This is a genomic window from Chryseobacterium indoltheticum, from assembly GCF_003815915.1.
Classification (GTDB): domain Bacteria; phylum Bacteroidota; class Bacteroidia; order Flavobacteriales; family Weeksellaceae; genus Chryseobacterium; species Chryseobacterium indoltheticum.
This window is the reverse complement of the sequence record NZ_CP033929.1, coordinates 1,671,502-1,729,172: the sequence shown is the minus strand read 5'-3', so window position 1 is coordinate 1,729,172 and position 57,671 is coordinate 1,671,502. Positions and strand designations below refer to the sequence as shown.

The window sequence follows — 57,671 nt, the reverse complement described above, 5'->3', positions numbered from 1 at the left end:
TAATGATTATGATGGCAAATACGAGGAGTGAAGGAATAATTGGCATATCCCTGTGAAACATTGGATCTCCGGCTGCAGATCCCAATGCAATAATGATAGCAACTTCAAAAAGTGACAGCTGCCTAACTCCTTTTTTGCCCGACAATCTTAAGATAACCAATACCATAACAAACATTAGGATTGTCCTTAGAGAAATTTCCAGTACATAATTTCCATCCAGATCACCGATAAATATTTCACTCCAATTTAAGCTCATAATTTTTATATGATTAATCGATTATTTGGGAACAATTATTCTGTTGCTAAATTGCTCGCTTCACTCTGTTCAATATTTTCAGAAAAATTAACTCTCAAATTAGCAGGAAATTGCAGTGAAACAGTATATGTAAGGTCATCTTCCCCTATTTCGACATCAGCTTCCGAGAAAGATCCATCTTCGTTAACAATCTGAACCAATTCAATCTTAGTATCAATTTGCTCTTTGGGTATTTCAATCCAATATTCTTGTTGTTCCTCGTTGAAAGAAAGGTGTTCTTTTGTAAATTCAATAAAATTCATAGTAATATTTTATACGTTAATATATTTGGAAGCAATAATTGAACAAATAAAATGCCATGGGATTTTAAATTTATAAATAAAGCTTGCTATTACTAATTTTCACCATACTTCTTTCGGTTATTCTTTTTAAAACCTGATACATCCTCGATAACAATTAGAATTGAAAATCAAAAATTGACAGGATATAAAACTATACAAATTATAATCGCTATACTTTCTATAGTGATTTTCACGTATATTTGTACTACATGAAAAATATATCATATTCTATTCTTGAACTGGCTATTGTATCTCAAAACAGCAGCTATAAAGAGACTTTAAATAATTCTCTCAGATTGGCACAGGTCGCAGAAGAGCACAATTATATAAGATATTGGTTTGCTGAACATCATAATTCAGAATCTGTAGGAAGCAGTGCAACATCAGTTTTAATCGGATATGTCGCTGAGAATACCGATAAAATAAAGGTTGGTTCCGGAGGAATAATGCTTCCCAACCACTCACCTCTTATTATCTCTGAGCAGTTTGGAACTCTGGCGCAATTGTATCCAGGAAGAATCGATCTTGGATTAGGACGTGCTCCCGGCACCGATACCCCAACCGCAATGGCAATCCGTTCGGATTTTATGAAAGCTGCTCATTCTTTCCCTGATGAGGTCAATAAAATTCAAAAATACTTTTCTACTGATAACAAATCCTCAAGTATCCGTACACCCATTGCAGAAGGTACCGGCGTTCCGGTTTATATCTTGGGATCAAGTACAGACAGTGCTCATCTTGCTGCCCAAAAAGGTCTTCCATATGCATTTGCAAGTCATTTTGCTTCTGCAAACCTTATTTCTGCGTTACATATTTACCGAGAGGAGTTTCAAGCATCAGAATCATTGGATCAACCATATATCATGGCAGGTGTAAACATTATAATGGCTAACACTGATGAGGAAGCAGAGCGTTTATTTACCTCTTTAGTAAGAATGTTTTTCGGAGTACTGACGGGAAATTCCCAGCCTCTGCATCCGCCGACAGAAATGACCGATGATCTCAAGGATATTATAAAGCACCCTAGCTTACATCAAATGCTAAAATATTCATTTGTCGGGAGTAAAGAAAAAGTAAAACGTGAACTACTTGACTTTATTGATCAAACTAATATAGATGAATTAATGACGGTTTCAACAATTTTTGATATTGAGGACCGCCTTAAGTCAATTCATCTTTTTGCTGAGCTTATGGACGAAATAAATTTGGATAGAAAATAGTACTTGTATCAATGATTGTTGAAAGTTTAAATGTAAAATGACAAAAAAGAAGGAACATTTAGATTGTTTAAATACTGTTAAACCCGTCAGAGATGCTTTGGATGTAATCAGTGGGAAATGGAAATTACTCATTATTATATCAATAAGCGTTGGAAATTGCAGGTTTACGGATATTCAGGAAAGTATACCAGGGATAACTCCGAGAGCATTAGCCAAAGAGCTAAAAGATCTTGAACATCATATGTTAATTAAGAGGCTTATCGTTGAAAGTTATCCAATAAAGATTTCTTACACTCTTGATGATTATGCCAAGAGCCTTACTCCGGTAATTGATGCTTTGAAAGATTGGGGAATTAATCATCAGAAAAAGCTAGATGGAAATAAATTAATAGACAGCAAAGAGATTTCATCCTAAAAAACACTTCTCCAATCCGACTGTAAAGGTCGGATTTATATTTGCAGAAACAAATTAAAAAAACCTAAAATTACTGCTACTATTTTGACAATCTAAATGTTAAGTTAATCATACTTAACTTTCAAAGACAAAATAGTAACAATTAATGACTGGACAGCGGGATCTGTGGTATGGAGTGATAATAGTCAAAAAGTTGCTTTGCCAATATGGAGCGAACCAGAAAACAGAAAATCTTGATTATTGATGTCAACACCTTAACAGCGACATTATATCAAAAAGAATTCAGGGTTTTATATTTTTGAATTATTTATCAATGATCATTTAAAGGGAACAAGCCCGACATTTTAGATTTCAAAATAAATTCCCAAGAAGTTGCAGAAATACAAAATTTAAATAGCAGAGAAAGAAAATATTAATTGCAGAACCAAAATCAGATTTTCGATTACAAGATTTTATTGTGACATCCCTATTAATAAAAATCAAAGAAAAATAACATTTTATTTGGTTTAGTATTTGTTAGCACATGTCTACACCAAAAATAAATCTTATGATCACCCTACTCAACGATGCACCAGACAATGTTGCCGCATTTAATGCCACCGGAGAAATCAATCCGCAAGATTTCAATAACATTGTTACTCCACATGTTGCTAATAAACTTGCAAGATTCGATGAGCTGAACTATATGTTATACATTAATGATGATGTAACACAAACAGATGTAGCATGGCTTACTCGATCACTTTCACATTTTGATAAGAAAAAGCACTGTAATCGTGCAGCCATCGTAAGTGATGATGCAGGAATACAGAAAATCAATATACTATCTGCTTCCGAAAATGTCAAAATATTTCCAAAAGATAAAGTGTATCATGCTTTATACTGGTGCAACAACGGCAATGAGCCTGAATATTCAGAATTTTAAAATCATTTTAGATTCATTCTTGTAAATCATGAGAGCAATTGTTGTTTCAAAAATCCAAAACTCACTAAAATCATAGATTTGGTGAGTTTTTATATAAAGCGTAACTAATTATTTTTCCAAATTCAAGCGTAAGGAAATATATCTATTCAGAAATACCCCACAACAAACTGTAATTTTCTTTAATTAATATTTCTTACAAATTACCACAAGATACTTTCCGAAAGTTATTATCATCATTGACTTTATGATAGTAAATGTAAAAATTTATGAATGATTACTATAACTTTAAAATAGTTATCTGAAACAAAAGAAAATTGTTAAAAACTTTAATAATTTTAAATCATTAAAGTTCTATATAAAGATTTTTCTAATAACTTTCAAATCTATTTCTCTATGGACAGAAAAAGAATACTTATTTTTGATGATGACGTTCCGCTTCTTGATGTCTTGCAAATTATCTTTACAGAAGGAGGATATGAGGTGGAAGTATCTCAGTCATCAAATAATGTTGTAGAATGTGTAAGTACTTTTCAACCTGATCTTATATTGATGGATTATTTAATTCCAGAAATTGGAGGTGCAGAAGCAATAAAAACATTACGAAACAATCAAAAATTCAATAAAGTTCCAGTGATTTTAGTTAGTGCCACTACAAATATTGCTAAAATTAAAAATACATCTGGAGCAAATGATTATCTTAGAAAGCCCTTTGATATTGATGATCTTGAAACTATTGTGAACAAATATTTATCATAATATCATTTTTCAGAACTTAATGCGCTATACATATAAAAAAAGACGGAAGAGGCTTTTTAAAAAGATGCAGATGCTCCCAAAACAGATTGGAGATCGGATAATGTGTATCCTGATGACCTTACATTGGTAAATGCTACAATTGAAGAATGTATACCTGAGAAAAAAATATTTGAGCTCGAGCACAGGGTATTGAGAGCAGATGGTACCCCTGGCTGGACCTATTCCAAGGCGATACCCATATTGGATACTAGCAATAATCTTATTGATCGGACTGGCAAAGGATATTATCCAAAGTAAAGAAGATGCTTTATTAATAGAAAAAATTAACTCTGATCAGCAGAGAAGATTATATGAAACACTTCGACGACGCCTGATCTTCTGTACGTATTTGATCTTGATTACCGTATGTGGGGTAAGTCATGGGAGGAGGCAATCGGAAGAAGATTGTTGGATAATGGATATGAGCCATGGTACGCATAAATGCATGAGAAAGAATCAATGTCACTTATCCTGTTATCGGACATCATGATAAACGTCTTCGATGGCTACATGCGATAGGTAATCTTCGGGCAGATCCTTCAGGGGATTTTTTAGCTTTCATAGGGGTTGTTATGGATATTACTGATCAGTATCTTGCAAGTGCGAAGATCAAACGTGCAGAAGAGCATTTAAGAATGGCAGTTGATGCAGCTGGATTAGGAACATTTCAAATTACTGCTGACGACCGAACATTTAGCGCATCACCAAAACTAGAGGAATTTTTTGGCTTTTATCCAGACGAGCCTATGCCCTACCAATCGGCAATCAATCAAATACATCCCGATTTTCGCCAGTTCGTAGTCAATCAAGTCAAGCGTGCATTTTGTGAAGGAACTCGTTTTGATATGGAACATCAGATTATTGAGTACCATGATTGGAAGATAAAGTGGGTACGTGCCATTGGTGAAGTTCATCAACGAGATGGTAAAAATTATTTTACAGGCGTTTTCCACGAGATTACCGAGAAAAAACCGGATGAAATGCGTAAAAATGATTTTATATCTATGGTCAGTCATGAATTGAAAACACCTCTTACTTCGATTAAGGCCTATATCCAATTAATGCATCGAAAATTCGAAAAAACCAATGAAGATGTTGTTTCGAATATGTTAGATAAAACCGATCAACAGATTACAAAAATGACGGCCATGATTAATGGGTTTTTGTACATTTCTAGGCTATAAGCAGGAAAGATACATATTCACAGGGAAACGTTTTGATTTATCTATCTTGGTAAAAGAAGTTGAAGAAGAATTCAACACGACAAATAACAGCCACCATCTTATTTTTCATCCTATTGAATCCGTGAAAATAAGTACTGAAAGAAATAAGATCAGTCAAGTGATTCAAAATCTGATTGGTAACGCCATAAAATATTCTCCTCAAGGGAGCACCATAACGGTCTCCTCTATTTTATAAAACGAATTTGTGCATTTCAGCGTAAAAGATAATGGTATAGGCATTGAGGCAGAAGATGCAAAGCAAATTTTTGAACTATATTACAGAGCAGAACGTGATATTAGGAATTCAGTGTCCTGTTTTGGTATAGGGCTTTATATATGTTCAGAAATCATCAGCCATCAATAAACCATTACAGTTTACAGCGAAGAGGGTAAAGGTTCTGATTTTGTTTTTTCTTTACCGTTAGTCATCGCTTAATTTTTTGATTCTCCAATAACAATTCTTCGAAAATCCGCCTTGGGAGAAGAAGGGATTTTTTGATAAGTTTGTGATTATAAAGGTTGAGAAGGTCTGGTTGTGAAGTTGGAGTGATACGCTTAACCACAGAATCGCATCAGTATTTATAGAGCAATAATATGTTGCATAAAAAATGTATCTGTGCATTGATGTTTTTTAGAATGTCAATATACAGATACATTAGAATTTAATAGTGTATTATCCTATTTCCAAGGATCTAATACAACTTTTACACATCCATCTTCTTTTTTATCAAAAATCTCATATCCTTTTGAGACTTCATCCAAAGAAAGTCGGTGTGTGATAATATCATCCAATTTTACCTGACCTGTCTCAACATATTTCATTAGTTTATCAATGATTGCGTGTACAGGTGACTGCCCGGCTTTTAAAGTGATTCCCTTGTCAAACATTTGCCCGACTCTGAAATTGTCATAATTCATAGGATAAACTCCGAGAATAGAGACAAATCCGCCACGTTTTACTCCGCTCATACAAGCATCTAAAACTTTTATGGAACCCTTTTCAAAATTAACCACTGCTTTTGCTTTATCTAATAAATTACGATCCGGTTCAAAACCAACTGCATCGATGCAAACATCGGCACCTCTTCCATCAGTCATTTGTCTAATTTCGTCAACGGTTTGTTCAGCATCTTTCCATAAAATTGTTTCACAACCTGTCAATTTTTTAATCTGATCCAATCTGTATTGAAGCGTATCGATCACAATCACTTTTTTAGCATTATGAAGAATTGCACTTTTAGCAGCCATAGATCCAACGGGTCCTGCTCCGAAAATTGCTACCGTTTCTCCGCCTTTTAAATCAGCCCACATTACTCCGGTATATCCTGTCGGAAAAATATCTGTTAAGAATAAAGCCTGATCATCAGTAAGACTTTCAGAAACTTTTCTCGGTCCGAAATTGGCGTAAGGAACTCGTACATATTGCGCCTGCCCGCCATTATAACCTCCGTAAAGATCGCTGTAACCGAACATTCCGCCTCCCTTTTCTGTTAAAATCCCACCTTCGGGACCATAATGATCCGGGTTTGAATTTTCACAAGCTCCCGGAAGATCGTGATTACAGAAATAACATCCTCCACAAGCAATCGGAAATGGTACAACTACTCTGTCGCCAACTTTTAAATGGGTAATATTTTTGCCCACATCTTCAATGACTCCCATAAACTCATGTCCCATAACCATCGGACGAGCCTGAGGAATTCCGCCGGAATACATATGAAGATCACTCCCACAGATTGCTGTGGAAGTGACTTTTAAAATAATATCGTTCTGATCTTCTATTTTCGGATCATCAATTGTGTCACAAGTGATTTTGCCCGGTGAGTGAAAAACTGCTGCTTTCATAAAATATAATTTGATTTTGGTTTTATAAAATAATATCTAAACTTATGCCATAGAATTACGGTCTTTTTCAAGATCCCAAACTCTGTGAGCAGCAATTGCTGAGATAAACTGATCGTCAGAATCTTTTCCTGAATTTACAATCGCTCGATCTTCGTGTTTCTTTTTGGCAATGTTGGTTGCATTGTAAATATCATCAGTATCCTTCCCAAAATAAATCGCCTTACAATGTTTATACGCTTCGTTGATAAATTCTGTAAGAATAGGTTTCAAATCCGGCTGCATCAATTGTTGTGCAGATTTTTCTCCTGAGCAAATAAATAATGCATCGAAACTTACGCTTGCAACACTCGAAATAGAATGTTTCGGTTCGAATGAAGTTTTATCATCTGCAACAACCGGAGCCACACTTGGAGCAATAAATTGTACAACAGCACCTTTGCTTTCCAGTTTATTTTTCAGTGATTTTACTGCTTGAGTATTTACTCCGTTTGCCATAATGAAACCGATAATCCTACTTTCAATAGTATCTTTCACCGTATTTTCCATGCTTAAAGCTTCTGAGCTTTTCGTTGAAGGCTCTCTTTCTTCACTTTGCAAGCTTGCAGGATCTGCATCTGCAGGAATACTTCCATTTGGATTATTTAATTTTTTAACCTTAACTCCAACTTTTTCAGCAACATGAGAAGCTAAGTTTTTATCAATAAAATTCAACTGTCCGACTACTCTTTCTCTAATTTCAGGAATTGTAACCTTTGAAAGCTCAAAAACAAGTGCATTCTGAAGGTGTGTTTTTTCAGGTTCAGACTGACTGTTAAAAAATAATTTTGCCTGAGAATAATGATCTACAAAACTCTTACTTCTCGCTCTTATTTTCTGACCGTTTACCCGCTCGTTGTTCGTGGTAAATCCTCCATCTTTCATCATAGCCTGAAAAGGACAGCCTCCACCGATAGAATTGGGTTCATAACTCACCTTTCCTTTCACGATCTGTTGTCTCATATGACCGTCGCGCTGATTATTATGAACCTCATTAATTGATCTGTTGATTGGAATTTCATGGAAATTTGGCGAACCTAATCTTGACAATTGGGTATCTGTATAAGAAAATAATCTTCCCTGTAAAAGCGGGTCATTCGAAAAATCGATTCCCGGAACCAAATGTCCAGGATGAAATGCAACCTGCTCTGTTTCTGCAAAAAAGTTATCCGGATTTCGGTTTAAAGTTAAAGTTCCTACAAGTTCTACAGGAACCAACTCTTCGGGAATAATCTTTGTGGGATCAAGAAGGTCAAAATCAAAATCAAATTCGTTTTCTTCAGGAACTATCTGCACACCAAAATCCCATTCAGGAAATGCACCATTTTCAATAGATTCCCAAAGATCTCTTCTGTGAAAATCAGGATCTGTTCCAGAGATTTTCTGTGCTTCCGTCCAAGCTACCGAATGCACTCCCAATTTCGGTTTAAAATGGAATTTAACAAAATGAACCGCTCCGTCACTGTTAACAAATTTAAATGAATGCACACCAAAACCTTCCATCATTCTGTAGCTTCTCGGTATTGCACGATCACTCATTGCCCACATAATCATGTGCATACTTTCGGGCATTAAAGAAATAAAATCCCAAAAAGTATCGTGTGCAGAAGCCGCTTGCGGAATTGCATTATCGGGTTCTGGTTTTACGGCATGTACCAAATCCGGAAATTTCATTGCATCCTGAATAAAGAATACGGGAATATTATTTCCAACCAAATCGTAATTTCCTTCCTCGGTATAAAATTTCACGGCAAAACCTCTTACATCTCTTGCCAAATCGGTACTTCCTGCGCCACCTGCAACGGTAGAAAATCTCACAAAAACAGGTGTTTCTTTTCCAACTTCATTTAAAAATTTTGCTTTTGTATATTTTGCTAAACTTTTATTCAGTTTGAAAACTCCGTGCGCACCAGAACCTCTTGCGTGAACTATTCTTTCAGGAATTCTTTCGTGGTCAAAATGGGTGATTTTTTCTCTCAGAATAAAATCTTCGAGCAAAGTTGCACCTCTTTCATCTGTTTTTAAAGAATCCTGATTGTTATTTACTTTTAATCCCTGATTGGTGGTCAGTTTTGTATCCTGATTATCAGTGGTGTGATCTTGAAGCTGATCGAGCTTGCCATTGTTTTGTAAATTTTTCTTATCCATATTATATTATTGGTTTATTTTAATTTAATGTTTAATAAATTCTTCTGCGAAATCCTGCAATTGTACTTCCTTCCTCCGAATATTCCTCCGCCGGTTACAAAAGATTTCGCAAAGCGTTGAAGAATACCACCTTTTCTCATTAGGAATTTCATTTCTTCCATGAATGCTGAATTGTATAATCTTGTCTTTTTTAGTGATAATAAAAGTGCTTGTCCCTTCTATATAAAAATGTGCGGTACTTTTCTCTGAATTTTCCGGTCAAGAATGTGGTTTCATCTGAAGTACAATTATTTTCAGATCTTCAGTTTCTATTATTTGAATTTTTTGTACTTGCACCCAAGCAAAACCATTTCTCATTTTATTTTCCTTTTTGGGAATTTTAATTTTGGCCAAATCATTTTCCTGTATCAATTGAGACTGATTTTTATTATCAATATAAGATTCAACAGGATTTTTTCCCGCTATTACATTCCAATCATTGATATTCAAAAGATTATTTGAAAGCTTTTTGAACTGATCAAATTCTTCCGTCTCCGATTCACAAATCAAAAATGCAGAAACATCATTTTCTGAACCTTGTTTATTGACAGGAACCAAATCCTGAATATCAATTTTGTAATTGATAATTTTAAAAGATTACAAATACCTTAAAACCTAACAAACTTTATCGGACAATAAATTTTCCGAATCAATCATATTCGAAATATTAATAGTTTATTTCAGAAGAAATTTAAAACTGAGAAAAATTATAATTAAAACGATCTGAATTTATCTGACTGTCTTTGCAGAATCGTTTTTCATAAAAGCTGTGTCGAATTTTGGAGCCGCCACTAAGTATCTACAGGAGCTGGAGTTGGTATTTCATCCATATTCTCCGCCGTATTGATTGTATCAGTGTTTGTTGAAGTTGTCTTCGACTCGTTTTTGCAACTCCAAAAAGCGTAAATCCTGCAGCTAAGGAAGAAGTAATTAATAATTTCATATAACGGATAATTTGGTGATTTATCAAAGTTATAACAAACATAATGCCTATTTATGATTAGTTTATATAATTCTATATGATTTGAATGAGTCGCATTATTATTTAAAAAATACTCTAACAAAAACAATTGTATAGGCACAATTCTTGTAAATTATGCTAAACACTACAATTATAAAATTCAATAATATGTATAAGAAAATATTAGCAGGATTAGGCGGAGCAATAGCACTGAATATCCTCCACGAAACCATCAGAAAAAACTTCGACAACGTTCCGAAAATCAATGAAGTGGGAGAGGAAGCACTCTTAAAATTTACGAATAACACTCCGATTAATTTTACCGCAGAAAAAAGTCTATATGCCGCCACTCTAGTTAGTGATATTGTAAGCAATGGAGTGTATTACGCTACCACAGCAACAAAAAATGATCTGACATCTGGGCTATTAGCGGGTGCCGGAGCTATTCTGCTTCCAAAAAAAATGGGTCTTAATGAAAAACCTGTTGCAGGAACCAATAAAAAGAAAGCTTTGACAATTGGTTACTATCTTTTCGGTGCTCTTGTCACCAAATTTATCTATGATAAAATAAAATAACATCAATTCATATATTGATACTAAAGGCAAAATTCGATGTGTTTTGTTTTTTTATTTTGCTTTAAAGGTTAATTCCGAAATGCTTACCCTATATTGGGAGATCGGAAATTCAATCATTGAAAAACAACAGGAAATGGTTGGGCAGCAAAGTTATAGATCTTTTAGCTGGAGATTTAAGAATTAATTTTCCTGTTAGTAAAGGATTTTAGGTGCGTAACCTTAAATATATGAAAAGCTTTACAGAAGCATATCCCCAATTTCCAATCGTGCAAGTGCCGCTTGCAAGATCTGAAATACAATTTGTGCAAGTGTCACTTGCACAAATTATCTGATATCATCACATTAGTCTTCTTACAAAGGTAAAAAGATGTTAGAACGAGCATTTTATATTGCAGAAACAGTCAAGAACGAGCTGTTATTATTGTATGGATTGAAAAGGAGCATGAAACCGGCAAATCAATCGCATCCTTTCGGCTATGGCAAGGAGTTCTATTTCTGGTCGTTGTCGTTTATATATTGATATTTGGTCCTAGTGGGGCTCTGTCTATCTATCAGGGAATTTCGCACATCATAGAACCTGAAGTGATGAAAAATCCGTTCTGGAACTACCTCGTTTTAGTGCTCTCCCTTATTTTTGAAGGAACTTCCCTGTTTATCGCCGTCAAAGAATTTAATAAGACCCGTAATGGTATGAAATGGTGGGATGCCATCATCAAAAGTAAAGATCCTGCAAGCTTTCTCGTTGTTTTTGAAGACGGTGCGGCAGTGGCAGGTCTTCTCGTGGTGATGGTATTGATGGGGCTTAGCCATTCATTTCAGATTCCGGAATTGGATGGGCTTGCATCAGTCATTGTAGGATTGATCCTAGTATTTGTCTCTTTTATTCTTGCCAGAGAAAGCAGAAGCTTATTAATGGGTGAAGGGATAGCACCCGAAACGAGAGAAAAGATCGCGAAACTGGCTGAGAAAGATATCGCTGTGGTCAAAACAAAAAGTATCCTATCTACCTATCAGTCACCGGAGGAAGTTGTACTGATGCTCATCATTGATTTTGAAGACCATCTTGATACGGAAGAGATCACCGAGGCCATAAAGCGTATTCGTGAAAATATAAAAAGAGAATTTCCATTGGTTCATTTTGTCATTATTCAGCCGGAATAATTTATACCATCAGACTTTGGGATTTTTCGTTCCACGGACAACCGTATCCAAGATACGGTGAGCTATTAAAAGACCTTTGCTAATATAAATCCGATAATCAATGCAAGAACAAATACAATAATAATCTTGACATAATCGGTTTTGCTGCCTAGGATTTCCTGATTCAGTCTTATATTTTCCTTTTTTAAGGTTTCCAGATCAACCTTTAAAGAAGCAGTCCTTTCATTGATGGCCAACTGGACATTTTTTTCGTGCAACGCAGCAATCTCTTTTTTGTAGCTTTCCATTTCTGCCTGGCGTTGTTTCTGCTGCTCCTGAAAATTCTTCTGAATATCTTCCAGTTGTTTGCCTGAAGTCACCTGAAGCTTTTGGAATTCCTCGTTTCTAACTTTCAGTTGGTCTGTAAAGGTTTTGTTATGGTTGTCTACCTGCTCTTTATAAGTTTTCTGAGCTTCAGTGAATTCTTCATTCTTCTTCTTCAACTGTTTTTCTAAAGTTTCTACCTGTTCCGAAAACTGCTTGGTGACATCTTTTTTGACCTCATCAATGAGGAGGGCCCTTGAATTGGATCTTTCGTGGGATAATTTTTCAGCAATGGTATGCAATCCTGCACCATAATCATGTGGTAAATGAAAACGCTTGTCTGCCAGTTTATCCAATAATGTTTCATCTACCGTATGACCGATGGCAGTAACCGTAATCGGTTTCATAGAAATAAATAATTCGGATAAGCTCAGGTCATTAAAAGTTTCCATACTCTGTCTGTCACCTCCTCCCCTTACCAATGCAACAATATCATAATCCAATGCTGAAATTTCCTTCAATTTGGATATGATCGCCGTGGAAGAAGTGATATTGCAACTATGATCTGAAATATCAAAATATTTTCTTGAAACATCCAGTCCTTCAAAAAAATCCTTCTGGACAATCGCATTATTTCCATAAATGTTAGCGACCCTGACCTTTTCATCTTTGAGCATCTTATCCCTGATAAGGGTTTCAGGGTCTTTTGATCCTGTCTCCAGTTTTTTCTGAATCAGCCCATATCTTTGGAGTTCTTCTTCAGAAATTGACCTTTCTTCCTGCTGAACAATTTCATCAACGACAAAACGCAGTTCAATCGAAGAATTCTTAATGCTCTTCTCAATAAAGCCTCTGAGCGTATACACTTCATTATTGGTGATCTTACTCCTGAACAAAGAAGAAATACGAATCCCTATCGAAGTGTTATCACCTTCTGAGAACAAAAGGTCATAATAATAGTTCCCGTAGGATTTGCCACCACCATAAGCATATCTACCCTTCAGATAGATCAAATTGACCGTTGCATTCAGCTTCAGTGCATTACTGAAGATACCTATTACTGATGCCGGCGAATAGACCGGATAAGTTACTTCGTTGTCCTCCATTGATAAGATGATCATTTAGATCAAGATCGGATACAAAGATATTGCTTATTGGGGATTACATCATATAATTTGTAACAATCAATTAAAAGACCCTAGGATTCCAAAGGCAAAATTTTTGTTTTGGTATTGAACAATTTGCTAAATGATTGCGAATATTCAGATCCCAGTTCATAAGCTATTTACGAACATCAAAGATTTGTGATAGATATCTTTTCTTTCGCTTTTTCTATAATTGATTTCTAAATCGTTTCATTTCAATACAGGTGTTCCATTAATAATCTTTTGATAAAACAAATGAGCTATACAGACAAGTAATTTGAGCCGTACACGAAAGTATTAACCTAAATAAACATTGATCTTTGTATCATAATTAAAAACAAATCAAATATCATCAATTAAAAAAATTCATCTGGGACAAAACGGTCCTTTGGTTTCCAGTCTTGGTTTAGGCTGCATGAGAATGTCCTCAATCTGGGGCGGTCCCACACCTGACGAAACAGAAAGTATCGCTACAATCAATGAAGCTTTGGATAATGGGATTAATTTTCTAAATATAGGAGACTTTTACGGCGCCGGTCACAACGAAATGCTAATTGGCAAAGCCATCAAAGGAAGACGTGACGATGCTTTTATCAGTGTAAAATTCGGTGCTATCTTTCACAATGGTCAGTGGATAGGATTAGATTTACGTCCCGTTGCAATAAAGAATTTTGTCAACTATTCTCTTACCCGTCTGGGAATTGAAATACGCCCTCAACACTTTGAAAGTGTTGAGGGCTTTTCTATTTAAACCAAATAATTAATCCTTGTAGTTATTTTACTACATGAAGTTCCATTTTTCACTACAAAGAAACATTTATCACTGCCGTAGATTTGTATTGTTCAAAAGAGGATAACTAAGTAAGAATAAAAAAATAAAAAATACGATCATGACAAAACAAATAGCAACCGCAGTCTTAACTATCGCAGCAATCATATTAGGAACTAACAATGTTCAGGCTCAAAATACAACCGCTACCACAACAGTAAACATTACCCTGAACGATGTAATTTCTATCGATGCAGGAAGTACTGCAATTGGTAATACTGTTGACTTTAACTATACTACTGCAGCAGACTATAACTCTGATCAAACAATTAATAAAGCAAATTCTTTAAAAGTTACTTCAACAAAGAATTTTAATGTAAAAGTAAAAGCAGGAGGTGCTAATTTCATGAATGGAACCAACTTGATCCCTGTAAATGTTTTAACAATCAAAGCTGCTTCAGCTGCCGGAACAATGGGCGGAACAAAAAACACTATCGTTTTATCTGCAACTGATCAAAATTTAGTTACAAATGCTCCGCTTGGGAGTGCATTAACATTGAATTTGGATTATACAATTCCTGCAGCGAAATCATCATCTTCAGATATCTTAGGTAAACCAGCAGGAACTTATACGCAAACAGTTACGTATACAGCGACTGCTTTATAATATTTTTTTTTTCATATTAATATTTTGTGATTTGGTGTTCGAAGGCTTCTTAAAGGAGGCCTTTGATTTTGTAAGTATTAATAACGATATAGAGAAAATTCAAAATTCGGGAATAAGTATCTATCAGAACTGAATATGTGAAATTTTTTAAGCTGAGAATTGAAAGCAATAATCCTGCAGAGTCAGAAATACGACGAATCACTTAAAAATAATCTTAAAAAAAACTCGATTTTCTAATGAAAATTATGTTGTTTTATTAATTTTAATATAAATTCTTTATAATTACTAAAATAATACTAAGTTTGCAAAAATAATTTTATGTCATTCAAATATTTTATTTTATTTTTTTTATTATCTAATTTTATTAGTGCCCAAGTAGGTATTAATACTAATTTACCAACAAGAAAGCTACATGTTTCTGGTAATTTGCGTGTAAGAGGATTGATCAATAAGTCAGAAACTTCATCATATGATCGAATTTTAGTAAGTGATAGTAATGGAAATATAGATTATACAACAAAAGCTAGTTTACAACCAGGTGTTACACCAGGTAGTTCTAATAAAGAGACATATAGTTTATTGTATAATATGCCAACTGGAAATGGAGATCCGACAAAAACTTTAAAATGTGGAAAGTTTTTATTTCTTTTTGGTAATACGGCGGAATCAAGAATTAGTTTCCGATTAGCAGAAAATCCCAATGCTACAGTTGATATTTATATGAGTATGGAGCAGAACTATACTGTAAATGGATATCAATTTTATCAAGGTAAGACACCCACAGAGGCTGCTAATGTACCATTTACCTTTACTACGTCAACTTGGAATGTTAATCAAGAATTTGCAAGTGCAAATTTAGCTGATTATGAACAGAATATAATGCATTTCCAATACCCTAATGATGCAGATTTTTACAGATTAACCATTTATCGAGTAAAGCAGAATACAGGAGTTGATTCATGGGATTTTGCGGCTGCATGTGAAAAATTTTAATTATGAAAAATATTTTTTTATTTATATTTTCAATTTGTTTTGCTTCTATTTCGGCACAAAATCAAAATATTGGAATTGATACTGAAAATCCCACTCGAAAACTTGATGTAAATGGTAATTTGAGAGTTACAACTGCAAATAATGTTACCAATTCAACATCATATGATCGAATTGTGGCCGTTAACAATACTACAGGAGATGTAGATTACATTAATATACATTCTGTTCCTCAGACCAGTACTAACAATGTTGAAGTTAGACGATCAATATACAATGCTGCTGTACCGGATAATACAAAAGAATGCTCGTGTGGAGATATAACATTTAGAATAAATAATTCAAATACCGCAGAATTTAAATTTAATTCATCGACCATGTTTGTTACTAATTCTAATGCAACATCAATTAATATAGGATACGGAATTAAACGCTGGGTAGATAATACATATAATTTTGTTAATAGAAATGTTATTTTTACTAATGCTAACTTTTCTACCTATCAAACTTTGGATACTACACTTTTTTCTTCTGCTAGCGGTTCAGTAAGAATTTATACAATAGTGCCACCGAAACAAAATAGTCTTTATAGAATTACACTCACTCGAGTTAGTAATACTAGTACATTATTTACATACAGTTTAATCTGTGAAAAATTTTATGTTCAGTCAATATGAAAAAATTAATTTTGTCTTCAATATTTTTTAGTGCAATCTTTAATGCCCAAGTTGGTATTGCTACTGCGAGTCCTAGTAGAACATTAGATGTTAATGGAGACTTGAGAGTTCGTACAACAACAGATAAGAGTACTGACAGCAATTATAATAAAGTAATTGTTGCTGATGCAAATGGTCAGCTTGATGCTTGGGATAAAAATAGTCTCCTTGCTACTATTCAAGAATTAGCGGTAGAAAATAAAAAGATTGTTTATTTTTCTAATTCACCCAATATTGGAAGTGTTATGAATTGTGGAAAAATGGAATTTAGATATGAAACTGGACCTCTGCCTCAAATGCGTTTACTTACTCCAGCTAACACTACATTATATTATACAAGAATTCTAAGAGCAAATAGTAATGTTAACAGTTTTACAACACCAAATAGTGTCTCATCAAATCTAACAGCAGTATTTACCACAGCCAATAACTGGATAACACTGGACACTGTATATACTAATAATTCATTAGGAGAATATTATATTACTTATCCTGGTGACACTAATTTATATCGAGTAACCTTTTTAGCAAGAAATATGAATGCCAGCAATTTATTTTATACGATGGTTTGTGAAAAGTTCTAATGTTATCCTAATATTTAATAATAGATATCTTCAAACTATATCAGAAAAAAAAATGATATTTAAGACTCAACATTTTCGGTGATGACGAATTGATGTTTTAAATATATCATTTTTCCTAAATACTCTTCTATACCTGCGAAATAAAATCTTACAATATCAAACGGACGTTAGTAATTCATTTGAGTTCATAAATATATCATATCATCAAATATCTGATTTATGAACAGCAATATTAAGCAATTTCACTCACCAAGCGAAAAGTCAAATTAATACGTTCTTTCATCAACAAACTTGACTTGGCAATACGGTGTTCCCAATTTTCCTGAAGATCACCTTTCATTATGAGTAAAGATCCGTGTGGTAATGGAATGCTATGTTTTCTGTTATGGTGATTTAATTTCCTGAAATCAAATTTCCGGGTCTCTCCAAGACTTAAAGATGCAATGACCGGACGGTTACCATATCTGCTTTCTTTATCTCTATGCCATGCTACGGAATCGTTATGATCCCGATATAGATTTAAAAGAACAGAATTGAATTCGTAGCCAAATACCTGCTCAATCTTTTTCTTCAAAGAAAGCAACTCCGGTGTCCATGCATTGACTTCAAATTCACTGCCTCCAAGTTTATATGATTTCTCACTGTCTCCGTACCAAGCTGTAAGACGAGGGGTCAATACCTTCTTATCATACATCGTCTGAGTTCTCTGCTTCCATGGAGTATTGCCCAAAAGGTGAGAGAACAGCACGTCTGACTCTTTTAATGTTAAAAAATGTTCTCTGAACTCCAACAGATCTTTTGGAAAAGTATAGAATTCTTCTGCGCTGAATAAACTGAGTTGCCCCATTGTTTTATAAACTTTTTTTATTAACTTTATCCTATCCCACAATGGGACTTTCATCATCATTTGTGTTTTTAAGCTTTCCCAACGGGAAAGCTTTTGTGTTTATATTTAAATTAACTTTTAGTTTTTGAATTTCGTATCTCAGACCTTAACTGCTCAAACATATTTTTAATCTCCTGATATTCCATATTTTCCACTTTCAGCTCTTTCGTATTGATGCTGCAGGCAAATTCCCATATTTCGTAAACTTCAGACCATTTGATTTCATATGGTTCATAAAAAGAATTATCAGAACTTACGAAACTTCCGAAATCATTTTGCTTGGAGTACCTTTTATAAACAATACCATCTTTTGTAATGAAAATGTACGTTTTACCTTTTTTCAGATCCTTTTTATCCTCAAGATATTTTCCGACGATATACGTTCCGTCATTATAAGGTGGCATGGAATCCCCATCGGCAGGAAAAGCCCGAAATTTTCCGTTTCTTAAAAAAGGGAGCGAGAGATGCTGCAGTCCCTCCACAAACTCAGGATCATTATATCCGCTGAGGTATCCCATACTTGCTTTTTGAGGAACGATTTCAATTATGTTTTCTCCTGTATGATCAACTTTCATCGGCAACAAAATTCTGTTGTTGGGAAGGTTGACTACATCATCCAGCGGATACTTCCGCAAATCAACGGTCAGCAGTAAATCAATACTTACTTTATAGTATTTGGAAAGCTTGACCAACAGTTCGATAGGCGGTTCCGATCTTCCGTCTTCATAAGTCGCATACCTTCCGCGCGTGATCGAAATTTCATCTCCTACCTTTTGTTGGGATGCCTTCATTTTGTCTCTTAAAAACCTGATGTTTTCTGAAAAAATTGACATTGCTATAAATTATAGCAACAAATATACGATATTTTGTTATAAAACGTAATAATTTTACACCATGGAAAGAGCGATAGTGCATATGGATCTGGATACGTTTTTTGTTTCCTGTGAACGGTTGAAAAACTCCGAATTGGAGAAAAAGCCTGTGATCATAGGAGGTGGAGACCGTGGTGTAGTGGCATCCTGCTCTTACGAAACAAGATTTTTCGGTGTACGAAGTGCCATGCCTATCAAAATGGCATTAAGATTATGTCCCGAAGCAAGAGTCATCAAAGGTGACATGGATATGTACTCCAAAATGTCGCATATGGTAACCGAAGTAATTCAGGAAAAAGTACCCGTTTTGGAAAAAGCGAGCATCGATGAATTTTATCTGGATTTGTCCGGAATGGATAAATTTTTCGGGTGCTACCAGTGGACGAATGAAATCGTGGATGCAGTTACAAAAAATACCGGTTTACCTATAAGTTTTGCTTTATCCACCAATAAAACCGTAGCAAAGATCGGCACCGGAGAATCCAAGCCGATCGGCAGATTGGAAATTCAGGAACAGAATATTAAACCATTTTTAAATCCCCTTTCCATCAAAAAAATTCCAATGGTTGGAAATGTGACTTTTCAGCTATTGTCAAGATTAGGAGTAAGAACCATTCAGACTTTATCTGAAACTCCGGTTGAAGTTTTACATCAGCTGATCGGTAAGAACGGAACTGAACTTTGGAAAAAAGCCAATGGAATTGATGATACTCCGATTGTTCCCTATTCAGAAAGAAAATCAATATCCACAGAAAATACATTTTCTCAGGACACCATCGATGTACAGAACCTGAGAAGTGTTTTATCGGGAATGGTTGAGCAATTGGCTTTCCAGCTACGTCAGGAAAAATGGCTGACTTCAACGATCTCGGTTAAAATCCGCTATTCCAATTTCGATACAGAGACCAAGCAGTGTAGAATTCCTTATACCTCAGCAGACCATACTCTGCTTAAATACGTGCTCGAACTTTTTAAAAAAGTCTATACAAGAAGAATGCGAATACGACTTATCGGGATCAAATTCACAGGATTAGTCCACGGTTGTCATCAGATGGATTTGTTTGAGGATACAGAGGAATTGATCTCTTTGTATCAGACCATGGATAAGATCAAAAACAGATTTGGAACCGGAAGTGTGGGCAGAGCGTCCGGACTCTTAAGATAATAAACACAGGATTATGTTTCTCAATTGTCACTCCTATCACAGCCTTCGTTACGGAACCATTTCTCTTCAGGATTTGGTACAGCAGGCCGTCGATCATCAAGTCAGAACTTTGGCTCTTACAGATATCAATACCATTACAGGAATCTACGATTTTTTCAAACTTTGTAATGACAATGATATTAAACCGATTGTTGGTGTTGAAATCAGAGTCGAAAGCGAATTCTATTATATCTGTTTAGCAAAAAACCAAAAAAGTGTCGGAGAGATTAACCGCTTGTTGACCCATTATAATTGTGACGGAATCGCAATTCCAAAACACAATCCAGTTTTTGAAAATACCTTTGTCATTTACCCTTTGCATAACATTCCTGAAGTTTTGCAGGAATATGAGTTTGTCGGAATCAGACCTGAGGAATTGAATCATCTTGTAAAGCCTGATTTGAAAAAGCTGATTCACAAAATGGTCATCCTGCATCCTGTCACATTCACAACCCAACTGGATTATAATCTACACAAAATCTTACGAGCGATTGACAACAATACGCTGATCAGTAAATTGACTGATAACGATTGTTGCAGAGATAACGAAACATTTATCAATAAAAAACACCTGCTGAATCAATACCGTTACTGTCCTCAAATCATACAGAACACAGCGGATATTATTGACCAGTGTAGTTTTGATTATGATTTTTCTACCCCTAAAAACAAGCAGTATTACACAGGCAACCGGGAGAGCGATTTTAGACTGTTGACAAAACTCGCTTACGAGGGATTGGAAACCAGATATGGTAAAGAACATTCGGAAGCCAAGGCAAGAGTAGAGAAAGAATTAAAAGTCATCGAATTCCTAAAATTCAGTGCTTATTTCCTCATCACCTGGGATATTGTTCAGTACAGCAACAACATGGGTTTTATGCATGTCGGAAGAGGAAGTGGTGCTAATTCCATTGTCAGTTACTGTTTGGGAATTACAGATATCTGTCCTTTGGAACTCGATCTGTATTTTGAAAGATTCCTCAACCTCAACAGGAAGACTCCACCCGATTTTGATTTAGACTGGAGTTGGCGGAATAGAGACACCATTTTGGAATATATTTTCAATAAATACGGCAAAGAACACGTCGCATTTTGCGGAACAAATGTAGAATTTAAGTACCGGTCCATTTTCAGGGAAGTCGGAAAAGCTTTTGGTTTACCGAAAGAAGAATTGGATATTTTGGCTACGAAGTCAATGGATCAGCATGACGACAATTCAGTTTTTAAATTGGTGCATAAATACGGCAAGCTTTTGGAAAAGTTTCCGAATCAGAGAAGCATGCACTCCTGCGGCATTTTAATTTCGGAAGAACCCATTACCAATTTTACAGCATTGGAGATGCCACCCAAAGGTTTTCCGATTGTCCAGTTTGATATGCATACAGCTGAAGAAATCGGTTTTGAAAAGTTTGATATTTTATCTCAAAGAGGACTCGGAACCATAAAAGATACTGTTGAACTCATCAAAGAAAAAAGAGGGGTTACAGTGGATATTAAAGACACGACGATTTCAAAAAATGAGAAGAAATGCAATAGTTATCTGAGTATTGGAAAAACCATCGGCTGTTTTTATATTGAGAGTCCTGCAATGCGTGGTCTGCTCAGAAGACTGAAATGTGAAGACTACAAGACTCTTGTCGCTGCTTCATCTATTATCCGTCCAGGAGTTGCGCAGAGTGGAATGATGAAAGAGTATATTTTCAGGCACAACAACCCTACAAAGTTCGAATACTTCCATGATGTATTTAAAAAGGAACTTGGCGAAACCTATGGAATTATGGTCTATCAGGAAGACGTGATTAAAATCGCACTGCATTTCGGAGGTTTGTCAGCGGCGGACGGTGATGTTCTGAGAAGAGCGATGAGCGGTAAAGGAAGATCGTTATCTGCATTGCAAAAGGTAAAAGACCATTTTTTTGAATCCTGTCAAGAACTCGGGCATCCTGAGCAACTGTCTAAAGAAGTCTATCGGCAGATCGAATCCTTTGCAGGTTATTCTTTCTGTAAGGCTCACTCGGCTTCTTATGCGGTAGAAAGCTATCAGAGTTTATATCTGAAAGTCTACTACCCTATTGAGTTTATGGTCTGTGCCATCAACAATGGAGGTGGATTTTACAGAACCGAAGTTTATGTTCATGAAGCGAAAATGTCGGGAGCCACCATCAACAACCCTTGTGTCAACCTCAGCGAATGTCAAACAACAGTGTATGGAACAGATGTTTATTTAGGACTCATGCACATTGAAAAAGTAGAAGGAAAAACCGCCATGCTGATTCCCGAAGAAAGAAGAAATAGCGGCGAATATACTTCTCTGGAAAATTTCGTCAAAAGGATACCGATTGGAATTGAAACCCTGCAGATCCTCATCTTTATCGGTGCTTTCAGGTTTACAGGAAAACAGAAGCATGAGCTTTTGATTCAGGCAAGGTTCCTGTTTGGGAATGACGAATCAACATTCAGACATCCAACCTTATTGGATGAACCACAAAAAGAATACAAGCTTCCGGTCATTATCAAAAATCCTTTTGAAGATGCATTTGATGAAATTGAGATTCTGGGTTTTCCTGTTTCTTTCAGTCCTTTTGATCTGTTACAGACCAAATACAGGGGAACGGTAATGGCGAAAGATCTCGTTAAAAATCACAAGAAGCAGATCAAAATGCTCGCTTACCTTATTTCCAGGAAACACGTCCCCACGAAAAGAGGAGCCATGTTTTTCGGAACCTGGATTGATGCAGAAGGCGAATATTTTGATACAGCACATTTTCCCAATTGTCTCCAAGAGTATCCATTTCAGGGCGGAGGCTGCTACTTATTGTTGGGTACCGTTGAGGTGGATTTTCACTTTCCGACGATTACCATTCACAAAATGGCAAAGATGCCGTTTGTACCCGATCCAAGATATTCTATGGATAAAGAAAAATCCTTGGAAGCAGCCAGAACACTGCATGAAGATGTCAGCATGACGCAAAGAAAGCCCTATCCTCAAGAGCACGAAATTGGACTGCCAAGACAAAAAATGCAATAAATAAAAATTAACTGTAAACAAAAAACTTTCAAATGAAACTAAAAGCTACCATCGTTGAAGAAACCGATCCGAATGACAATTCAGTAATTGTCAGTTTTGAAGGTGATCAAAATAAAAAGCATTATGAGGTCAAATGTTCATTCAATCCTTTTGTCCATAAAATGAGAAAGTGGGACAGCTGGGAAATGGTTATCAAATGGGACAGTGAAATCTACACCGATGAAAAATCCGGAAACAAATCATATTTTACCTATCTTCTCTGCGATAAAGCTGTAGAAATTAATTCTCCATATGGAAAGAAGGATTAAAGCCTTTTCCAAACCATTACCCATTTAATCATTTTAAAATTGTTTAAAAAACCCATTTTATGCAGAGATTAGAGAATGTCAATTAAATGATTTTTCTAAAAGATATAGTCGGTATTATTGTGATACCTGCAAATAAGATGAGTTTTATAAAGATGATTAATAAGTATATAAATTTCAATGAACTGCATTTGTTGCATCTTGTGAGGTTTCTGACTTTTCTATGCAGATTACCATTCAGGCAGGCACAAGGAAAACTGCAATCAATTCCATGAAAACAATAAGAAAGACCATTGATAAAGCTTGAAATATTTTTGCGGAGGGTTTGTAATCTCCGATTACGGATACCCAAAAAGATTTTTTTCCGCAGAGACAACGGAATATATTTGCTATAGAAAATCAGATAGCCTCAAAGGCAACTGTTTAATAAAAATTTTGTTATTAGCTTATAAAGTAAAAAGCTAACGGACTACAATTTGCTCAGTACATTATTTAAAATATTTAGCAGTGAATATAATTTCTTTTGAAAACGATATCCCTCAGGAAACAATCGATAAAAACGCAGAAAATTTAAAAATGGCTCAGCTCAATCTTTCAGATTTCAATAAAAGAATGGATAAAGATTATGATCTTGTTTGTAAGTTTACAAACGGTCATCCTCGTTTTTTCTTAAAACAAGACTTGAGATATCCTGAAAATACAAACACCATAGCAAGTCAGATTAATTGGCTTCTAAACTGGAAAAGAGAAATTAATGACAGAATCTACTTTCAAATATTTTTCAATGATGTAGAAAGAGAATTTGAAAAAATTGACCATTATCATTCCCCATATGTTGAAAAGGATAAAGTATATGATAAATTGGTCGAAAATTTCAAAAAGAAATATACGGAATATGCACCTTTAGGTTTTCTAAATCAAGAAGATGAAAATTATATAAAGGAAGAAATAAATAAAAAATTCTTGCAACGCATAGTTTAGCAATAAAACCATACTATGTACCACCCTTACAAATTGTGTAATTTTTTCGAATTAATTACAAAATTGGATTGGCAACAACCTTGAGAGTTTAATCTTAAGAAAAAACATTTGTGATGTACCAATTTTAAAAATAATCTTAAGAAAAAACATTTGTGATGTACCAATTTTAAAAAAATACCAAGTATTAAGCTATAGTTATCCAATTTGTGAAGATCAATATTCTGCATTTTAAAGAGTGTAACTTAACCCGAGGTATTAATCATTATACAAATTGTCAAAAAAACTGTACGATTTAAAACCCTCACCAAATCATTCATAAAAAATAAAGGTTAAAATCTATGTGTAGACCAATCCAATATTATAATAAATTATATTTGAGAGCATGCGATAATGTATAAAATGAGTAACTGATCAAACCACTCAACTTATGACTGACAAAATCATTACAGCCTGGAATTTTTCCAATACAGATAAAAACCTTTTATCTCCAAACAAAGAATATAGAATTGAATATGGAATACTGAATGAAATTGCAATGGGCGCACCTCTTGGTGGAATTTCATACTTAACTTTCAAAGACAAAATAGTAACAATTAATGACTGGACAGCGGGACCTGTGTTATGGAGTGATAATAGTCAAAAAGTTGCTTTACCGATATGGATCGAAAATAGAAAACAGAAAATCTTGATTGTTGATGTCAACACCTTATTAGCGACGTTATATAAAAAAGAATTCAGGGTTTTACATTTTGAATCATTTATCGATGATCATTTAAAGGGAATCGACAACCCTCTGTATAACCCGGAGATTTTAGATTTCAACTTGAATTCCCAAGAAGTTGCAGATATACAAAATTTAAATCCCATACAAAGAAAAGCCATCAGTAAAAATTAAAAAATCCTCAACGTAAAGCTGAGGATTTTCATTTTCAATTAACATAGTGATGAATGTTGGTATTTCCTTATATACAAACTATATGCCAAAACGATAATAATTATAGATTCCTTCTATGTACATTTAATTTATTGAAAATTTGTTTTCAAAAATCCAAATAAAGTATAAAATCAAAGTTTTTGATTAAATTATTTAATTCATCTGAATTTCTAATGCAGAATAAAAACTAAATTTTCTTTAAAATTTCATATTATTATGGAATGCCGGACACTATTATCTCTCCATAACACAATTTAAGATTGGACAATGCGACCAATCAGTATGCTATTACGATTTACACTCCTGCCGAATGTTCATCGGATATTCTCAAACCAGATAAGCAACCACTTCCTGTTTTGTGCAGACTTTACCACTTTTTTGAGAGTGCGTCTTTCAATGCTTCAAGTTCCAAACTAAGGTTGCAAACATCTTCTTCAAGCGATTATTCTCTAATTCCGGTTAATTAATTTTTGCCAGTACTTTGGGAGAATTAATCCCCCTGAATTTCTTTTTCAAATCGTGCAAAGTCTGATAATGAAAACCATATTTCCGAGACAATTCTTTTGCTGTTTGTCCTAACTCATATTCCTTTAAAATAGCCAAAATTTGGCTGTCTTTAAATTTGCTTTTTCTTATAACCTAAAATTAATCGTTTTTTGTTAATAATTTTAGGGTTATAAAATGTCTGGTTTTTAGGGAGACTTACACGAAGAAGATAAAGCTTTGGTTACAAGCTTACGATTAGAGATTATATAGTCAAAAAAATGTAGTCCTAGAAAAATATTGTTATGCTATAAAACACAAAACCCTAGCAAGTTGCGAGGGTTTTTTATTTATTTGCTCAAAGTCAGAAAACTTTAGGCATCGGGTTTAGGTGGTAATGGTACTCTTTTTAAGCCACCTTTAGTTTTATCTATATAATTTTCCAATGAATCTAAACTTTTGAAATTCATTTTTTCAATAGTGGTTGCTTTTTCTCTATTGCTTGAAATATAAGTAACAAGTAATGTCATAAATAATCGTAAATCATTTTTATCATTAAATGCATTTGCATAAATAATTTTAGTGTCTTTATTTTTATATTTAATAAGACAAATAATAAAATTGTTTGTCTTATTAATGTTTTTTGTGTCCATTTTTCTTTCCTGTAAAGAAAAATTGAACCATTTTTTAAATTCTTTATCTAATTTAATTTTTTTTGTAATATTATTTTCAACATCATAAAATATGATTGAATTCTGAAATATTTTAGCATCAAACTCTTTAATTCCTTTATGTTCATAATTGTCAGTATTGTATGAAACCTCTAAACTATCAAAATTAGCAATATTTTCATTAATTGATAATTTTTTGTATTCCTGATTATTAAGAATTACATTATCATTTTGAAATTTAATTCTAGATTCAAAGGGATATAATAATTTATTATTTTCAATAATTACAAATTGATTATTATTTGCATAAATACCCGAAATAGGTATTTTATTATCATTACAGTCAATTAATGATAGTAAACAAGTACTAGTTATTATAAAGGTTTTTAATTTGTGCATCAGTTCTGTTTATATTATATTTTTGATAAAGGGCTTTTATAATTGGCGAGCCTAATTTATATGCCTGATCTGTTTTTTTATTAACTAAGTGGTCTGGAGTATTTGTACTTCTACCTGAATTTGGACCGTAATATTTATTCAGATAAGATTGCGTATATCCATCTTTTGCTATTGATTCGTAGCCAGTAGAAAAATCGAATTTTCTATTGTCAAAATAATCTGCTGCGCCTAATTTTACATGGACCCCTAACTCATGAGTGACTGTCTCTATTGTTCTATCTATAAATGCTCCATCCATAATACTTACTTGAAAATTCATTCTTCCATTTTCTTCTTTTATAGTTGTAATACCGTTTGCCGGAGTAACTGTTCTATCTGAATTACGAGTGGTAAGTGCTTTACCGTTATCGAAACTTAAATCGATGCCAGCTTTATCATATTTGCCACCTGCATCAGAATACTTGTGCCCTGTTACAACTTGCCCAGGGCTTGCATAATCTTTTAAAAAATTCTGTCCTTCTTTAGAAGTTGCAAATTGATTCCATGCTTGTACTAATTTGGGATTTTTATAAGAACCATCTTTATTTTTATCAAAAATTTTACTCGGATCAATATGCTGAGGTTCTCTATCATCTGGATCAATAAACCTAATCGGGTTATTAAAAGTATAATTGTAAGGACTATGACGAGTCATTTTCTCCGCCAGCGGGTCTACAACGCCACATCTACCAATATCCGGTATATAGAATCTTGCGCCATAATCATACATTCCGGTCTCTTGAAGTTCTTTTCCGTTGCACTTATACTAATAGGTAACCTCGTATTTTAGGAGGTCACCTATTATATGCCACCCGATATAATCATGCAGGAGCGGGAGGTAATTTAATCATTCCATATTTGAACCGTTACCTAGAGGAAGAACTATTGTATATATAATCCGCAGGCATTTTCACATTGATCATAATAAATCGTATTCTTCATATCAGCAGTCCAAACAACTTTATCATCAACTTTTTGACTAAAAATTTCTTCCTCAATATTACCAATACTTATATCCTTTTTAAGATGAAAAGAATATTTACCTCCAACTTCAATTCTTTTTTTTCCTTTTTTTTCACAATACTTAGAAACAGGAACTATAAACTTACTGTTATCATTTTGTAAATACAATATATAACTACTTGACGTTGTTTCTATATTTTTAACAGCAGCATTTACAATATCATAATCTTTGGTTTTTTGAGAACCATAATTAATTATAAATAATAGAAAAAACAGTTTTACTAATTTCATTTTTTTTGAGATTTTTTATAAATACCCTGATAAGTTCCAAATGATGTCACTTCACCTGTTGTTTTGTTTTTAAATGACACCTCATCTTTTAATAATACTTGGTTACTATTACTGTATGTTCTACTAGGAGTTCTTGACAATATGAAGTTACTACTCATAAGTTTATAGTACGAACCGCAATTTGATTGTGTCTCCGACAGACATTTTTATTGCTGCTGTATCATATTATATTGGAAATACTAAAAAAACAAAAGTAATACAAATACATTTGTAATCGCATGCTTATTACTGATGCTCTATTATGCTTATTGAATACAAATATTAAACTTATTGAGAAAAACACAAACCCCGCAAACTTTTCAAAACAAAGAATTGCCGAGTCCGGAATGTTTTGAATGGATTGCTCCTCTTTTGCAAAAATGCGTTTCCGACCGGCGAAAGGAATTGCATTTTTACCCGACCTACTTTTCAACCAAGTTTTGTAGGAAATATCTACAATATTTCCTAAAAAAATTCAAGGCAAATAATCGACAAAATGCCGTTTGTTGATAGAATGTTTTGAAGGTATTTACAAACCTTGTTTAAATCCTACATTGAAAACATACTGAATTCAGCCTATTAACATTAAAGAAGAGTCTTCTGTAACCTTCCTCCCTATCAACAGTTTTTGATCTGTCAGGATTTGCACTTATAATAGTAACCGCAAAAACTACTGTAAATTTTCTAGAAATTTCTTTCCTCTTTTAGACCCTGCAAATGCACTGCGTATTTTGCGACTCGATCTTCCCGCATTGATCCTGACCAACTTTTCAGATATCGTACACTGTTTGGAAATTCCTCAGAAATTCCAAATTGCAGGCAAAGAAGAACTTAAAAATTAAAACAGAATCTATAAAAATATAGCTTAACTTAAACTTATACTGGAATTTTTATTTGCATATCCAGATCAATATCATTAGTTTCTACTACACTATAAAAATAAAAGCCTCGCAATTTGCGAGGCTTTTATCTAAGGAACGAGCGTGACCCTCGTACCAGTGTGGGAAAGACTATACATATATTTCTTCGGGATTATCCAGATACAAATCTATAAATTCACTAAAACTATTAGCAATAATTCTATATTCACTTCCGCAAAAGATAAAAATTCTATTTATAGAAGATAATGTATTGGATAATTCTATTCCAAAAGAGTAAAAATTAAATTCATAGTTTCCAAAAATAAAAACATTTTCAAATTGTTGAAACTCTAATTTGTTATAGTCTGGTACTCCGTTCCAATCTTTAAATTCATTAAATATTTTAGTGATTCTATTAATGTTATAAAATTCATATAAATTATCTAATGGCATATCATTGCTCCCATTTATTAATAAAAAATATTGTTTAAGATCTGATGGAATTAATATTTTATTATTATTTTGAAATTCATTTATTTTTAAATCATTAACGGTCATGAAATTAATTACCCCCTCATTTACAAAATTATTTTTTAATAAAATTAATTGACTTTGTTCTTTTTCCTCCATAATTTATTTTAAAGCTTTATTAATCATTTCAATTCTTTGAATTTGTACTCTCAGAGCAGTTTCAGTGGCTTTACTGGCTGGAGCACCTCCAGTTCCATTAACTATTCTTGTCGCTAATTCTTTATAGGCTTGTAAAGCTTTACTACTAACGGCTTCTTTTCCACCCGATCGGAAAAAAGTATTCATTTCAGGATGATAACCTTTAACTACAACCTGTAATTCCTTAAATCCTAATTTTTTTAAATTATTTACAAAAATTTTCTCAGATACTACTCTTATTCCTGTTTTTGCTACGCTTCCTCCTATGAAATATGAACCTACATTCGCTCCTGTTTGAAGTTGTTTAGCTAACACAGGATCATATTCTTTATGTTCTACGAAATAATCATCATCGCCGTTAAGGCTGCTATTTATTTTATTTAAAAGTACGGCGAACTGATTAGTTGTATTTTTATGGTATTTCTTTCCATCAATTTTAACCACTTCTATTAATGATTCAGCTTCTGTCATACCTTTAGGAATAGATCCTGCTTTTCGTGGATTTTTTTTATCATCTCCACTATCTGACGACGTATTAGCAATAAGATTTTTAAAAGCTGATTGTGCATCAGATCCGGTATATGTAACGCTTGTTGAATTTTCGATAACATCCATCCCATCGGGATCAATATTACTAATTGGATTATTCAAAACATAATTATAGGCATTAAAAGGTTGGTATTTTTCCGCCAACGGATCTATTACACCCCATCTTCCAATATCCGGCATATAGAATCTTGCACCATAGTCGTACATTCCTGTCTCTTGCAGTTCCTTTCCATTATACTTATACTGATAAGCATTCTGCGTGGTAGCCGTATAATTATGCATCAATCCAAAAGGATAATAATTGTTTACTTCTACAATCTCGCCAGGTCTCCAACCATCAATACAATTAGGTGGATTAAAAGGATCCCATGGTCCATCACATTGTTGCCAAAAATATCTCCTTGGTTGAACAATACCATCCTTGTTCGTATCACTATAACTTAGTCTTACGTTTCCTAGATGATCGGTATAATTATAAATATACTGATTGCTCAAAGCATCAAAATATCCCTCCGAAGTCGGAATAATTCTCAGCTTCATAACAGCAACCTCATTCGGATCTATAACCCCAATACCACCTCCACCATTTCCACTCTCTGATGGCATTGTACTTTTATACTGAAAACCATCCAGATAATTGGTTTCTATATCTCCAAAGAGCTTCTTTACTTTTACTCCGTCTGCCCGATAAACATAATTGGTTACCTGTGCATTCTGAGTAATCTGCTTTGGTAAATTTAGAAAATTATACTGAATTGATGAAATACCTTTATCTAAATGTTTGGTCATGTTACCATTTCCGTTAGCCAGATTATTGTCATACTCAATCGTATTGTGACTTGCCAGATAAGGATAGCCATTATTGCCTCCAATCTGTTCTTCAGTAACTTTTGTAAGCCTATTTCCTAAATAATCATATTTAAGATTATCAATCTTAAACGCTGCAGTATTTCCTGTCATGAGCTCTGCGGAACGTTGGAGTCTCATAATGTTTCCGCTTAAGTCGTAATCTATTTTTTCAAAATATTCTTTAGCTGTAGGATTGATTTCGTTTTGATAAAAACCTGCTAATAACCTGTTTAATCCATCATATACATAGCCATATCTTTTAAGAGGCTCGTTTTCCTGAGTGGAGGTTTTCCAGTCTACTTCTGCAATGTTACCGTTGAATTTTGGTTTTACCTGAAGTGCTAAGAAATCATTATTAGGAGTCTGTTCACCTTCTACCTGATTATATTTGATTTTATAACCAAACAAATCACTTCCTAAATTTGTAGGATTATTAACCTGCGTCATCCAGCCTCGGATGTTGTATTTGTAATCTACTTGTTGTAAACCTTGACCCAAATTCATTCCACCAACTTTTTTATACTCTAACTGAGATAATTCATTATACTTATTTTGAGCAAGATATTCCACAGCATTGTTATCAACCTGATGGGTATGGGTTAATAATCTGTTTTGGTGATCATAAGTAAAGTTTTCAGTAATCACTCTTTCGGTATCACTATCAAGTCTTTTATGTTTGGTAATAGTCATCTTTGGAGTTCCTGAAAAATCAAGAAGAGATTCTGTTTTGGTATAGCCCCCTAAGTGATTGATAGAATGACTTCCGATTGATCTTTCTTTTTGGTCGTACCACGTATAGTTTTTTGTCCAGTTATCATCTTCAATATTTTTCATATAAGAAGCTGTAGGTAAACTTTTTGTACTCATATTGGAGTTCTGGGCATCTTGTGAAAGAATACTCTGTCCTAAAATTTGAGTTGGTATTGCAGGAGTTCCTGCAGGATAGGTATCATAATAATTGACAGATAATACGGTTTCTATCTGACTGTACAAATTATTTGTATAATAGATTTGCATTCCATTTTTCGTAAATCCAGTATTGTTGCTAGATTCAACAATTACATGAGGGTTGGTCATTCCTTGCAAACTTCCCCTGGTTTCATTGGAAAGAGGCATTAATCCTGTATAGATCACTCGTCCGAATCTGTCATATTTGGTAACGAGCCATGTTGAGGTTTGCCTTAAATTGGCATCTTGTGTGGCCACAAGATGGTCTGCTTTATCATACACCATATATTCCCAGCCTTTCCCCGGAAGTTTTTTTTCTACTAAACGGTTTCTGCCATCATATTTGTACTGATAGCAGAGGTTGTTTAAAATATCATTTGGTATTTCATCATCACTCCCAGCGCCATATTCCTCAAAAAATGAAAAAGCGGCTTTAGGTGGTACGACTATGGCTAACTGATTGTATTCGTTATAAATGTAATAAGTATCCGCATTCTCGGTTGCACTCAATACTTTTCTAACCAATATTATTTGTCCCTGTCCGTTTTTAAATTCTATGGTTTTATTACCATCTTCATCTGTGACTGTGCTTTTATAAAGTTGTGCAGTTGCATAAAAGAGATTATTTCCTGTTTTTACTATCGTTTTTGTAGCATTCTCCACCCAGGTTGTCGTTGTACCAAAATTCCCGACACGATCATTTACCTCATTCGCCTCATAATTAAACTTTACAGGTTTACTTGCCCAGTCATTTCCCACCTGAATCTGTTGATGAATTCTGTCTAAAGGAGAGTTTTCCAATTGCTTTTCGGCAAATGCCTTCTCATTGGTATAAGTATTTGCAGGATCTCCTACGGGAAAATCTACCAATACTGAAGCTTGAGTATATATTGCCCCGTTGCTTGTCGATAGCTGAGGAACAGGCAGATAATCTCTTGTTTGTCTTCCAAATCCATCATAAATAATCGGAGTAACCACATCTTTTCCAAGTGGGGATGCTTTGATATTAACAATCTGTTTAGGTCTGCCTAAACCATCGAAATACTGAACCGTTTCCGAAGTCTTAGAAGCTGTAGTCCCATTATAATCCAGATATGTTTTTGTGTAAACATAATTTTCTGTAGGACTCAATTGTCCGTAAACTAAACCTGACAACAGTAAAGTTCCTATGGGGATAAGTATTTTTTTCATATTTATGTTTTATGGTTTGTAGTTGTACTTGAATTCTTTTATGATTTTACCTGTGACATTATATTCCCTGATTTCATTGAGTCTGTTGGCTAAGTCGTACAAGTAAACTTCTCTAATTCCAGAAGGAGGAGTAATGCTCGTCACTCCAATCAGTGGATCATAGGTATAGGTAGATATTTGTGCATTTTGCAATGCAGGAAGTTTTCTGAAAGTATCTAATTTTCCTATTAAAGTCTGCTCAGTACCTGTATCAATGTCACCATTTGAAGCCGAAATAATATCTGTTGCCAATGCGCTTGCTACAGAATATGATACACCTGTTACTTTTGCGATAGGCTGGGTAGAATTGTAACCCCAGATAATAGATGTTACAACACCATCTTTTGTCGTGTACTGCAAAATATTGCCTTTAGAGTCGTATTGATCATAAGTAGCTTCCGTAGAAGAAACTGTAGGATTTTGAAGATCTGAGGATAATATTGAGGTTGGAAATAAGTTTGAAGGATTATCATATTTCGTTTCTGTTTGAGAGAGTATTTTTCCCGCATCTAAATCGTTCCTCTTCTTAACCACCACTGTTTCCAGTGGAATACCAACAATATTAGCATTAATTAATGGTATGTTATTTTTTTCAAACGAATATTTATATCTCGTTTCAGTTATAGAGGCATCAGGATACGAAACTTTTGAGGTTAATAAATTTCCTCTGCCAATATTATTATCAAAAGCAGAAACATATTCATTTTCTGTTTTTGAAGATAAAACTTGGCCATTTAAATATTGTTTTTTTATAATTACCGAAGCTCCTGGGTTATAAGTAGGATAAATTGTTCTGTAAATTAAGTTATAAATTGAAAAGGGATAACCTGCTGTATTCTGAACTCCATTGGTGTAAGGGTTTATAAAAGGAAGCGGATTAAAATATTGGAAATAATAATTACTTACGGGGTTCAATGAACTAGTATTATTCATCTGTCCAATATATCCTTCAGTCATTGTATGATCATATATACAACCCCACATTAAATCTTTTTGAGCAATTTGATAATCATAATTTTCTTCTGATACAAGGGAAAAAGTGTTATTGTATGAATAGTATAAAATCGCTTTTAGTAAACCATTTTTAACACCTACTTCATCCTTAACTTCAAAGGGTTTATAGTCAAAAGTATAGTCTCTGAAGTATGCCCTATTATTAATTGTCTTGTGTGGTTTAATGCTAAATGAATTCATATTACTAAAAGCACTTAACATTGGGAAATTCATCGGTTCCTGAAAATTTGGCTTAGGTGGCTTAATGCCCTTGCCCAATGCATAAACGTTATATACAAGAGTTGGAGATATATAATAACTATACGTTTTTTTTATCTTTTCTGAGGTTATCAGATTTTCATCCACTTCCTCAACATTTTCATATCCGATATAATCATTTTCATATAATGCCATATTTCTAATTAGTGCATATCCATTCATTCCATTTAGATCAGGATTGCTGGGGCCATTTCCCGCTTGAAAATATTCCAAAGACCTTTTCTTTCTGAAATCGAATAAACTAGGTCTTTTTAATAAATACCCAGACGAGTGATTCTCAGCAATACCATCATTATTAGTATCTTCTAAATAATGATAATTAAAATCCTTTTTGTAAATCCCTCCATTACTGTCATCTGTTAAAATTGTCTTTATCCTTAGACCTCCTATGTAATTATATAGATTACCATTTATATTATTGTTTTGATAAATCGAATATTTACTTGCATTATAATCATTGACAAAAGATTTTTTTGGATTATAGGTATTATTTTCATATTGTAAAGTAGTGGATCCTTTTGTAGGATAAACTATCTTTTTCAATGTTAATGCATTAGTATAAAGCGGATTAACATCTCTATTTGCTCCTGGTATTGATAACAGAATTTCTGATCCCGTTCGGAAAATATTGTTTTGAGGGAAAGCATATCCAATTGCACTACCTTCAGCTTCCGGTACTGTTATAGAAAAGGCAGGAAAAAGATTTTGATTAGTTGCAACACCGTTAAAGTAACCCCAATAATCTATTGCCGTGGAGTTCTTTGCAGGTATATACTCATCATTGTATTGAAACTGCTGTGTATTTATAATATGATTATCTTTATCCAAAAAGTCAATTGATGTAAATTTTAATCTCTTATTTAAATAATCTTGTCTATTTGAAAACCCAACCTGATTTTGTTGCCATTCACCTAAATCTGTAAGTATCGAGGTAAAATTTGTATTAAAATAATCCTGATTTAGTTTTATCTTATTGATTAATTTGTTGTTCAAATCATAAATACTAATTTCTACTATTTTTTTGTCATTATAAATATCGGTTCTTGTATCATAAGTAAAGATGATATATCCTGATGGGAAAACTATTTTCTTAATTAGTTTACAGGTAAACCATTTTAAGCCTTCATACACTTTTAGTTCGCCAAATGGAAATGTAGTATTGACGTAGTTACCATCATAAAAATCAATTGGCATCCCTGCATAGTCATACAAATTATAACTCGGTGATGATTGAAGAGTTTCATAAGTGAATTTTATTTCTTTACCTTCTTTTGTTTTAATTTTAGAAACATACCATGCATTGTCAGTTTTTGTTATATTTGAGCCTTGAAATGTTAAAGATTCAAAATCGTTGAATGTATATATATTTCCTTGCTTATCAGTCACCTTCATTTTCTTCATTGTGGGCTGGCCTACATTATTTAAAGAATCAAGAATCTCAATTTTTAAATTATCTTGAATCTTTTCTAGTACAGCTGTTTTATTTCGTTTAAAAATAAAACGACCTGAATAATTAGGCAAATTATAAAAATAGTCATCTGGCTGAAAATCAGTATTATCTTTTATTCTGTCTGCTTGAATGTAATTTTCAAGTTTATAATCAGTTGGCCACAATCTGGTGTCTAATCCTAATTTTAAATAATCAGTAGGAATTGCATAATATCCAATTAAGTCCGGAACATAACTTGCTCCATCATTTGCCTTAGAATTAAAGTATTTACCATTTAGTTGTCCGTATCCACCTATAAAATCATCTTGACCGTTAATTGACCTGCTAATTAATCCAGGGAATCCTAATGACCATCCTAAGCCCACTCTCGATGCTTCCTCCTGTACTTTTATACCTCTGGAATTGTAGTCTAAAGAAATGGGAAATTCAAAATCACCTTCTTTAATAGTGTATATTGGAATGGAAACATTTGCCAGGCCAGAATAAGGTGTTACAGGAACCTGCCCATAAGTTTGCATTTTAGTTACATCAGGTGATGTTGGATATGTTATTGGAGCATAGTTATTTGCTGATTGTCCATATATAATCCCACATAATAATATATAAAATAATAAAATTTGTTTCTTCATCATGTTTACTTTTTAATCAATTTAGCATTCGCAGTTTTTTCGGTATCAGTTTTTACTACAATCAGATACGCTCCCTGAATTAAATTCTGCGTATTTATTTTAGTCACTTTATTCTTTGTTTTTAAGCTTTGAAGCTGTCTTCCACCCATATCATACAAAGTAATATCCGCTTCTTTAAAATCAAACCCTATTTCGACATAACAATAATCTGAAACAGGATTCGGATAGATTTTCATATTCTGTTTCTCGATTAACTGATCGATTTGCTCGTCTCCAAGCTTTACAATCTTCCAGTTCTCTTTACCCAACTCCTCTGCACTTGTTCCCGCCAAAACAATAGAACCATCCTTATTCATTTTCAGATCCGAAAGTCTTTCCTCCTTCTTTCTCGATTCACCTTTTACATGTTTTCGCCACTGTTCGTTTCCATTATTATCGATATACAGCATCCAGAAAGTTTCATCATCCGCTTCAATTCTTCCTTCAGCCTGAGTATATCCTCCGAGTAAAACACCTTTCGAGTTCTTCCCGTCACCTGTGTTGATCACATTCATACCCATCAGGATATCACGATTCTTAAAGCTGTAAGATTTCTGCCACTGTTCTTCTCCTTTAGTGTTTAAAGAGATCAACCAAACATCGGTTCCTTCTTCAATTCCTACGGTCTTGTTTCCTGATTTCTCAGATCTCGATTCTCCGCCAATAATATATCCCGAAGAAGTAAAAACCATCGTTCTCAAATGATCATCACCCTTACCTCCGAAATTCTTTTCCCATTCTACTTTATTGTCTTTGCTTAGTTTGATGATCCAGTAATCACCTTCTCCGAAATTTTCTGTTGTTTTCGCAGTAAACTGTGTTGTAACAGGATTTTCTTTATCATCACTCTTTACCGTTTTATTTCCTGTTGTTGAATGACTTCTTGAGTAAACACCCAGCAAAGCTCCTCCGTCAGGTGTAGGAATCATCTTTTCAACCTCATCCAGACCTCTTCCGCCTAAAGTTATTTCTGAAAGAACTTTTCCGTTTTTATCAATCCTTGTTACCGTCACATCTTTAGAACCAAAGCCATTGGCTGCGTTCTGCACATTTCCTGCGACCATAAAACCTAAATCAGCGGTTTGAATCACAGATCTTGCTTCTTCATCCTGAGAGGTTCCTAAAGTTTTCTGCCATAATTCATCTCCGAATTCGTTGATTCTGATCAGCCAGATATCAGATCCTCCTCTTGAAGCGTCTTTTTTATCCAAGCCTTTTCCTGAAAAAGAAGTTCCAGCTAAAAGAAATCCTCCTTCCTGTGTGGAAATGGTTGCCGAAAGAAAATCATGATTTTGTCCCGAGAAATACTTTTCCCAGACTTCCTCTCCCTGTTGATTCAATTTAACAAGATGAAAATCGTAGCCATTATTTTGTTTGCTTTCAGAAGTTATTTTTTTAGATTGAATAGAGCTTCCTGTTATAAGATATTGTTGGTCTATTGTTGTGGTGACTTGTGAAAGAAAATCCTGAGTAGAAGATTTAATATCTTTCTGCCATATCACATCCTGTGCATACAATACAGCTGTTGTGCATACGAAAAATGCACTCATGTAGAGCTTTTTCATGATTTGAGTTTGTTTTAACGATGTGCAAATTTAACTTTTATTTAACGCAATAAGTCATTCTTTAATGAGAATTAATATGATAAGATTCATATTGATTTCGCAAACATAATTACCTATCACGACAAAACGTGACGTGATTTTATTGCAATAAAACGGTACAAATTTTTCGGTTAGTTAAAATTAAACCTATTTAATTCGGCGTGAATATTAAAACATTAAATTTGTATCATGAGGTTAAAATGCAATAGTAACAGTTTGATTTATATCAGCCAAAAAGTAATTTTAGGTATTAAAAGACCTAATTCTCTTGAAGGAGCAAAAGTTTTAGGCAAGCCAGTTTTGATAAACGCATGCAATATTGTTTTTCTAAGTCACAATAATGATGGGCAAGTTACTTTTTTTATGCAAAATGGATTTGAAATATCGATTAACATATTTTTCTCAGAAGCTGAGCAGATTCTAAATAGTGCTATGCAAGGAAAGGAAGACGAAATCAATTAGCATTGGAATTTAATATTTTACCAACTAAACTTGCAATATAACTTCTAATCAATCTCAAAAAACCACTACTACTCAATAATGAACATATATATAAATTTATTACTTTAGAGAATCCACTTATTTCATATGGTTATTGCAGAAGATATTTATTTGAAAACGGGCATTACTAAAATCCTATTCTGAAAATTAAATTATTTTTAAGTGAAGGTTCTTCATAAAAAATAATTTCAAATACAATAGGGAACTTTAAAAATCAGCAATAAGTTTGATGAAGGAAAGAAATTCGTACACGGACTCTCATTCAAAGTTCATTGTTTCGGAGAGCCATATTTGTATACTGATTAATCATTTGGCATTAATGCCATTGCTTTAACTTTGTGCACAGTTATTAGCCTAACGAAATCTCTTTATTTTAATATGATAGAAAAAAACTGAAATTAGATTGGATGTAAATCTGTATAAAGCGGAAGATCTTCATTTCAGATATTTGTTTTTTCCTTTTTTAGCTATTAGTGATCTATTGACTAAGGTTCAAAGGTTACTCGCTTATCAAAAAAACATTTGGGCCATATGGATCAGAATAATTGCGGATATTAAAAATGTTAAATTTTGAACATGGAAAATTTACCCCTAATTGGATTCACTGTTTCAACAAACGATAAGTATGAAGAAATAAAAAATATAGCAATTAAAAAAAATAAGAATAGCTAATTTTTTTTAATTGCTATATTTACTATATATTTATTTTTAATAAAGACATTAATTTGTGGAAAGTATGGATAATATTATTTATTTCTGTGAAACCAAGGATCATTTACAAAAGATTGCTGATATATTAATTAAAAATATAGATAGTGCTTTTGTCATTATATGCAACACATCAAAAAAAAATAATAATATCTCACTGAATAAATATATAAATACCTGTATCAGTAAAGCTCAAGAAAAAAGTGCAGATATACTTTTAGGAGGAGTACAAAATTTTCATAAGATATTACAGATTGATGAAAATCTATTTTGTATTGAAAAGTTTCATGGATTCAATTTCATAGTTTTGTTTAACAAGATATTCTATAAAATCATTAAGAATAAACATCTCAACAATGTTAATCTTGAGGATTTTATATCTGAAATTGCAGAAAACATTTTTGTTATGCACCCTTTTATTACTTTAGAACCAAGCTCCTCTGGGGTCGATCATTATGAGCGATCTAATATTATTATTGAAGACCTTAAACACATTCGTAAATTTTATCGATCATGAATGAACAGTTTGAAGATATTATTATACCCACTTACATTATTAATCTTAAAAAAAGAGAAGATCGTTTGACAAGCGTTTTAAAAGAATTTGATGGAAAAGATGAATTTGATATTCATATTATTGAAGCTTGTGAACATCAAAATGGAAATGTAGGTCTGTGGGAAAGTATTGTAAAGATTATCAAGTTAGCGCAAACTAATGAAGATGATGTTATCTTATTAATAGAAGATGATCATGTTTTTACAGACACTTACTCTAAAGAATATTTCATTTCAAATATAATAGGTGCCCATGCTAATGGTGCAGATCTTTTATTAGGTGGAATCGGAGGTGGTTTTAACTATGTGGTTCCAATTACCGAAAACAGATTCTGGATTAATCATTTTTGGTGTACTCAATTTGTAGTCATTTATCAAAAATTTTATGAACAAATTTTAAATGTGAAATTTGGTGATGAAGATGGGGCAGATAATGTTTTTTCAGAACTTACATTAAATAAAATGGTGATGTATCCATTTATATCTGTTCAAAAAGGTTTTGGATATTCTGATATCCAAAATCTGAATAATAATGAGGATGACATTGAAACATGTTTTAAAAATGCAAATAAAGAATTATCATTTTACCATCGTAAATATCTTGAGCTCATTAAAGAAAGTAACATCTAAATATTTGTACCTACAAATATCGCCTCATTTTGCAAGTTTAAAATAGAGTTAACATTTTCGACCGAGGTTTGCTTAAAATATGATATAATTTCGATACTGGGGATTATCAATGAAAATTTAAATCACTAATATCTGTGTAGAACTGGCTAATAGAATAAATTCGCTTTTGTTTAGCGAATTGTTCGGACACTTTAAACATTTTATCACTTGATAAAAGTTCATAAAAAAAGTTAACAAATCATAAACTATAGTTAATTTTTTTAAAACCTTTTATGATGGATAATTACGAGTTGTTAAAATTAACTGTTGTAGCTCCAGCATGACCATATTTTATTGCTTTTAAAATTTAAAATGTTAATAATTGTTAAAATTCTTTTTTAATTCACTCATTATTGTCATATTTAAAAACCAATAATGGTATAACTAAACAAACAAAATTTATTATGGAAAAAAAGCTAAAGAAAATGAGCTTTGCTGTAGCAAAAAACGAATTATCTAGGAAAGAATTGAAAGGTATTATGGCAGGTAGTGGTGGTACACTATGCATCCTTACAAATCCAGCTTGCCCGTCAGGAAAACACAGATTTGTAAATGGTCCTGGTAACGGTTTTGCTTGTTGCTAAGATTAATTTTATTATTTAAAAAATAAATTAAAATGTTATTGGTCTATATATAATATAAATTCTATAGATTGATAACATTTATTTTTTTAATTAAAATTGGAAAAATAATGAAAATTACTATCTTAAAACTTAAAGTTCTTTTACCAATACTTTTAACATTTTCGTTTGTTTTATTATCATCACAAAATAAATTTTTAATTGAAGGAACATCAAAATTTTATAATAATAAAGAACTTTCCATTTATCCGATACAATTAAATGTTAAGGATACCGCATCAGCCAAACTAAAATTGCTTAATAACAAAGTAAAAGTTATAAATAACAAGTTTTTAATTAACGGTATAATTGATGATTTCCCACACGCTCTTGAGATTAGCTACTATGACAAAGAAGAAAATAGAGTGTATTTCGCAACATTTTTTGTTGATAATAGTGCTACCAACTATAAAATGTCTGTTAATGACTTGATCAAATACAAGCATATAGATCTTCATAGCAAGTCACAAGAAGAATTTAATCTTATTGTTAAGCAGTTGGAAGACAACGGTATAGAGCTTATGCCTTTTGACAGTGATAATTTCATAAAAAAAAATGATTTCTTAAGAAAATACATTAAAGAAAATCCAAATTCATATGTAGCCTTATGGATGATTATTTCTGATTACCGATATATCGGATTTAATGAGGGATTTTCTGAAAATTTGACATTTTTTGGAGATAAAATCAAAAAATCAAAGCTTTATGAAGATCTAATTCTTACTATCAAGAGAGATAAAAAATTTACAATGGGAAATGACTTTCCAGCGCTAACCATTGACAAAACACAACTTCAAAAAGGATATGGAAAAAAATACACTCTGATAGATTTTTGGTTTTCTTATTGTGCCCCATGTCTGAAAGATTTACCCGCATACAAAAGCATTTACAACCAATATAATGAAAGCGGATTTGAGTATATCGGTATATCAACAGACCGCAGTCAGGACATTCAAAACTGGAAAAAAGTAATTAAAAATTACGATTTAAAATGGCTAAATGTCTTGGATGAAAATGGTGTAGAAGCGATAAATCTTAACATCACCAGATTTCCTACCAACTTTCTACTTGATTCACACGGCAAAATCATTGCAAAAGATATTTCACCTGATGAGCTAAAAAGCTTACTGGATCAAAAATAACGGAAGGATTTAATTAATTTCTAATAGATTTAATAAGATTTAGATTTTTTCTCAACATGTAACAGGATCACGTTACAGGTTTTTAATAGTTTAATCAACACTTTTATATCGATCATCTTCGATATGACATAGCATAATGAATAGAATATGAGAGCATTCGATAAAATTATACTCATAACATGCTGGTATGGCGAATATCCTTGGTATTTGCCATATTATCTGCATTCTTGCAGTTATAATTCAAACATAGACTTTATAATAATTACGGACAATACTGATGAAGTTCCCAATCTTCCGGAAAATGTGAAGATTATTTTAAAAAGCCTACCGGAAATAATCTCTTCGACATCGGAAAAGCTGAACTTTAACATTAATATAGATTATCCTTATAAACTCTGCGACTTCAAACCCGCTTATGGTTTTATGTTTCCTGAATTAATTAAAGGCTATGATTTCTGGGGACATTGTGATTTAGATATTATCTATGGTGATATCAGATCTTTTTTCACCAGTGAACTTCTTGAAAATTACGATTACTTAAGTGTGCGACATGATTATACGACAGGATGTTTTGGACTTTATAGGAATATAGACTTAATGAATAATTATTTTCAAAAAAGTAAAGATTATAAAAAAGTTTTTTCTGAATCAAAACACTATTGTTTTGACGAATGTAGCTTCGCTTGGGACTATTTAGTGGATGGCTCTTCTATTTTCGATATAGAAACAGAGATAGAAAGTTTCACACATCTAATGAAGCAGGCTGAATTAGAAAAAACAGTGAGAACTTATTTTGATTTTATTTTAATGGAAGGATTTGAAGGGCATCTTAAATTTGAAAAAGGAAAGATTATATATAGAAATAAGTATGAGGCAGTAATGTATCACCTTTTTTGGCTTAAGAAGAAATTTAAACCTACAACATGGCCAAAGAAAATCCCTGAAACTTACTATATAAGTTCAACCAGAATATATTTTAAATAAAAAAATTCTGATTAATTATAATTGTTTATTTTGTTAAAATTTCCCAAAGTATTCATTTGGTAAAGAAATATTAGACCCTAAAGTTTCATCAAAAAATTAAGACTAAGTAATTGCTCATAAAATATACTGCATATTTTCCTAATGGTCAAACTTCGTTTTCCATTGCTGATAACAGATTGACCTCATTTTACAATTTGGGTGGTTGCGTTGTATTTTTCTGTTGAGCTGAAATTTTAGCTCATCGTTGATCTTGAAATCAGGAAGTTCATATTAGCATTCCTTCGACATTATGGCTTTTGAAAGTGATATTATCATTTTACTATTATTGTGGTAATCTGAAAGGACAACATTGATAGCCCGGCAGCCTTTAATCATTATTTTTGATCCATTGATCCTTAATTCATAATGGTATAGTTTGATCGTAATTAGGTTGGACTTTTTGAAACAGTATTCTGATTCCAATAAACGATCAACCTTTATGTAAAAAATAGTCAGTCAGCCTTGAATGAAAAAACGGCGATGTTAAATGCCGATTTAGAAATGACAAAATTGAGAATGCCAGATCAAACAAATAAGTAGCTTCTCATAAAAGAGTCTACACAAAACTTTTTATCGCAATAGCATTGGCATTGATTGATGATTTTTAATTGCGAAGTTTTTTAATTTTAGAAACTATTTATTACCAATCAATATGATGTATTATTTTGTAAAATGATATTTAAGTCATCTCAGACATGGATATTTCAGTCTAAAGCACTATAAAATAAGCGTTTTAACCATGCAAAATATTATAAAGTGTATTGGATTTTAATGATAAATAAGCAGCTTTGTTACTTCAAAATTTCACTTCTGATTCTGCTCAAGGATTGTGGCGTTATTTTAAGATACGATGCGATATGTTGTTGCGGAACTTGCAAACTTAGTTCGGGATAGCGTTTAACAAATTCAAGATATTTGGTCTTTGCGCTTCCAAAATTTAAAAAATCATTATCCTTCAATTTATTTAGTAATGTAGATTCTGAAACACTCTTGAAAAAAATAAGCAGATTGGGAATTTCATGCATTAGTTTTTCAAAAACTTTAGAGCAGATCCAACATATTTTTGAAGAGATTACAGACTCAATGGAATCTGCAGCAGGTTGTGCAGAATAATAACTTATCATATCTGCAAAGAACCGGTTTTCTCTTATGAAATATTTTGTCACGTCATTACCTTTTTCATCCCTGCGGTAAACCCTCAGTATCCCCTTCTCTACAAATACAATTTTATCGGCCGGATTTCCGGATTCTTGAAAATATTCTCCTGATTTTAGTTCTTTTATCCGGAAGGAATTTGCGACAATTTCAATATCTCTTTCAGAAAGAACACCGCCGAAAGATAATGCTTGTACTAATTTTTCCATTTAAATAACAATTTTACTTTCCAATACGCTTTCAGCACATGAAAGAATGGCTTCTTTCGCTGATAGCGGTTGCCAATTTAGGTCTTTTGCGGCTTTGCCCGAATTAATCTTTCGTGTTACATTTTCAAGCAATACAGGTTTCAATAATGGTTGAAAAATAGAAAATATTTTTGTAATGAAATCAGGAAGTAAAAAAGTGGGTATTGTTCTTTCAGGATATTGCTGTTTCAGGATTTGTGCGATTTCTTTATAATTGTAATGTCCGGCAGATGCAATGTATCTATTATTTACAGCTTGTGGCATTTCCATAGCTTTTATTAATAAATCAGCCACAGATCGAACATCTACAATATCAAACTCAATTTTAGGTAACGCAGGAAGGCTTCCATTAAGAAGGCCTATGATAATATTTGCAGATGTGCCATAATCATTATCTATTACGGGTCCTAAAATAGCAGCAGGACAAATAGTAGTGAATTCCAACTTTGATTCTTCTTCTTCAAGAAAATCCCATGCAGCTTTTTCAGCAATAGTTTTGCTTCTATAATAAGCTGTTGTATCTTTAAGATTAGATTCATCTGTCCAATCATCTTCATCAAAGACATTACTCAATTCCTCTTTTGTTTTACCGTAGGTTATGGTGCCCAAAGCAGAAACCATAACTACTCGTTTTACACTGTTTGCAGTAGCGGCTTTCAAAATATTTAACGTCCCCCTTTTAGCTGGTTCGATCAGCTCGTTTTCGTGTTTAGGGAGCTCGCGAGGAAAAGGTGAAGCAATGTGCAGTACATAATCTACACCTTTTGTAAGATCAAGCCAGATTTCTTCATCGCTTAAATCCGCTTCTGCAAAAGTTAGATTGTTAATGTTGGGTGAGTACTTTCCTATTATTTCTCTAATAGAACTAATTCGATCCCTACTTCTCAATGTTCCAATTACATCGAAATCTTTATTTAAAAGTTGAATAGTTGTGTGAGAACCTAAGAATCCTGTGACACCTGTTAATAATACTTTTTTATTACTCATATCCTAAAACTTTTTACAAAGTTCCCAATCAATTAATACTCAGCAATTAACAATTGGTAAAAAATAACATAGTCTATTGCAAAACTGCTTATTGAAATAAAATTTTTATAATAATAAGAACCTAACATTCCGATACTGTGAAAACCGGATGCAAGCCTAAACCAATTGCAGATATGATCAATGCTATTTCCATATCACATCATAGTCGACTCTATAGTCAGTTTTATCTTTTGTCCAGCTCAGTCTTAAAGTATAACCTCCGGCTTTTAATACTGCTTTAGGAATAGTGAATGACTGATTACCATCTAATTTTATCGCTTTTTTGATGTCTAAATTCTGGTCCTCTGCTCTGTTTAAAACAAAACTGAACGTAGAATTTGTATTGTTAATATCCTGAGGAAATCTCAGAGTAATTCCGTCCGCAGACTGAGAATAAACCGGCTTTTCTGCTAGATTGTCTGCACGTTTCTTAGCATCAATCACATCCTGATACTGAAGTTCTTCTTCGTAATAATGTTCAGTTACCAGTTCGGAGTTTTTTTGCCCGTTCGGAAACAAAAATAACATTGATAAAATAAATATAATAAAAGAGGCAAGGGCTAAAACAATAGCGTGTCCCCAAGTGAAATTTTTCATAATTTAAAATTTAAAACTTTAATATAAAAAGACCATCAAAATAGGTTTGATAAGAGTCGACCAATTTTCCTTCATGTCGTAAACTCCGATGGCAACGTTTTGTTTAGACAAATCAACATATCCTCACTAAAAAGATCTACTCCTTCATTTCGTCATCAAAAAGTATCCGCACTGCAGGAGACTCATCATCTTCAAACTGTCCACGTCGTGCATTGACAATAAAGATAATCAGGAAAACAACAGCTAAAGAGACACTGCACAAGATCATCAAATATAAAATATCCATACTGTATAATTTTTTATAAAATCTTCAACTCACTTATATCGATCATTTTGATTATAAGATAACTGCTTCGGAAGTTTTGTGAACAATTTCAGTTTCACTAAAGTTATTGTCTTCATACTTTCTTGCCTGCTTTTTATTAAAATATTTCCGCCCCAGAATCCAGGTCGAAAGAGTTGTAAAAGAAATAACCGTGATCGAACTCATAGGCATCAGAATAGCCGCAATAAGAGGTGAAATATTTCCTGTAACAGCAAAACTCAACCCCACAATATTATAAAGAATACTGATACCGAAAGTCATTTTCACAACAGTTATCGAACCTTTGCAAACATTAAGATAATCATCAAGCCTGGTAACCTTGTCTCCGTTCATGATAACATCGGAAGAAGGTGTGAAACTGTTGGTATCGTCGGATACTGCAATACCTACATTACTTTGTTTCAAAGCTCCGGCATCGTTCAGCCCGTCTCCGAGCATGGCAACTCTCATTCCGTCATTCTGAAGTTTTTGAATATAATTGAGTTTATCTTCGGGACTTTGATTAAAAGCCATGGAACTAACATTCGGGATGATGGTTTTCAGCTGAATTTTTTCGGAAGAGTTATCTCCGCTCAAAATGAATATCTTGTAAAGGTTTAATTTGGCGAACAAGTCTTTAAGATTCGCACGATATTCGTTTTTAAATACGAAATTCCCTATAAATGTTCCATTTATACTTATGTAAACTGCAGTCTCATGATGTTTTGACGGTTGTCCAATATATTTGGCAGACCCTATCATGTATAATTTCCCTCTAATGTACGCTTGATATCCCTTTCCTGAGATTTCAGAAAAATTTTCGACAGGAAAATAATGATCATCACAATCAATAAATTCATATAGAGATTTTGATAGAGGGTGATTTGAATTTTTAAGTAAAGTCTTTATATTCAGCAAATCAAATTCATTAATTTCATCACCTTCAAACTTAATAATGTTTTTTTTCCTTTCAGTAATAGTGCCTGTTTTGTCAAAAACAACAGCATCCAATTTTGCAATTTTCTCAATCGTCAGTGTATCTTTTACGTAAAATTTATTCCTACCTAAGATTCTCATCACATGCCCAAAAGTAAAAGGTGAAGAAAGAGCCAATGCACATGGACAAGCGATGATTAAGATTGCAGATACCACTTGATACATTTTCTCCAGATCAATAAAGTACCAGTAAATTCCGGCAATACTTGCAATGCCGACAATGATGAGCGTAAAGTATTTACTGATTTCGTTGATCAGAGTATCCAGTCCCGTCTCATGCTTCTTAAAAGCCTCTTTGTTCCAGAGCTGAGTCAGATAACTCTGATCTACATTTTTAATCACCTCCAATTCCAGAGACGATCCGATCTGTTTCCCACCCGCATAGATTTTATCACCCGGCTGCTTGCTGATGCTCTCACTTTCTCCCGTAATAAAACTGTTGTCAATATTACCGTTTCCATTGATCAAAACCGCATCAACCGGTATGATTTCTTGATTTCTGACCAGAATTCTGTCTCCTATTTTAACCTCAGACAACAAAATATTTTCCTGCTTTCCTCCAAAATCAACCTTAGTGACAGCAATCGGATAAAATGATTTATAGTCTCGATCATAAGACAGAGAACTATATGTTCTTTTCTGAAACATTTTACCCATAAGCATGAAGAAGAGAAGTCCACATAAAGTATCAAAGTATCCTGCACCGTAATCTGTTAAAACCTCATAGACACTTCGTCCAAATAACACAAAAATCCCGAGAACAATGGGAACGTCAATATTGACGATCTTATTTTTCAAACCGTACCAGGCAGATTTGTAATAATCGGAAGCCGAATAGAGCACGACGGGAAGTGCAAGGATAAACATTAAAAATCGAAACAGACCTTTGTAGTGCTCTATCCAAAAATCTTCACCTCCGATATATTCGGGAAATGCGAGAAACATTCCGTTTCCAAAACCGAATCCCGCAATGGCAAACTTTACGAGCAGTGATTTGTCCAAATGATCTTCATTTTTATCGGCGGTTTCCAGAGTTATTGCCGGCTTATAGCCCAAATTGGTTAAAAACTTTGCCAATTCACTTAATTTCAAATTATTGTGATTGAATGAAACCTTGACGGTTTTACGGGTAAAGTTTACCTGAGAATACTTTACATCCTTATTCAAAATATGAAGGCTTTCCAATAACCATATACAGGAAGAACAGTGGATGACAGGAATCTTAAAAGTAACAAGACTTGTACTTCCTTCCGAGAAGTCGGTAATCCTGGCAAATATTTCGGGAGTATCAAGATAATCAAATTGAGAAATATTTTCATCGCTCGGACGAATTCCCGCTTTTTTGTTTAACTCGTAAAAATTTGTGAGATTATTGGTGTTCAATATTTCGTAGACCGATCTGCAGCCGTTGCAGCAAAAAATCTTTTCATCAAAAGGTATGCGTATCTTTTGAATATCCAGCCCGCAGTGAAAACAGTTTTCAATCATATGCCCAAATTATTGATACAAAATTATAACAATTTACATACGTACCGGTTGGTTTTATTTGTTTTCTTTTATGACACTTATCATACTAATCAGTATGTAATTGAAATGTAATCATCTTGATCTTCTTACTACATAGATAAACAAGTTACAGACGTATTAATGTTCATCAATAAATAAGCAATACAAATTCTCATAGTTTATTCACTGCAGATCCACTCATTAAGATCATTAACATTTCTGTAGATAAAAGAGCAGTCCTCAACATTTTCATAAGTGTTTTTAATGATATTCTTGGCTTTTTCACCTGCGGTATCATTATCTAGAAAAAGTGAAATTTTCCTGTAATCCGATAATAAATTTTGGGCTTTAAAAAGCATGGTCACTGAATTCAAAATGAGACAATCGGAATAATCCAGCTTATCAGTCATCATTTTTTTGTAGGTCAGAAAATCAAAAAAGCCTTCGAAGATTACAATTTCATTTTCACTGTTCAGCATATTTTTATGCAGCGTTATATCTTTTTTTCCCAGACATATTTTCGCATATGGGCTTCGGATCTCGAAACCTCCGGAATTGTTTTGAAAACCTATACCGAAATATGCTCTACTTTTAATTTGATAATGTACTTCTCTGACCCAATGACTCTGCTCCGACACCCTCCTGGATTTTAAATACCGGATCAATGCGGGATGCTGGATCTCAGAAACTTTATTAATATTGTAACGAGGTGCCATTTGTTCCGAACCAGAATGCTTTTCACTTATCAAAATTCTATTTATATTTTCCAGAAAATTCAAAGCATCGGACACAGAACATTTGTTGATTTGTCTCGTTATAGAAATGATGTCGTAGCTTACTCCTGTTCCAAAATCAAATGCAGTATTTTTCACATAATCTACGAAAAGGCTTGGTGTTCTTTCTTCTCTGTCCAGAGCAAAATAAAATGCAGATTTGCCATTTTCCTTGGCCGGGAAAAGACTAAACGACTCTAAAAGCATTCTGATGGAAATTCTTTGTTTGGCTTCTTCACAATTCATTTTTTTCTTTTTAAGCAATTACTCAATCTGCTGTTTCTTTAAAATAGAAAAGACTTTATTCTTTTTTTTAGTTATGTTTTACAAAATGTCCAAACCTACGCTAAAGAGGGCTTAGTTATCATTTTTGACCGAGTGTAATTCCGAAATCGACATGAGCGAAAATCCGAACAAAACATGAGTACTTTTCCGAGAAAACAGTCTCTTTTACATGACAGCAATTCCGAATTATGATGTAATAAGGGCAATACTTATCCACAACTTATATTATTATTTATGAAAGATGAGCGCAATTCCGAAAAGAGATTCGTTGACGATATATCTCCTTCCTATTTGTAAGTTAAACGAGTGCAAATCCGAAATTGAGATGAGTGCAATTCCGAAGTGCGAATGAGCGCAAATCCGACTACATAATAACCGGATAACCATTGGGCAGCAGCTTCCCCATTTTTGTTTCTCTATACAACTTGATAATCAATTCCTGAATTTTGTATAAGAATTTGATCCCCTCATAATCTGTCGTTTTCTCCTTCCCTGCTCGTGACGTTCTTTTAAACTCTGAAAAAGCTCTCTCTATCATTTCTCTTGTTTGAGGTATCATTTTGTATTGATACTCGAATTGCTGCATTTCCTGGTCAAGAAGATTATATCTCTTTCGCAGATAACGCAATCTGTTGGTAATATCAGACTGCTTTACCGAATCCTTCACTACCCGAGTCTGATCTGCGGGTAATCTGATCTGATAAGGAATGATGGAAATTAAATCATTTGCATATTTGAAATTGAATGACAGATTGTTAAAATTGTGAAGACTTGTCTTGGCAGGTTTCAAAAATTTAAAACAAAAATCATTTGCAGATTTGTAATTGAGTCCAAATTTTTTATTCAGTGTAGAAAGTCTGACTGTAGTTCCGTGATCGGGTATTTTTGCAAGCCAGATTGCGAAAATCACGTGTTTGTTATTTCGAATATTATACACCAGGTTGTAGAGTATATAATTGTATTCGGGTATCACCAGTAATTTTTTCAGCCAGTAACTGCTTATCAAAAATGTGGTGTATCCTCTTTCGTCATAACTCGGTGAGGATATAAGACCTCCAAAGGTCTTTATTTCCCTACCTTTTGAATTCATAGATTTATACCAGCCCATCTTAAATCTGGTCAAAAATTCATAGGCATCAATGACCTGTTTTGTAGAACCGCTGGGAGAAATTTTATTATTCCTTATCTTTATGCATGCAAAAATATTGTTGTCCGTTTCAAATTCTTCATCAAAAAGATACAGTTGCTTGGGTCTGTCTTCGGGACGAAACTGTTCGTTTGCAATAATGATGATAATATTGAAGATTACTCTGAGGGCATTAATTGGAATATCTGCAGCTTCAGAATCTCCAAAAATAAAATCATCCACAAAATGATTGCCCAACCTTATTTGTTCGGGAATACGATCATTCCTGCTTTCAAACTTTTTCCTGATGAGTTTCAGATCTTTATCATAAAAAGACATAGTGTACAAATTTGATTTTTATCATTTGATTTCTGCTTGTCGACAATCTTTAAATTTTGGCATATGCGTACCTTATTTATGTCGCCGGAAATTATTTACGATGTACATCACTGCTTTGATCTTTTTTATGGACTTCAGTGAAAGAGATAATTTTCGCCGAAAGCTCATTGTTATTGATCTTAATTGCGAGAAATGGAAGTATGCTTTTTAACGAAAGCTTCCAGTCTGCGATCGGCCTGTCTGCGGCATTTCTCCATTCATTTTCCAGCCAGTCTCTGTACTTAAGAATACTGGCTTCGTCTAAATGAGATGTATAGATATCGAACGTTTTTGCATGGCCTATAAATTCTTCCAATGTAGGTCGTTTGAAGTCGTTAATATTTTGATTTGCTGTCACAGTTTCGACCGGATTATCATTCTGAGTAGACAGGAAATCTTTTTCATATTGCATTGACGGATCATGTGACGAGAGATTATTTGTCTCGTCTGTAAAAAAGGAATATTCGGAGATACGATCTTCGGTTACAACTTTTTTTTCAAACTCATCAATCGAATAATTCAACAGCAAACGGTAAAAACTTGGATGTCCGTTTCTGGTTTCAAACATAATTAAACCATGGTCAAAAAGTTTTTGTTTAATTGATTTTACTGTTTTTCTTGTCAGGTTCAAATCGCTGCTCAGAGTTAAATCCGAAACTTTAAAATCATATCTACCGTTTTCATATCCTGTCTTTAACAGATAAACGTACATCGCTGCAACGTTCGCTCCGAGTTTTGACTTCTTACTTATCCAAAAGTTCAAGATAATACATCAGTTCTTTTTTCCAAATAACTGCAAAGCCAACTCCTTATCGATAATAATGATATTTCCGTTTTGAATTATTGCTTTATCGAGTAAGCCCGATGATTTTACCTCAGAAGCTTTCGAAACCGAACAACCAAGAATTTTCGCCAAGCCTTTAAGTCCGTATTCGTACTTTTTTTCTGCACTGATTTCTTTTGTCAGTAAAAGAAATTCTTCAACGGTCAGTTTCCATATTGGAGTTTGAGGATCAATTTTTTTCATGACATCATATTTATATTTTTAAAGATAACTGGAGCTGTATTTACAAAGAGACTCGTCTAACCTTCGATATAAAGCAGGTATTTTTAACTGTTTCTATTATTTTTTTGACTGTACATGCAATAAGGCTTCGGCTTCTATTTCCGAACTTGATTTGCTGCTGTTTTGCAATAACCACAAATCAATCTTTTTCCTTTCGAAGAACAATACTTTTCCACCCGGTTTCGAATAGGGAATTTGAGATGTATGTACCAACTTGTAAATGTAAGACCTGGTGAAGCCGGTGTAATCCGATAGCTCCTCTACATTTAAAATTTCTTTTAAACCGAAAATAAACTTCTCAATACGATTTAGTTTCTGGATAATAATGTCGTTTTCCATAAATTCATTATTGATTTGACAGGACAAAAGTCAACATGAAAAACAACATACACAATACAAGTAAACAAGTAAAGTTTAAATAGTTATGAAAAAGATTGATAACTAGTATGAGAATTAAAAGGTATCACGCTTCAAACGTTTTTAATTGAATTTATTATTTAAACTAACTATATACCGAACATCGAAGACAAAATTAAATGAAATGAACAACTAGCCATTATTTGAATTATATTATCTACATCTTTTTTGAGTAGACTGATTTTCACCCTAAAATATCCAAACCCTGAAATGCATCTTCTAAAAATAATTATCTTTAATTACTATAAATTTCACAATGCTAACAGCCATACCTAAACAGGAAGTTGAAGATCGAATAAAAGCAATTGAATGTGATAAGAAAGCTCCGATTTCAATTTCCAAAAGACTGACATCTCCTCACGAAATCACTGCCAATACCAAGAATTGGTTTGAATCATCTAATCATTATTGGGAAAGAAAATCAAAAGACAACATAGTTTTTCATTTATCAATTGACAAAAAATCTTTATCAAGAGCATTAAACATAGTTGACTTATTGGTAAAGCTCTTCGAGTACAGAGGACACTTATTTACAAAGGATATTAATGGTCATGATGTTATTCTGATGTCCGGACGTGAAATTCATATCAGTATGAGGAATATTGGGAAATATCAGGATAATGATAACGGATCATACAGATCAAGAGATTTTGTGATGACAGATGTGTTATGTGTTCAGATCTACGAAGACACATGGAATCGCAAAGAATGGAAAGACACATCCTATTCTCCTCTCGAAGAAAAGTTGATCAGAGTCGTCGCCTATACAGAGTTATTCGCAGAATATTCGCGAGAATATCACTTGCAGTTGGAGGAAAGATGGCGCAAGGATGCGATTATAAGAGAACTAGAGCAAGAGAAGAAAAGAGAGATAGAAAAAGAACAGGAAAAATTAAACCAATTAATTATTGATGCTGAATCATATGACAGAGCAAAAAAGATGGAAAATTATTTAACTGAGCGGAAAGCTTATCTTGAATCAAACAATTTATTTGATGAAGAAGAAAAACAGTATTTTGAATGGGGTATCGAAAAAGTAGCTAGACTTAATCCTATTCTTGTTAATAGGAACTAATATTTTAAAGTTAAATCATCCAACAAAAAACATCCACATCCTCCGGAAACTTTGCGAACACGCCAATCCCAGAGTAAAAAATCTTGATTACCTTCCGAAGATATTTTGATGGTATTTTATAAATCAACGAAGGTGTCACAGACTATAGCTACCTACCCGTTAGATTGAAGTCTGGAAATTACTTGCACGCCATCTGAGTCATCATGAACATTCATACTGATAAGCTCGATTATCTTCATTTTCCCAAAGGCTTGAATGTTAATAAGATAAACGAAATCGCCATGCGTTGAGAACTTAGATACGGCTATTGAAGTATGCGAATATCCGTTGGCATACCTGTTTATATGAATAATGAAAATACTGATGACACTTTCAGTACTTCTACCTCGCTGAGCGCCTTCCAATCGGAATCTAGAATTGAATGAGATTTTACTCGGCCTTAATTTTCATCAATCATTTTTTAAATCCTAAAATATCCTCAGTGTATCGCTTCTGTCTATTTTCCGAATAAAATTTTTTCCTCAGATCATTAAAAAATATATCGTCCATCATGATTTAATTCCATATTATTAATTAATAGAAAGCTTGTGGCCCAAATTGTGTTAAATTTCACCTAAAAATATCAGCAAAAAATTCTTTTTTCTCTAATCCTTAATTTATTGTTTCTTTCCAGTTTTTTGACGGTACGAATCACCGTCTCAACCCGTAATCCGGTAAGATTAGCAATTTGCTTGCGTGTAAGAGGTACCTCATAAGAAAAAGGTTGATTATAATCCGAATTTTTTTTCAGATATTGAAGTATGCTTTCAATTTTTGATTCCGGATTCTGGGAAATCAGAGTAAATAGCATATAATATTTATCGGAAAGCCTATAGGCAATTTGCTTAAATAGTTGCGATGATACTTCAGGGTTTTCATCAAGCATTTTCACAAATGCAGGCTTCAAAATTTTGATGATCGTACATTTGCTTTTAGCGACTGCATTGACGGTGTAAGACATATCACCTATAAGAAATGATTCCCCAATACTTTGCCCATTAAACAATATGTGTTGGGTAAATTCTTTTCCGCTTTCATCATAATTATTGATCTCTACAACACCGCTGCGTATCTGAAAGTAGTATTTTGAAACGCTACCTTCAATAAATATTTCATCATTTACTTTATACTCTTCACAAATTCCTCCGTACTTTAGTAAAAGTTCTTCACAAATAAGCATAATATTACAATTTTGGTGGTTAATTACTTAGTATATTCTTGACATCAAATTGCAAACCAAAAATAATAATTAATCCGAACCAAAAACTAGATAATGTAATCTACATTTTAATTTTATATAAAACCTTAATTCAGCAAATTATTCAGCAAATTGCTCGTTAACAAGTAATGATAATGATAACTAAAATTTTATTTTTTAACTTACCCGTATGTCATTAATAAAATCCATCTCCCTGTAGATCCATATCAATGATACGCATGCGCAGAGGAATATTCACAACAGCAGGGGCAGGGACAAAAAGTTTATCGTAACGACTGTTTGCTTTAATAAATGTGTCCGGGATGAAATGCGATCTGCTCTGTTTCAGCAAAAAAGTTATAGGGGTTTCTATTGAGTGTTAAAGTTCCTAAAGCTTCTACAGGAACTAATTCTTCAGGAATCATTTTTGGTAGAATCTAAAAGATCAAAATCAAAATCGTGCTCATTTTCTTCAGAACCAATCTGTACGCCAAGTTCCGATTCAAGAAAATCGCTATTTTCAATAGTTTCCCAAAGATCTCTTTTGCGAAAACCGGGGTCACCCCCGAATTTTTTTAGATGGAGCATTGATAGACATTGTTGTAAGCATTTTATGTCGATAAAACATTCTCTCGGCATTATGGCGAAGCAGATTTTGCATTAAGTCTTTACTTTTATCAAGCATAAAAGTAGACTTATTCATTACAAAAGTTTATGATTAGTAAAATAAACGTAATATTTAGTTTTAAAAAATTAAGTAAGAAATTTATTTTCAATAATAGATACCATATATTATATGCATGGCATAACAATTCAATAAACCGTAATACACCGCTTCGTATCACATATTATTATGATTTTTAAATTGTCTGTTTTGCAGGCAATTTTTTTATTTAAAATCAATACTACCACATGTTTTATGAGGGCATATTTTTTGTTTAATCTTCACTAAAAAAATATTATGGAAAATTCAAAAACAATATCGGTATTGAATGATTTATTACAGATTACCAATGACCGAATTAAAGGTTTCGAAAGTGTGGAAGGAAAAGTTTGGGAAAGTTATTCTGATTTAAAAGGAGAATATGACAAGATGATTTCACAATCAAAAATTATGAAGAATGAAATCATTAATCTCATCACAGAACGAGGCGGAAATCCTTCAGACAGCGGTTCTGTTGCAGCAAGTCTCCATAGAGCTTGGATTGATATTAAAAATTCTCTTCCCGTCACCAACAATGATCAGGAAACTTTACAAAACGTAGTTTTCGGAGAAAAACATGCCATTGCAGCTTATGAAGACGCCTTAAAAAGTGGAGACTTATGTCCTGAAAGTTCATCAGTAATTGCTGATCAACTTCACAGCTTGAGAACTTCATATCATCAATTTAATAATATTGAACATTACAAAAGTAAAGAAGATTAACTATTTAATTAAAACCAAATTATATGAATTACCAAGAAGCATTACAGCATAAGAACGAATCATTAAAAAATGCAGATGAATCTGTATTAAATATGTTTCACCTTGTGATTGCTCCCGCCAATACTGATGAGAGTAAAAAATTTATCGATGATTTCCTGAAGAATCCAGAAAAATTTGATGATGAAAGCTGTAAAAAATACTCATCCGATGGCCTTTTTGATGTAGTGAGTTTTAATAAAGAAGAAAAATAACTCTAAGCTTAATTAAAACAAAAACGGTAAGAATTATCTTACCGTTCTTATTTGAAATTTAAAATTAACTTTTACCCGTTTACAATAATTCCGCCATTTGGATGCAAAACCTGTCCTGTAATTTGTGCTGATGCTTCTGTAGCCAGAAAAAGATAACTCGGTGCAACTTCTTCAGTTGATGCATTTCTTTGTAAGGGCGATTTACTTTCATCTTCTTCTTTCTCACCAAAAGTTTCTTTCGTTAAAGGTGTAGCAACAGGACCGGGTGCTACCGCATT

55 protein-coding genes and 2 pseudogenes (2 of these 57 only partly in view) are annotated in these 57,671 nt (G+C 33.4%); 28 read left to right on the top strand and 29 right to left on the bottom strand.

The annotated features are described in order from the left end of the window. Nucleotides 1-256: the 5' end (the start) of a DUF421 domain-containing protein gene (locus tag EG358_RS08190; protein ID WP_076561600.1), read on the bottom strand. It extends 431 nt beyond the left edge of the window; 256 of the gene's 687 nt are visible here — the first part of the coding sequence; it begins with the start codon at nucleotides 254-256; the stop codon falls past the left edge of the window. Between the two features lie 35 nt (nucleotides 257-291). After that, entirely contained in the window at nucleotides 292-558 is a 267-nt protein-coding gene (locus EG358_RS08185; protein WP_076561599.1) for a hypothetical protein, read from the bottom strand. Between the two features lie 248 nt (nucleotides 559-806). Here EG358_RS08185 and EG358_RS08180 point away from each other — a divergent pair, with 248 nt between their 5' ends. The 7 genes from EG358_RS08180 (at nucleotide 807) to EG358_RS20025 (ending at nucleotide 5,539) form a co-directional block, all read left to right on the top strand. Next, nucleotides 807-1,817, top strand: coding sequence for an LLM class flavin-dependent oxidoreductase (locus EG358_RS08180; protein WP_076561598.1), 1,011 nt, complete (start codon nucleotides 807-809; stop codon nucleotides 1,815-1,817). A gap of 37 nt (nucleotides 1,818-1,854) precedes the next feature. Continuing rightward, a complete protein-coding gene (locus tag EG358_RS08175; protein WP_076561597.1) occupies nucleotides 1,855-2,232 on the top strand; it encodes a winged helix-turn-helix transcriptional regulator in 378 nt (125 codons plus the stop codon). A 547-nt stretch (nucleotides 2,233-2,779) separates the two neighbouring features. Next, nucleotides 2,780-3,157: a SpoIIAA family protein gene (locus EG358_RS08170; RefSeq protein ID WP_076561596.1), complete on the top strand. Its 378-nt coding sequence runs from the start codon at nucleotides 2,780-2,782 to the stop codon at nucleotides 3,155-3,157. A gap of 393 nt (nucleotides 3,158-3,550) precedes the next feature. After that, on the top strand, nucleotides 3,551-3,913 hold the full coding sequence (locus tag EG358_RS08165) for a response regulator (RefSeq protein WP_076561595.1): 363 nt from the start codon (nucleotides 3,551-3,553) through the stop codon (nucleotides 3,911-3,913). 102 nt (nucleotides 3,914-4,015) lie between these two features. Continuing rightward, nucleotides 4,016-4,210 carry a PAS domain-containing protein gene (locus EG358_RS20030; protein ID WP_076561594.1) on the top strand — a complete coding sequence of 65 codons (195 nt, stop codon included), beginning with the start codon at nucleotides 4,016-4,018 and terminating at the stop codon, nucleotides 4,208-4,210. Nucleotides 4,211-4,524: 314 nt separating this feature from the next. Then, on the top strand, nucleotides 4,525-5,136 hold the full coding sequence (locus tag EG358_RS08155) for a histidine kinase dimerization/phospho-acceptor domain-containing protein (protein WP_076561593.1): 612 nt from the start codon (nucleotides 4,525-4,527) through the stop codon (nucleotides 5,134-5,136). A 244-nt stretch (nucleotides 5,137-5,380) separates the two neighbouring features. Continuing rightward, the gene (locus EG358_RS20025) at nucleotides 5,381-5,539 is read left to right on the top strand and encodes an ATP-binding protein (protein ID WP_083677067.1); all 159 of its coding nucleotides are present in this window, start codon (nucleotides 5,381-5,383) and stop codon (nucleotides 5,537-5,539) included. Nucleotides 5,540-5,853: 314 nt separating this feature from the next. On the opposite strand, the gene EG358_RS08145 is transcribed toward EG358_RS20025, so the two are convergent. From EG358_RS08145 to EG358_RS08135, 3 genes are all read right to left on the bottom strand, one after another. Next, nucleotides 5,854-7,020 carry a zinc-dependent alcohol dehydrogenase gene (locus tag EG358_RS08145; RefSeq protein ID WP_076561592.1) on the bottom strand — a complete coding sequence of 389 codons (1,167 nt, stop codon included), beginning with the start codon at nucleotides 7,018-7,020 and terminating at the stop codon, nucleotides 5,854-5,856. Nucleotides 7,021-7,062: 42 nt separating this feature from the next. Continuing rightward, nucleotides 7,063-9,204: a catalase gene (locus EG358_RS08140; RefSeq protein ID WP_076561591.1), complete on the bottom strand. Its 2,142-nt coding sequence runs from the start codon at nucleotides 9,202-9,204 to the stop codon at nucleotides 7,063-7,065. A 258-nt stretch (nucleotides 9,205-9,462) separates the two neighbouring features. Then, nucleotides 9,463-9,801: a hypothetical protein gene (locus EG358_RS08135; RefSeq protein WP_076561590.1), complete on the bottom strand. Its 339-nt coding sequence runs from the start codon at nucleotides 9,799-9,801 to the stop codon at nucleotides 9,463-9,465. A gap of 571 nt (nucleotides 9,802-10,372) precedes the next feature. On the opposite strand from EG358_RS08135, the gene EG358_RS08130 reads away from it, so the two are divergent. Then, complete coding sequence (locus EG358_RS08130; RefSeq protein WP_076561703.1) at nucleotides 10,373-10,780, top strand: hypothetical protein; 408 nt, start codon at nucleotides 10,373-10,375, stop codon at nucleotides 10,778-10,780. Nucleotides 10,781-11,296: 516 nt separating this feature from the next. Next, nucleotides 11,297-11,941, top strand: a complete 645-nt coding sequence (locus tag EG358_RS08125) for a cation diffusion facilitator family transporter (protein WP_262487824.1) — start codon at nucleotides 11,297-11,299, stop codon at nucleotides 11,939-11,941. Between the two features lie 65 nt (nucleotides 11,942-12,006). On the opposite strand, the gene EG358_RS08120 is transcribed toward EG358_RS08125, so the two are convergent. After that, entirely contained in the window at nucleotides 12,007-13,350 is a 1,344-nt protein-coding gene (locus EG358_RS08120; protein WP_076561589.1) for an exodeoxyribonuclease VII large subunit, read from the bottom strand. 427 nt (nucleotides 13,351-13,777) lie between these two features. Between EG358_RS08120 and EG358_RS08115 the strand changes: the two genes are divergently transcribed. From EG358_RS08115 to EG358_RS08095, 5 genes are all read left to right on the top strand, one after another. Further along, nucleotides 13,778-14,140 carry an aldo/keto reductase gene (locus EG358_RS08115; RefSeq protein ID WP_228421409.1) on the top strand — a complete coding sequence of 121 codons (363 nt, stop codon included), beginning with the start codon at nucleotides 13,778-13,780 and terminating at the stop codon, nucleotides 14,138-14,140. 139 nt (nucleotides 14,141-14,279) lie between these two features. After that, nucleotides 14,280-14,825, top strand: a complete 546-nt coding sequence (locus tag EG358_RS08110; protein WP_076561588.1) for a peptidoglycan-binding protein LysM — start codon at nucleotides 14,280-14,282, stop codon at nucleotides 14,823-14,825. 318 nt (nucleotides 14,826-15,143) lie between these two features. Further along, nucleotides 15,144-15,818: a hypothetical protein gene (locus EG358_RS08105; protein WP_076561587.1), complete on the top strand. Its 675-nt coding sequence runs from the start codon at nucleotides 15,144-15,146 to the stop codon at nucleotides 15,816-15,818. A gap of 2 nt (nucleotides 15,819-15,820) precedes the next feature. Beyond that, complete coding sequence (locus EG358_RS08100; protein WP_076561586.1) at nucleotides 15,821-16,492, top strand: hypothetical protein; 672 nt, start codon at nucleotides 15,821-15,823, stop codon at nucleotides 16,490-16,492. After that, complete coding sequence (locus EG358_RS08095; protein WP_076561585.1) at nucleotides 16,489-17,115, top strand: hypothetical protein; 627 nt, start codon at nucleotides 16,489-16,491, stop codon at nucleotides 17,113-17,115. Before EG358_RS08100 ends, EG358_RS08095 begins: the two co-directional genes overlap by 4 nt. A 232-nt stretch (nucleotides 17,116-17,347) precedes the next feature. Here EG358_RS08095 and EG358_RS08090 read toward each other — a convergent pair whose 3' ends face one another. Both EG358_RS08090 and EG358_RS08085 read right to left on the bottom strand, forming a co-directional pair. After that, on the bottom strand, nucleotides 17,348-18,022 hold the full coding sequence (locus tag EG358_RS08090) for an alpha-ketoglutarate-dependent dioxygenase AlkB family protein (RefSeq protein WP_228421407.1): 675 nt from the start codon (nucleotides 18,020-18,022) through the stop codon (nucleotides 17,348-17,350). A 50-nt stretch (nucleotides 18,023-18,072) separates the two neighbouring features. Beyond that, a complete protein-coding gene (locus EG358_RS08085) occupies nucleotides 18,073-18,834 on the bottom strand; it encodes a LexA family transcriptional regulator (protein ID WP_076561583.1) in 762 nt (253 codons plus the stop codon). Nucleotides 18,835-18,895: 61 nt separating this feature from the next. On the opposite strand from EG358_RS08085, the gene dinB reads away from it, so the two are divergent. The 5 genes from dinB (at nucleotide 18,896) to EG358_RS08060 (ending at nucleotide 25,286) form a co-directional block, all read left to right on the top strand. Further along, nucleotides 18,896-20,038, top strand: coding sequence for a DNA polymerase IV (gene dinB, locus EG358_RS08080; protein WP_076561582.1), 1,143 nt, complete (start codon nucleotides 18,896-18,898; stop codon nucleotides 20,036-20,038). 13 nt (nucleotides 20,039-20,051) lie between these two features. Further along, nucleotides 20,052-23,105 carry a DNA polymerase III subunit alpha gene (locus EG358_RS08075; protein ID WP_076561581.1) on the top strand — a complete coding sequence of 1,018 codons (3,054 nt, stop codon included), beginning with the start codon at nucleotides 20,052-20,054 and terminating at the stop codon, nucleotides 23,103-23,105. A gap of 32 nt (nucleotides 23,106-23,137) precedes the next feature. Continuing rightward, complete coding sequence (locus EG358_RS08070) at nucleotides 23,138-23,413, top strand: hypothetical protein (protein WP_076561580.1); 276 nt, start codon at nucleotides 23,138-23,140, stop codon at nucleotides 23,411-23,413. 504 nt (nucleotides 23,414-23,917) lie between these two features. Continuing rightward, nucleotides 23,918-24,391, top strand: a complete 474-nt coding sequence (locus EG358_RS08065; protein WP_076561579.1) for a hypothetical protein — start codon at nucleotides 23,918-23,920, stop codon at nucleotides 24,389-24,391. A gap of 427 nt (nucleotides 24,392-24,818) precedes the next feature. Further along, a complete protein-coding gene (locus EG358_RS08060; protein WP_076561578.1) occupies nucleotides 24,819-25,286 on the top strand; it encodes a hypothetical protein in 468 nt (155 codons plus the stop codon). Between the two features lie 498 nt (nucleotides 25,287-25,784). Here EG358_RS08060 and EG358_RS20020 read toward each other — a convergent pair whose 3' ends face one another. The 8 genes and pseudogenes from EG358_RS20020 to EG358_RS08020 all read right to left on the bottom strand — a co-directional run bounded on the left by EG358_RS20020 (nucleotide 25,785) and on the right by EG358_RS08020 (nucleotide 38,270). Further along, a complete protein-coding gene (locus EG358_RS20020) occupies nucleotides 25,785-25,961 on the bottom strand; it encodes a transposase (protein ID WP_083677064.1) in 177 nt (58 codons plus the stop codon). Nucleotides 25,962-26,182: 221 nt separating this feature from the next. Then, nucleotides 26,183-26,878: a hypothetical protein gene (locus tag EG358_RS08050; RefSeq protein WP_076561577.1), complete on the bottom strand. Its 696-nt coding sequence runs from the start codon at nucleotides 26,876-26,878 to the stop codon at nucleotides 26,183-26,185. Further along, nucleotides 26,847-27,662, bottom strand: a pseudogene (locus tag EG358_RS19805) (RHS repeat-associated core domain-containing protein); the annotation flags it as partial. The gene EG358_RS08050 and the pseudogene EG358_RS19805, both read right to left, overlap by 32 nt. Before the next feature lie 137 nt (nucleotides 27,663-27,799). Continuing rightward, the gene (locus EG358_RS08040; protein ID WP_076561576.1) at nucleotides 27,800-28,171 is read right to left on the bottom strand and encodes a hypothetical protein; all 372 of its coding nucleotides are present in this window, start codon (nucleotides 28,169-28,171) and stop codon (nucleotides 27,800-27,802) included. Between the two features lie 1,049 nt (nucleotides 28,172-29,220). Beyond that, nucleotides 29,221-29,700 carry an SMI1/KNR4 family protein gene (locus EG358_RS08035; RefSeq protein WP_076561575.1) on the bottom strand — a complete coding sequence of 160 codons (480 nt, stop codon included), beginning with the start codon at nucleotides 29,698-29,700 and terminating at the stop codon, nucleotides 29,221-29,223. 3 nt (nucleotides 29,701-29,703) lie between these two features. After that, entirely contained in the window at nucleotides 29,704-33,276 is a 3,573-nt protein-coding gene (locus tag EG358_RS08030) for a DUF6443 domain-containing protein (protein ID WP_076561574.1), read from the bottom strand. 9 nt (nucleotides 33,277-33,285) lie between these two features. After that, a complete protein-coding gene (locus EG358_RS08025; RefSeq protein WP_076561573.1) occupies nucleotides 33,286-36,669 on the bottom strand; it encodes a hypothetical protein in 3,384 nt (1,127 codons plus the stop codon). 2 nt (nucleotides 36,670-36,671) lie between these two features. Then, a complete protein-coding gene (locus EG358_RS08020; protein ID WP_076561572.1) occupies nucleotides 36,672-38,270 on the bottom strand; it encodes a T9SS type A sorting domain-containing protein in 1,599 nt (532 codons plus the stop codon). Between the two features lie 228 nt (nucleotides 38,271-38,498). On the opposite strand from EG358_RS08020, the gene EG358_RS08015 reads away from it, so the two are divergent. The 6 genes from EG358_RS08015 (at nucleotide 38,499) to EG358_RS07990 (ending at nucleotide 43,488) form a co-directional block, all read left to right on the top strand. Continuing rightward, nucleotides 38,499-38,771: a hypothetical protein gene (locus EG358_RS08015; protein ID WP_076561571.1), complete on the top strand. Its 273-nt coding sequence runs from the start codon at nucleotides 38,499-38,501 to the stop codon at nucleotides 38,769-38,771. A 775-nt stretch (nucleotides 38,772-39,546) separates the two neighbouring features. After that, the gene (locus tag EG358_RS08010; RefSeq protein ID WP_076561570.1) at nucleotides 39,547-40,035 is read left to right on the top strand and encodes a hypothetical protein; all 489 of its coding nucleotides are present in this window, start codon (nucleotides 39,547-39,549) and stop codon (nucleotides 40,033-40,035) included. Further along, entirely contained in the window at nucleotides 40,032-40,703 is a 672-nt protein-coding gene (locus EG358_RS08005; protein ID WP_076561569.1) for a glycosyl transferase, read from the top strand. The genes EG358_RS08010 and EG358_RS08005 overlap by 4 nt, the downstream gene beginning before the upstream one ends. A 464-nt stretch (nucleotides 40,704-41,167) precedes the next feature. Further along, nucleotides 41,168-41,326 (top strand): hypothetical protein, encoded by a 159-nt coding sequence (locus EG358_RS08000; protein WP_159436381.1) that lies wholly within the window; start codon nucleotides 41,168-41,170, stop codon nucleotides 41,324-41,326. A 107-nt stretch (nucleotides 41,327-41,433) separates the two neighbouring features. Then, nucleotides 41,434-42,504, top strand: coding sequence for a TlpA family protein disulfide reductase (locus EG358_RS07995; RefSeq protein WP_076561567.1), 1,071 nt, complete (start codon nucleotides 41,434-41,436; stop codon nucleotides 42,502-42,504). A gap of 147 nt (nucleotides 42,505-42,651) precedes the next feature. Continuing rightward, on the top strand, nucleotides 42,652-43,488 hold the full coding sequence (locus EG358_RS07990) for a DUF6625 family protein (RefSeq protein ID WP_076561566.1): 837 nt from the start codon (nucleotides 42,652-42,654) through the stop codon (nucleotides 43,486-43,488). A gap of 830 nt (nucleotides 43,489-44,318) precedes the next feature. Here the strand turns inward: EG358_RS07990 and EG358_RS07985 are convergent. The 10 genes from EG358_RS07985 to EG358_RS07940 form a co-directional block, all read right to left on the bottom strand. After that, complete coding sequence (locus tag EG358_RS07985; RefSeq protein ID WP_076561565.1) at nucleotides 44,319-44,891, bottom strand: Crp/Fnr family transcriptional regulator; 573 nt, start codon at nucleotides 44,889-44,891, stop codon at nucleotides 44,319-44,321. Next, entirely contained in the window at nucleotides 44,892-45,917 is a 1,026-nt protein-coding gene (locus tag EG358_RS07980; protein ID WP_076561564.1) for an SDR family oxidoreductase, read from the bottom strand. 183 nt (nucleotides 45,918-46,100) lie between these two features. Continuing rightward, nucleotides 46,101-46,553 (bottom strand): FixH family protein, encoded by a 453-nt coding sequence (locus EG358_RS07975; protein ID WP_076561563.1) that lies wholly within the window; start codon nucleotides 46,551-46,553, stop codon nucleotides 46,101-46,103. A 136-nt stretch (nucleotides 46,554-46,689) separates the two neighbouring features. After that, nucleotides 46,690-46,839: a cbb3-type cytochrome oxidase assembly protein CcoS gene (gene ccoS / locus EG358_RS07970; protein ID WP_076561562.1), complete on the bottom strand. Its 150-nt coding sequence runs from the start codon at nucleotides 46,837-46,839 to the stop codon at nucleotides 46,690-46,692. Between the two features lie 51 nt (nucleotides 46,840-46,890). After that, nucleotides 46,891-49,341 carry a heavy metal translocating P-type ATPase gene (locus EG358_RS07965; RefSeq protein ID WP_083677063.1) on the bottom strand — a complete coding sequence of 817 codons (2,451 nt, stop codon included), beginning with the start codon at nucleotides 49,339-49,341 and terminating at the stop codon, nucleotides 46,891-46,893. 197 nt (nucleotides 49,342-49,538) lie between these two features. Beyond that, nucleotides 49,539-50,378, bottom strand: coding sequence for a toprim domain-containing protein (locus EG358_RS07960; protein ID WP_076561561.1), 840 nt, complete (start codon nucleotides 50,376-50,378; stop codon nucleotides 49,539-49,541). Between the two features lie 403 nt (nucleotides 50,379-50,781). Further along, the gene (locus tag EG358_RS07955) at nucleotides 50,782-51,882 is read right to left on the bottom strand and encodes a hypothetical protein (protein ID WP_076561560.1); all 1,101 of its coding nucleotides are present in this window, start codon (nucleotides 51,880-51,882) and stop codon (nucleotides 50,782-50,784) included. Between the two features lie 91 nt (nucleotides 51,883-51,973). After that, nucleotides 51,974-52,684: a hypothetical protein gene (locus tag EG358_RS07950; protein ID WP_076561559.1), complete on the bottom strand. Its 711-nt coding sequence runs from the start codon at nucleotides 52,682-52,684 to the stop codon at nucleotides 51,974-51,976. Nucleotides 52,685-52,693: 9 nt separating this feature from the next. Further along, on the bottom strand, nucleotides 52,694-52,948 hold the full coding sequence (locus tag EG358_RS07945) for a DUF3853 family protein (RefSeq protein ID WP_076561558.1): 255 nt from the start codon (nucleotides 52,946-52,948) through the stop codon (nucleotides 52,694-52,696). 96 nt (nucleotides 52,949-53,044) lie between these two features. Beyond that, complete coding sequence (locus EG358_RS07940) at nucleotides 53,045-53,326, bottom strand: helix-turn-helix transcriptional regulator (protein WP_076561557.1); 282 nt, start codon at nucleotides 53,324-53,326, stop codon at nucleotides 53,045-53,047. 334 nt (nucleotides 53,327-53,660) lie between these two features. Between EG358_RS07940 and EG358_RS07935 the strand changes: the two genes are divergently transcribed. After that, a complete protein-coding gene (locus EG358_RS07935; RefSeq protein ID WP_076561556.1) occupies nucleotides 53,661-54,479 on the top strand; it encodes a hypothetical protein in 819 nt (272 codons plus the stop codon). A 622-nt stretch (nucleotides 54,480-55,101) separates the two neighbouring features. Here EG358_RS07935 and EG358_RS07930 read toward each other — a convergent pair. Together EG358_RS07930 and EG358_RS07925 are read right to left on the bottom strand one after the other, a co-directional pair. After that, entirely contained in the window at nucleotides 55,102-55,698 is a 597-nt protein-coding gene (locus tag EG358_RS07930; RefSeq protein WP_076561555.1) for a Crp/Fnr family transcriptional regulator, read from the bottom strand. Between the two features lie 329 nt (nucleotides 55,699-56,027). Next, nucleotides 56,028-56,283 (bottom strand): annotated as a pseudogene (locus tag EG358_RS07925) (catalase); the annotation flags it as partial. A 394-nt stretch (nucleotides 56,284-56,677) separates the two neighbouring features. Between EG358_RS07925 and EG358_RS07920 the strand changes: the two are divergent. After that, complete coding sequence (locus EG358_RS07920) at nucleotides 56,678-57,142, top strand: PA2169 family four-helix-bundle protein (RefSeq protein WP_076561554.1); 465 nt, start codon at nucleotides 56,678-56,680, stop codon at nucleotides 57,140-57,142. Between the two features lie 23 nt (nucleotides 57,143-57,165). Then, a complete protein-coding gene (locus EG358_RS07915; protein ID WP_076561553.1) occupies nucleotides 57,166-57,393 on the top strand; it encodes a hypothetical protein in 228 nt (75 codons plus the stop codon). 71 nt (nucleotides 57,394-57,464) lie between these two features. Here EG358_RS07915 and EG358_RS07910 read toward each other — a convergent pair whose 3' ends face one another. Further along, nucleotides 57,465-57,671: the 3' end of an SDR family oxidoreductase gene (locus EG358_RS07910; RefSeq protein WP_076561552.1), read on the bottom strand. The gene runs 546 nt beyond the window's last position; only the last 207 of its 753 coding nucleotides appear in the window; its start codon lies off the right edge, out of view; it ends in the stop codon at nucleotides 57,465-57,467.

Bases quoted from the DNA above. Each gene is read 5' to 3' on its own strand.
- EG358_RS08185 (WP_076561599.1), bottom strand. From the start codon at position 558: ATGAATTTTATTGAATTTACAAAAGAACACCTTTCTTTCAACGAGGAA.
- EG358_RS08180 (WP_076561598.1), top strand. From the start codon at position 807: ATGAAAAATATATCATATTCTATTCTTGAACTGGCTATTGTATCTCAA.
- EG358_RS08175 (WP_076561597.1), top strand. From the start codon at position 1,855: ATGACAAAAAAGAAGGAACATTTAGATTGTTTAAATACTGTTAAACCC.
- EG358_RS08170 (WP_076561596.1), top strand. From the start codon at position 2,780: ATGATCACCCTACTCAACGATGCACCAGACAATGTTGCCGCATTTAAT.
- EG358_RS08165 (WP_076561595.1), top strand. From the start codon at position 3,551: ATGGACAGAAAAAGAATACTTATTTTTGATGATGACGTTCCGCTTCTT.
- EG358_RS08155 (WP_076561593.1), top strand. From the start codon at position 4,525: ATGGATATTACTGATCAGTATCTTGCAAGTGCGAAGATCAAACGTGCA.
- EG358_RS08145 (WP_076561592.1), bottom strand. From the start codon at position 7,020: ATGAAAGCAGCAGTTTTTCACTCACCGGGCAAAATCACTTGTGACACA.
- EG358_RS08140 (WP_076561591.1), bottom strand. From the start codon at position 9,204: ATGGATAAGAAAAATTTACAAAACAATGGCAAGCTCGATCAGCTTCAA.
- EG358_RS08130 (WP_076561703.1), top strand. From the start codon at position 10,373: ATGTATAAGAAAATATTAGCAGGATTAGGCGGAGCAATAGCACTGAAT.
- EG358_RS08120 (WP_076561589.1), bottom strand. From the start codon at position 13,350: ATGGAGGACAACGAAGTAACTTATCCGGTCTATTCGCCGGCATCAGTA.
- EG358_RS08110 (WP_076561588.1), top strand. From the start codon at position 14,280: ATGACAAAACAAATAGCAACCGCAGTCTTAACTATCGCAGCAATCATA.
- EG358_RS08105 (WP_076561587.1), top strand. From the start codon at position 15,144: ATGTCATTCAAATATTTTATTTTATTTTTTTTATTATCTAATTTTATT.
- EG358_RS08100 (WP_076561586.1), top strand. From the start codon at position 15,821: ATGAAAAATATTTTTTTATTTATATTTTCAATTTGTTTTGCTTCTATT.
- EG358_RS08095 (WP_076561585.1), top strand. From the start codon at position 16,489: ATGAAAAAATTAATTTTGTCTTCAATATTTTTTAGTGCAATCTTTAAT.
- EG358_RS08090 (WP_228421407.1), bottom strand. From the start codon at position 18,022: ATGATGATGAAAGTCCCATTGTGGGATAGGATAAAGTTAATAAAAAAA.
- EG358_RS08085 (WP_076561583.1), bottom strand. From the start codon at position 18,834: ATGTCAATTTTTTCAGAAAACATCAGGTTTTTAAGAGACAAAATGAAG.
- dinB (WP_076561582.1), top strand. From the start codon at position 18,896: ATGGAAAGAGCGATAGTGCATATGGATCTGGATACGTTTTTTGTTTCC.
- EG358_RS08075 (WP_076561581.1), top strand. From the start codon at position 20,052: ATGTTTCTCAATTGTCACTCCTATCACAGCCTTCGTTACGGAACCATT.
- EG358_RS08070 (WP_076561580.1), top strand. From the start codon at position 23,138: ATGAAACTAAAAGCTACCATCGTTGAAGAAACCGATCCGAATGACAAT.
- EG358_RS08060 (WP_076561578.1), top strand. From the start codon at position 24,819: ATGACTGACAAAATCATTACAGCCTGGAATTTTTCCAATACAGATAAA.
- EG358_RS08050 (WP_076561577.1), bottom strand. From the start codon at position 26,878: ATGCACAAATTAAAAACCTTTATAATAACTAGTACTTGTTTACTATCA.
- EG358_RS08040 (WP_076561576.1), bottom strand. From the start codon at position 28,171: ATGAAATTAGTAAAACTGTTTTTTCTATTATTTATAATTAATTATGGT.
- EG358_RS08035 (WP_076561575.1), bottom strand. From the start codon at position 29,700: ATGGAGGAAAAAGAACAAAGTCAATTAATTTTATTAAAAAATAATTTT.
- EG358_RS08030 (WP_076561574.1), bottom strand. From the start codon at position 33,276: ATGAAAAAAATACTTATCCCCATAGGAACTTTACTGTTGTCAGGTTTA.
- EG358_RS08025 (WP_076561573.1), bottom strand. From the start codon at position 36,669: ATGATGAAGAAACAAATTTTATTATTTTATATATTATTATGTGGGATT.
- EG358_RS08020 (WP_076561572.1), bottom strand. From the start codon at position 38,270: ATGAAAAAGCTCTACATGAGTGCATTTTTCGTATGCACAACAGCTGTA.
- EG358_RS08015 (WP_076561571.1), top strand. From the start codon at position 38,499: ATGAGGTTAAAATGCAATAGTAACAGTTTGATTTATATCAGCCAAAAA.
- EG358_RS08010 (WP_076561570.1), top strand. From the start codon at position 39,547: ATGGATAATATTATTTATTTCTGTGAAACCAAGGATCATTTACAAAAG.
- EG358_RS08005 (WP_076561569.1), top strand. From the start codon at position 40,032: ATGAATGAACAGTTTGAAGATATTATTATACCCACTTACATTATTAAT.
- EG358_RS08000 (WP_159436381.1), top strand. From the start codon at position 41,168: ATGAGCTTTGCTGTAGCAAAAAACGAATTATCTAGGAAAGAATTGAAA.
- EG358_RS07995 (WP_076561567.1), top strand. From the start codon at position 41,434: ATGAAAATTACTATCTTAAAACTTAAAGTTCTTTTACCAATACTTTTA.
- EG358_RS07990 (WP_076561566.1), top strand. From the start codon at position 42,652: ATGAGAGCATTCGATAAAATTATACTCATAACATGCTGGTATGGCGAA.
- EG358_RS07985 (WP_076561565.1), bottom strand. From the start codon at position 44,891: ATGGAAAAATTAGTACAAGCATTATCTTTCGGCGGTGTTCTTTCTGAA.
- EG358_RS07980 (WP_076561564.1), bottom strand. From the start codon at position 45,917: ATGAGTAATAAAAAAGTATTATTAACAGGTGTCACAGGATTCTTAGGT.
- EG358_RS07975 (WP_076561563.1), bottom strand. From the start codon at position 46,553: ATGAAAAATTTCACTTGGGGACACGCTATTGTTTTAGCCCTTGCCTCT.
- ccoS (WP_076561562.1), bottom strand. From the start codon at position 46,839: ATGGATATTTTATATTTGATGATCTTGTGCAGTGTCTCTTTAGCTGTT.
- EG358_RS07965 (WP_083677063.1), bottom strand. From the start codon at position 49,341: ATGATTGAAAACTGTTTTCACTGCGGGCTGGATATTCAAAAGATACGC.
- EG358_RS07960 (WP_076561561.1), bottom strand. From the start codon at position 50,378: ATGAATTGTGAAGAAGCCAAACAAAGAATTTCCATCAGAATGCTTTTA.
- EG358_RS07955 (WP_076561560.1), bottom strand. From the start codon at position 51,882: ATGTCTTTTTATGATAAAGATCTGAAACTCATCAGGAAAAAGTTTGAA.
- EG358_RS07945 (WP_076561558.1), bottom strand. From the start codon at position 52,948: ATGAAAAAAATTGATCCTCAAACTCCAATATGGAAACTGACCGTTGAA.
- EG358_RS07940 (WP_076561557.1), bottom strand. From the start codon at position 53,326: ATGGAAAACGACATTATTATCCAGAAACTAAATCGTATTGAGAAGTTT.
- EG358_RS07935 (WP_076561556.1), top strand. From the start codon at position 53,661: ATGCTAACAGCCATACCTAAACAGGAAGTTGAAGATCGAATAAAAGCA.
- EG358_RS07930 (WP_076561555.1), bottom strand. From the start codon at position 55,698: ATGCTTATTTGTGAAGAACTTTTACTAAAGTACGGAGGAATTTGTGAA.
- EG358_RS07920 (WP_076561554.1), top strand. From the start codon at position 56,678: ATGGAAAATTCAAAAACAATATCGGTATTGAATGATTTATTACAGATT.
- EG358_RS07915 (WP_076561553.1), top strand. From the start codon at position 57,166: ATGAATTACCAAGAAGCATTACAGCATAAGAACGAATCATTAAAAAAT.